A 54,876-nucleotide genomic window follows, 5' to 3' on the forward strand; every position below is an offset into this window, starting at 1 on the left:
GTGAACGCGGCGTTCGACGCCTACATCTACGGCACCGGCCGCACCGATGACCGCGTGGAAAGCCTGTCCAGCCGCGAGGTGCTGCCGCTGCCCGGCTACTACGAGTACAAGGGCAAGCAGGTGCTGGTGGGCAGCAAGGCGATCGAGCAGGCCATCGAGAAGCACCGCAAGGCATGGAAGGACAAGCACCCCGATGCCAAGGACGGCCAGGGCGCGTTCCCGTACCGCACCGTCGTGGTCGTCCGTCGCGACACCGCCAAGCCGCCGCAGGTGCTGCGCATCCGCTTCGCCGACGGCAGCCACCGCGACTTCCCGGTGACCTCGCAGGAGAGCTGGCAGCGCATCGTGGTGACCACCCGCGCCAAGGCCGTCTCCGCCGAGCTGGACCCCGACCACCTGCTGTGGATGGACGCCAACAAGCTCAACGACAGCCGCACGCTGGAGGCGCAGCCCGCCGCGGCGCGCCGCTGGTTCGGCGATTTCGCCGCGCTGCTGCAGTCCTTCTTCGCCCTGCTGGCCACCATCTGAGGCGCACCCCGATGAACATGACCAATCGTCCGCTCCGCGCCCGCTCCTCGGTCCCGCATGCCCTGGCCGGCGCCCTGCAGTGGCGCCTGCTGCTCCTGTGGATCGGCGCCACCCTGCTGTCCGCGCTGATCGCGGCCCTGCCCGCCTGGGGCTGGCTGGGAAGCCTGCTGGACCATGCTGTGCAGGCCCCGGCGATCGCCGAAGGCCGCGCGCCGGGCCTGCTGCTGGAGGCACTGACCGCACGCACTACGCCGATGGGCGTGCTGGCCGAAAGCCTGTGGGCCGGCACCCTGCTGATGCTGCTGCTCTCGCCGTTGTTGGCCGGCGCCACCGTGGCCGCGGCGCGCAGCCGCACCGCGCCGGGCTTCGGCGACCTGCTGCGTGGCGGCATCGCCGAGTACGGCCCGATGCTGCGCCTGCTGCTGTGGTCGGTGATCCCGCTGGGCATCGCCGCGGCGATCCTGATGGGCGCCATCGGCTTCAACGAGAAGGCCAACGAGCACGCCATCCTCGCGTCCGACGTGGAGCATGGCCGCAACATCGCGCTGGCCGTGGGTGGCCTGCTGTTGCTGCTTGCCCATGCCGGCATCGAAGCCGGTCGCGGCTGGCTGGCCGCCGACGCCCGCCTGCGCTCGGCGTTCAAAGCGTGGTGGCGCGGCACCAAACTGCTGTGCCGCCGCCCGATCGCGGTGCTGTCGGCCTACGTGTTGCCCACCGTGCTGGCCCTGGTGCTGGCGGCGGGGTTGCTGGCCCTGCGCCAGCGCGTGGATGCCAGCGGCATGACCGGCTTCCTGCTCGCGGGGCTGCTGGGTTGCGCGATGGCGGGCGCCTTGGCCTGGGGCCGCGCGGCACGCCTGTTCGCCATGCGCGCCCTCGCCGAGGATGCCCACGCCCGCCGCTGACAGCCGGCGACATCGCTTCGGGTAAGATGCCCCCGGGGTCAAGACCTGGGGAACCTGCGGCGTGGCATTCTTCGATCTGATCAAGCGATGGCGCCCGGCCAGCACGCCGGGCGCGGCACCAGGCACCACCGAACGAGCCGGCCCGACGACCGCCAACGACCATCAGGCCGGCGAGCCGGCCGGTACCCAGGAGCGTCGAGAACGCGAGCGTCGCGGTGCGCGTCCCGGCACCCGCATCCTAGTGGTGGACGACTCGCCGACCATCGTCGCCCTGCTGAAACGGATGCTGCAGCAGAACCACTTCGAGGTCCTCGTGGCCTACGACGGGGAGAGCGCACTGGAGATCGCCCAGCGCGAGCGCCCGGACCTGGTGTTCCTGGACATCGTGCTGCCCGGCATCGACGGCTTCAGTGCACTGCGCAAGCTGCGCCGCGATCCGGCCACCAAGGACGTGCCGGTGATCATGATCAGCGGCAACGCCCAGGCCACCGAACAGTTCTACGTGCAGCGCATCGGCGCCGACGACTTCATGAAGAAGCCGTTCTCGCGCGCAGAGGTGTTCAGCCGCATCGAGCAGCTGCTGGACATGGACGGCATCCCCCGCCACGCCGTGCGTCCGCCGGTGCGCCAGGACAGTGCGGCCGCCCTCGCGGACTGAGCCGGCGACACCCCGCAAGAACGAAGGGGCCCTCGGGCCCCTTCGTGCGCTTGGCGACCTGCGCGGTCAGTCAGGCACCACCGTCACCCGCACGCGGACCCGGTCGCCGGGGTGGTAGTCCATGCGCCGGGTGTAGCGCCGGCCGTTGTATTCGTAGGTCACGTCGTAGCCCCCTGCGCGGCGGTCACCGCTGCGCACCGGCTCCGGATCGCACACCCGCACCGTCCCGCCCCGCACGTAGCGGTTGCGCTGCTGCTGGTCGTAGATCTCCCGGCCGGCGAGACCGCCGACCAGGGTGCCGACGGTCGTTGCCACGACCTGTCCACTGCCCCCGCCCACCTGGCTGCCCAGCACCGCACCGATCACGCCGCCCGCAATGGTGGCCACCGAGCGCCCGGGGCCCTCGGCGCCCGGGCGCCGCGCATCGTAACCGTCGTCGTATCGACGGGAACGGACCTCGTAGCCGTCGGGCTCGTACCGGCCCGCCGTGGTGGTGTCGTAGCAGCGCACGCCGCTGCCGGACGTGGGGCGGTCACCGTCCTCCAGCACGGGATCGACCCGGATGACCCGCGCCTCGTCGACATAGGCCTCGCCCTGCGCACTGTCGCGGTACTCGCCGTAGCCGTCGTCGTAGGGGCGGTCGTAGCGCGATTGGGCATGGGCGGTGGTACTGCCGGCGGCAAGGCCGAGAGCGAACAGGCTGGCGATGAACGGCTTCATGCGGTAATCCCCGGCGCCGGGGCAGGAAGGGACCGGCGTGGACCGAACACTGCGGCCGTGTCCTTGACGCACGGCTGAATGCCACCGCCCCGCCCCGCAGGCATTCAGCGCGCCGCCAGCCGCGCCCGTTCCACATGCGCACATGCTGCGCTGCGGCAGCCGGTGGCGCGCCGCTGCGCTAAGGTGGTTATCCGCCATGACCGCCCGCCGAGCGCCCAACGCTCCGGCGCGAAGCGCGGACAGCCATGACGCCACGTCCATTCGCACGCGAAGGAGGAACGGGCTCATGTCCTACAGCACCCCCCATATCCGCAACGTGGCCCTGGCAGGCCACCCCGGCGCCGGCAAGACCACCCTGTTCGAAGCCCTGCTGCATGCCGGCGGCGCACTCCAGACGGCAGGCACCGTCGAACGCGGCAGCACCGTGTCCGACTTCGATCCGATCGAAAAGGAACGCGGCCACTCCCTCGACGCCGCCATCGCCAGCCTCGACCGCCCCGGCCTGCATCTCAACCTGCTCGACACGCCCGGCTACCCCGACTTCCGTGGCCCGGCGCTGGCGGCGCTGGCCGCGGTCGAGATCGTGGCGGTGGTGGTCGACGCCGACACCGGCATCGCCCACGGCACCCGCCGCATGATGGCGTACGCCAGGGAACGCGGGCTGTGCAGGCTGCTGGTGGTCAACAAGATCGACCATGCCGGGGCCGACCTCGGCGCGCTGGTGGAGGCCCTGCGCGCGGAGTTCGGTCCGGAAGTGCTGCCGCTCAACCTGCCCGCCGATGGCGGCACCCGGGTGGTGGACTGCTTCGGCCGTCGCGACGGCGACAGCGACCTCGGCCCGGTGGCCGACTGGCATCAGAAGATCCTCGACCAGGTGGTGGAGATCAACGAGACGGTGATGGACCACTACCTCGACCTTGGCGAGGGCGGGCTGTCCGGGCAGGAACTGCACGACGCGTTCGAGCAATGCCTGCGCGAAGGGCACCTGGTGCCCGTGTGCTTCGTCTCCGCGCGCGCCGGCACCGGCGTCGCGGCGCTGCTGGACATCGCCGAGGCGCTACTCCCGCACCCGGGCGAGGCCAACCCGCCGCCGTTCGTGAAGGGCACGGGCGCGGAGGCCGCGCCGATCGAAGCCGCGCCCGACCCCGCCGCGCACGTGATCGCCGACGTCTTCAAGATCGTCAACGACCCCTTCGTCGGCAAGCTCGGCATCTTCCGCGTCTACCAGGGCACGGTCCGCAAGGACGCGCAGCTGTTCGTCGACGACGGCCGCAAGCCGTTCAAGGTGGCGCACCTGTTCCGGCTGCACGGCAAGGACCACGTGGAAGTGGCGCAGGCGATCCCGGGCGACATCGCCGCCGTGGCGAAGATCGAGGAGCTGCACTTCGATGCGGTCCTGCACGATTCCCACGACGAGGACCACATCCACCTTGCGCCGTTGCCGTTCCCGCGCCCCATGTTCGGACTGGCGGTGGAGCCGGCCAGCAAGGGCCAGGAACAGAAGCTGGCCACCGCCCTGCACAAGCTGGCCGAGGAGGATCCGGCCTTCGCCGTCGAATACAACGGCGAAACCAACGAAACCGTGGTGCGCGGGCTGTCCGACTTGCACCTGCGGGTGATGCTGCGCCGATTGAAGGAGCGCTTCGGCGTCGACGTCACCACCCACCCGCCGCGCATCGCCTACCGCGAGACCGTCGGCGCCGCGGCCGAGGGCCACCACCAGCACAAGAAGCAGACCGGCGGCGCCGGGCAGTTCGGCGAGGTCTTCCTGCGCATCGAACCACTGCCGCGCGGCGTCGGCTTCGAGTTCGTCGATGAGGTCAAAGGCGGCACCATCCCCGGCCAGTTCATCCCGGCGGTGGAGAAAGGCGTGCGCCAGGTGCTGGCCAGCGGCGCGATCGCCGGCTACCCCATCCAGGACGTGCGGGTGATCGTGCACGACGGCAAGCACCACCCGGTGGACAGCAAGGAAGTGGCCTTCGTCACCGCCGGCAAACGCGCCTTCCTGGACGCCATCGCCAAGGCCCAGCCGCAGGTGCTGGAACCGATCGTGGAGCTGGAAGTCAGTGCGCCCGAACACTGCATGGGCGACATCAGCGGCGGCCTGGCCGCCAAGCGTGCGCGGATCAGCGGCACCGACAGCCTGCGCGGCGGCGAGATCGTGGTGCGCGCGCAGGTGCCGCTGTCGGAGCTGGAGGGCTATGCCGCAGAACTGAAGTCCGCCACGGCCGGTCGTGGCCGCTACACGCTGGACTTCAGCCACTACGAGCCGGTGCCCGCGCAGGTGCAGCGCAAGTTGACCGAGGCCTACCGGCCCACCCCGGAGGACGATTGAGGACTGTCAGCGCTTGGGCTTGAGCATCGTGCCGGTGCAGGTCCTGGCGCCGCAGCGGCAGGCCCAGATCTTCTTCAATCGCGGCGTGTGGCGCTCGGCCAGGGTGATGCCGTAGTCGTAGGTCAGCTCTTCGCCCGGCTTGATGGCGCGGACTGCCTCGATGAACACCCGCGACTTCTTCGGGTCGGCCTCGTCCTCGACCAGCACCGCCTCGCAGTTGGGCTCGCAGCTGTGGTTGATCCAGCGGGCGTCGTTGCCCTCGAAGTTGGCGTCGATCACCCAGTCGTCATTGAGCGTGAACAGGAAGGTGTGGCCGCTTTCGATGTCGCCGCTGTCGCCCGCATCCACCTCCTCGTGGGTGCGGCGGCGGCCCTTGTATTCGATCAGGCGCTCGCCCTTCGCGATCGGCTGCGCGGCGAACACGCCGTTGCCGTGGATGGCGGATTTGCGGGTGACGATCTTCTTGGGCATCGGCGCAGGGCGGCGTGGGGAACGGCCATTGTGCCCAGCCGGACGGCCGACGTCACCGTTCGCAGCGGTGCGCTCCATGCAGTCTCGCCATCGGGCGCAATCAATGGAACAGCCACCACGCGCCACCGCTCCAGTACAGCGCCATGCCGATGCCGAACAGCGCCCAGAACAGCTTCCTGGCGCTGCGGCCCACCCGCCACAGCACGAACACGGCGGCAGCCACCAGCAGCCAGCGCAGCAGGCGCGAACGCTCCGGGCCCGGTTTGGCCGATGCTGCGCGTTCCACCAGCTCGCCCACCTTGGCCTGCAGTTGGTCGGCGAACGCGGTACGGGTGTGGGTCTGGGTGTACATGCCGCTCTCCTGCGTCCCGATTGGACGGCTTGCATTCTCCGCAGCGCCACGCGTCGCGGCAGCGCAGGTCGTCAGCCATCGGGGCTGACATCTGTCACCTGGAGACGGACACTCTGGTTGACTGGACGGCTGGCATCGGTGAACGCCACGCGTGACGGGAAATCCCGGAATGCGTCAACCGATCCGGCTGGCGATGCGTTGCCGGGCTGTCCATCCCACAGGAGTTCCGCCATGTCCCAGCGCCTCGCCTTTCCCGCTGCCCTCATCGCCCTGTGCCTGGTCGCCGCCACCAGCGCCCCGGCGCCCGCGCAGCAGCGCCTGCGCGAGCGCCTCATCCAACGCATGGAGCAGCGCGCCGGGCAGAACGACGAGGCCGGCCGCGCCGAGCGCGCAACCCCGCCGCCCGGCGCACGGGTGGAGCGCGATATCGCCTACGGCCCCGACCGCAGGCAGCGCTATGACGTCTATCTCCCGGCCCGGGTGACGCCCGGCGCGCCGATCCTGGTGATGGTGCACGGCGGCGGTTGGCGCACCGGCGACAAGGCCCTTGCCCGGGTGGTCAACAACAAGGCGGCCTGGTGGCTGGCACGCGGCGGCGTGTTCGTTTCGGTGAACAACCGTCTGGTGCCGGATGCCGACCCGCTGGAGCAGGCGCGGGACGTGGCGGCGGCGGTGGCTTCGATCCAGCAACACGCCCGGCAATGGCAGGCGGATCCGGCCAAGACGCTGCTGATGGGCCACTCGGCGGGCGCCCACCTGGTGGACCTGCTGGGCAGCAACCCCGCCCTGCTGCGCCAGGCCGGCGCGCAGCGTCCGCTGGGCGTGGTCTCGCTGGACAGCGGCGCGCTGGACGTGCCGGCGGTGATGGCGCAGAAGCGGGTGCCGTCGCTGTACCGCGATGCCTTCGGCAGTGATCCCGCGTTCTGGGCGTCGGTCTCGCCGCAGCAGCAGTTGCAACGTGACGGCCTGCCGATGCTGCTGGTGTGCTCCAGCACACGCCGCATCCCGACCCCGCCCTGCGATGAAGCGCGCAAGCTCGCCGAACACGGGCGCACGCTGGGCGTGGCGATGCAGGTGCTGCCGCAGGCGCTTTCGCACGGCGAAATCAACGATCAGCTGGGCCTGCCGTCGGCCTATACCGACGCCGTCGCCAGCTGGATCGATCAGCGGCTGCGCTGATCCCTGGTGGCCGACTGCCAGGCCTGCACCCCGGGCAGTTCTTGCGCCAATGCCAGGCCATGGGTGGCGCGGTGCCACCAGGTGGAGAATGAGGCGCAGGGATGCGCCACTTCCGGGAACAACGCTGGCGCCGGCCGCAGCAGCACCTGCGGCGGTAATGCGCCGGCGACATGGGGATCGGCCTGTGTCGCCACCGAACGCGCGCCAGCCAGCGCGCATGCCAACATGTCCCTGTCGCACTGCCACTGCACGACGGTGATCGCCTGCATCCGTGCCGACACGAACGCCAACCGCCGCCCGCTCCAGGGCCAACGGGCCAGATATTCAGCAGGCCACCAGCCAATACACACCACGTTCGGCGGCAGATCGCACGGCGGATCACCCAAGGCCCAGGGATGCACCAGCCAGATGTCGCGCCCGGTGACCCACTCCGGGTCGGGCGGCACCGCCTGCGGTGGCGCCATGCCAACCGGCGGTTCATCCACGCCCGATGCAGCCGATCCGTTCACGGCGACCGGGCTGCGGGCGATGACGTCAAGCTCCTCGTAGGACAGGTCGATCGGCGTGCCCGGACTGTGCCAGGCCGGCGGCGCATAGCGGGCGACGTTGCCGGCATTGAACAGATAGGGCTTGCGGCTGGCGGTGCCCGCCACCCACTGCCAGCTGAGGTGGTTGCTGGCCAGATCGCCGTCCAGCAGGTGGCCCAGCATCCAGTCCGCCCCCGTCCGCCAATGCACCTTGCGCAGATGGACCACGTAGCTGGCCAGCCACATCCGCGCGTGGTTGTGCAGGTAGCCGGTGGCATAGAGGGTGCGCACCGCCTGATCAATGGCGGGCACGCCGGTCGCACCGGCTCGCAGGTCCGCGGGCAGCACGCGGGCGTAGGCATCCTCCGGCAGCGGCCCAGGATGGAGCGATTGCAGGATGCCCTCACCGCGGTATGCCCAGACATGCCGGAAGTAGGCGCGCCAGCCGAGCTCGAACACGAACTTGTGCTGCACGCGCAGTGGATGGCGCTGCAGCACGCCGGCCAGGACTTCCGGCAGGCTGACGAAACCGTGGGTGAGATACGGCGACAGCCGGGTGACCGCGCCATCCAGAGCATTGCGGGTGCGTGCGTAGTCGTCAGGACGCACCGCGGCGATGCGTGCCAACGCCGCGTCGCGCGTGGGCGGGAACAGGCCAGCCGCAGTCATGTGGCAGGCGGTGCTGGCCTGCTGCCGCGCCAGAGTGGGCGCAGACGCAGGAACAGGCGGTATACCGCCTCCAGCACGCGCAAGCGCCAACCCGTGCCGACCAGACGGCCAAGCCATGCCCAGCGGGGCAGCTGCCGCCACAACCCGGCGAACGCCTCGGCCCCATCCAGCAGACGGCCATCGGGCAGGCGCAGGTGCAGGCGCGTCAGCGCGGCCTCGCGGGTCAGGCCGGGACCCAATCGAGCCGTATCGCAGCCGGTCACATCCACCCACTCGATGCCCTCGGCACCGGGCTGGCGGCGGTACATCGCGATCTCACGCGTGCAGACCGGGCAGGCACCGTCGAAGTACAGGGTCGGTTTGGACGTCGCGTTGGAATCCATGCCGTTGTTACGAAACACCCGTGCCCCCGGATGCGACCCGTCGCAACCGATCCGACGCTTCGTCCGTATCGCCCCACAGGATTCCCGGACATGCGCCGCTATGCTCGCTCCTTCACGCAAACCGCCCCGCCTGGTGGCCCTGCTGGGCTACGGCGGTCTGGTCCCGTTTGTTGGCTTGGCCGTGCTGGCCCGGCTCGACCCCGCGCGGCAGGCGCACTGGTCGGCGGCGCTGCTGGACTATGGCGCGGTGATCCTGGCCTTCGTGGGCGCCCTGCACTGGGCCTTGGCCATGCAGGCGCCCGGCCTGCCGCAGGCCCGCCGTGCGCAGGCCTATGCCTGGAGCGTGGTGCCGGCCCTGCTGGGCTGGGTGGCCCTGCAGCTGACCGCGCCGGCCGGCGCCCTGCTGCTGGTGACAGGCTTCATCCTGCACCTCGGCGCAGACCGCCACCTTGCGGGGCGGATGCCACTGCCGGCCTGGTATCTGCCGCTGCGCCTGCAGCTGACCGCCGTCGCCGGCCTCTGCCTGCTGGTGGACGTCTGGCGAAGCGCCGGCGCCGCCTGAGCGCCGCACTTGGCCGGGACGGCGCGAAACCGTACAATTCCGGTACGCATTCAAGCCTTCCAGTGCCATGCTCCGCGTCACCAAGCTCACCGACTACGCCACCGTTGTCCTGACCGTGCTCGCCGCGCGCCCGGACGCCGTGCTCAGCGCACCGGAGCTGGCCGACCACGCCGGGCTGGAAGCGCCGACCGTCGCCAAGGTGCTGAAGCCGCTGGCGGCCGCCGGGCTGGTGGCCGGCTTCCGCGGCGCCAACGGCGGCTACCGGCTGGCGCGGCCGGCGGCGGAGATCACCCTGGTTGAGATCGTCGAGGCGATGGAAGGCCCGCTGGCGATGACCGAATGCAGCGTGCACGACGGCCAGTGCGGCATCGAGCACAGCTGCGGCGTGCGCGCCAACTGGCGCCGCATCAACGACGTGGTGGCCGACGCGCTGGGCAGCGTGACCCTGGCGCAGATGCTGCAACCGCCCGCGCGCCCGTCGCGCGGGCGCATCGCCGTGCGCCTGGCGCAGGCCTGAGGACTTCACCATGACCGAACCGCAGAACGCCCAGATCCATGCGCAGCTGGGGCGCAAGTACGACGCCGGCTTCATCACCGACATCGAGACCGACTCGCTACCGCCCGGCCTGTCCGAAGACATCATCCGCGCGCTCTCGGCCAAGAAGCACGAGCCGGAGTGGATGACCGAGTGGCGCCTGGCCGCCTACCGCCACTTCCTGACCATGACCCAGCCCGACTGGGCCAAGCTGAAGATCGGCCCGATCGATCTGCAGGCGCTGAGCTACTACAGCGCGCCGAAGGGCCCGAAATACCAGTCGCTGGACGAAGTTCCGAAAGAGCTGCTGGACACCTACGACAAGCTCGGCGTGCCGCTGCACGAGCGCGCCAAGCTGGCCGGCGTGGCGGTGGATGCGGTGTTCGACTCGGTCAGCGTGGGCACCACCTTCCGCAAGGAACTGGCCAAGCGCGGCATCATTTTCTGCTCGATGAGCGAGGCCATCCGCGAGCATCCCGAGCTGGTTCGCCAGTATCTGGGCAGCGTGGTGCCGGTGAGCGACAACTACTTTGCCGCCCTCAACTCGGCGGTGTTCTCCGATGGCAGTTTCGTCTACATCCCCAAGGGCGTGCGCTGCCCGATGGAGCTGTCCACCTACTTCCGCATCAACGCCGGCCACACCGGCCAGTTCGAGCGCACGCTCATCGTGTGCGAGGACGGCGCCTACGTCAGCTACCTCGAAGGCTGCACGGCGCCGATGCGCGACGAGAACCAGCTGCATGCGGCAGTGGTGGAGCTGGTGGCGCTGGACGATGCCGAGATCAAGTACAGCACCGTGCAGAACTGGTACCCCGGCGACGAGAACGGCGTCGGTGGCATCTACAACTTCGTCACCAAGCGTGCGGAATGCCGCGGCGCGCGCAGCAAAGTGACCTGGACGCAGGTGGAGACCGGCAGCGCGATCACCTGGAAGTACCCCAGCTGCGTGCTGGTGGGCGACGATTCGGTGGGTGAGTTCCACTCGGTCGCACTGACCCACCACTACCAGCAGGCCGACACCGGCACCAAGATGATCCACCTCGGCAAGCGCACCAAGTCGAAGATCGTCAGCAAGGGCATCAGCGCGGGCCGCGGGCAGAACAGCTACCGCGGGCTGGTGAAGGTGGCGGCCTCCGCCGAGGGCGCGCGCAACCACACCCAGTGCGATTCCCTGCTGATCGGCAAGACCTGCGGCGCGCACACCTTCCCCTACATCGAGGTGAAGAACCCCACCGCCACCGTCGAGCACGAAGCCACCACCTCCAAGATCAGCGACGACCAGCTGTTCTACTGCCGCAGCCGTGGCATCGGCGAGGAGGACGCGGTGTCGATGATCGTGGACGGCTTCTGCAAGTCGGTGTTCCGCGAGTTGCCGATGGAGTTCGCCGTGGAAGCCAAGAAACTGCTGGACGTGTCGCTGGAAGGCGCGGTCGGCTGAGCCCTGCAAGCGTGCGCCGCGATGGCCGCACGGAACGAACCGGATTGGAAACCACCATGCTGAAGATCGACAACCTCCACGCCCGCGTCGCCGGCAAGGATATCCTCAAAGGCCTGTCGCTCGAAGTGAAGGCGGGCGAAGTGCACGCCATCATGGGCCCGAACGGCGCTGGCAAATCCACGCTGGGCAACATCCTGGCCGGGCGCGAGGGCTATGAGGTCACCGCCGGAAGCGTGACCTTCGAAGGCCGGAACCTGCTTGAACTGGAGCCGGAAGAACGCGCCGCCGCCGGCGTGTTCCTGGCCTTCCAGTACCCGGTGGAAATCCCCGGCGTCAACAACACCTATTTCCTGCGCGCCGCCTACAACGCGCAGCGCAAGACCCGTGGCGAGCCGGAGCTGGACTCGATGCAGTTCCTGAAGAAGGTCCGCGAAAAACTCGCCGTGCTGCACCTGAAGGACGAGCTGCTGCACCGCGGCGTCAACGAAGGCTTCAGCGGCGGCGAGAAGAAGCGCAACGAGATCTTCCAGATGGCCCTGCTGGAACCAAAGCTGGCCATCCTGGACGAAACCGATTCCGGCCTGGACATCGACGCGCTGAAGGCGGTGGCCGACGGCGTCAACGCACAGCGCTCGCCCGACCGCGCGTTCATCGTCATCACCCACTACCAGCGCCTGCTGGACTACATCAAGCCGGACGTGGTGCATGTGCTGGCCGACGGCCGCATCGCCGAAACCGGCGGCCCCGAACTGGCGCTGGAGCTGGAAGCCCACGGCTACGACTGGATCCGCCAGCGCACCGGGCCGGAGGCGGCGTGATGAGCGCCCTGCTCGAATCGTTGGCCGCCGGCTTCGACGGCGACGCCACCCGGCGCGCGCTGCTGGACGAGGTGCTGCGCGACGGCCTGCCAGCGCGCGCAGAAGCGTGGAAGTACACCTCGCTGCGCGCGCTGGAGCGCCGCCACTTCGGCGCAGCGCAGGCGGTGGCAGTCGATCCCGCGCTGCTGGCGGACATCCCGGCGCCGCGTCTGGTGTTCGTCAATGGCCGGCTCGATGCCACCCTGAGCGATCTGTCCGGGCTGCCTGTCGGGGCCGACGTGCAGCCGCTGTCCCGGCTGCTGGGCGGTAACGATGCGCGGGCGGTCAATTTCCTCGCCCGCCGCTATGCCCGCCCCGACGAGCCCTTCGCCCGTCTGAATGCCGCACTGGCGCGCGAGGGCGCTGTCGTCCGCGTGGACGCTGGCGTCGACGTCCAGGCCCCGCTGCACCTCGTGTCCGTGGGCGCACCGCAGGACGGCGACGCCGCCTGGCACCTGCGCCATTTCATCGAACTGCGCGAAGGCGCGCGGCTGTCGCTGGTGGAACACGAACGCGCCGCCGGCGAACACGCCCACCTCGGTAATGTCCTCCTGCACGCCCATGTGGCAAAGACGGCGCGGTTGGCGCATGTGCGCCTGCAGGACGCCGCGCCGCGCGCCACCCTGTTCGCCCGCACCGACGCGGTGCTGGCGCGGGAGGCGACCTATGCGCGCACCGATCTGGAACTGGGCGCCGCCCTGGCGCGGCACGAACTGAATGCCAGGCTGGAAGGCGACGGCGCGGCGCTGCAGGCCGACGGCGTGCTGCTGGCCGACGGGCGCCGCCACGTGGACACCCGCCTGGGCATCGACCACATCGCCCGCGACACCCGCTGCGGCCTGACCTGGCGCGGCCTGGCCGGCCAGCGCGGGCGGGCGGTCTTCCACGGTGGCATCACCATCCATGCGGGCGCGGACGGCACCGAGGCCGACCTGTCCAACAAGAACCTGCTGCTGTCCGCCGACGCCGAGATCGACACCCAGCCGGTGCTGGTGATCCATGCCGACGAGGTGAAGGCCGCGCACGGCGCCACCGTCGGCCAGCTCGACCCGACCGCGCTGTTCTACCTGCGTTCGCGCGGCCTGCCGGAGCCGCAGGCCCGCGCGCTGCTCACCGGCGCGTTCTGCCGCGAGGTGGTGGGCGGGATCGCCGACGCCGCCACCCGGGCGCTGTGCGATGCCGCGCTGGATCGCGCGCTGGCGCGGCTGGGCGCATGACCGTGGAAGCCGCCAGCACCATCGACTGGGCCCGCATCCGCGGCGATTTCCCGCTGCTGCAGCGCAGCGTGCACGGCAAGCCGCTGATCTATCTGGATTCGGCCAACACCGCGCAGAAACCGGCGGCGGTGATCGCAGCCGTGGACACGTTCTATCGGCAGCACAACGCCAACGTCAGCCGGGCGGTGCACCAACTGGGCAGCGAAGCCACCGAGGCCTACGAGGGCGCGCGACGCACACTGGCCGACTTCCTCCACGTGCGTGCCGACGAGCTGGTGCTGTGCAGCGGCACCACCTTCGCGCTCAACCTGGTGGCCTACGCGTGGGCACTGCCGCGGCTGCAGCCGGGCGATGTCATCCTGGTCACGCGGATGGAGCACCACGCCAACATCGTGCCCTGGCAGCTGGTGGCGCAGCGCACCGGCGCGACGCTCCGCGTGGCCGAACTGCGGCCGGACGGCAGCCTGGATCTCGATGCGCTGTGGGCCGCGATGACCCCGGAAGTGAAGCTGCTGGCGGTGGCCCACGTCAGCAACGTGCTGGGCACCGTCAATCCGGTGGCGGCCATCTGCCGGGAAGCAGCGCGCCGCGGCATCGTCAGCGTGGTCGATGGCTCGCAGGCCGTTCCCCACATGCCGGTGGACATCGCCGCAATCGGCTGCGACTTCTACGCGGCCACCGGCCACAAGCTGTGCGGGCCGACCGGCACCGGGCTGTTGTGGGCGAAGCGCGAGCACCTGCAAGCGATGCCACCGTTCCTCGGTGGCGGCGAGATGATCAAGGAAGTGCGCTTCGACGGCACCGTGTTCAACGATCCGCCGCACAAGTTCGAGGCGGGCACGCCCAACATCGCCGGCTTTGTAGGGCTTGGAGCCGCCGTGGACTACCTGTCCGCGATCGGCATGGACGCCATCCACCAACGCGAGTCCGAACTGCTGGCACACGCCACCGAAGTGCTGGCACAGATCGATGGCCTGCGCATCCACGGCACCGCGCCCGACAAGGCGGCGGTGATCAGCTTCTCGATCGACGGCATCCACTCGCACGACCTGGCCACGCTGCTTGATCTCGAAGGCGTAGCCGTGCGCTCGGGCCAGCACTGCGCGCATCCGCTGCTGCAGTGGTTAGGCGTGGGCACCACCTGCCGCGCATCGTTGGCGTTCTACAACACGCACGACGAAATCGATGCGTTCGTGGCGGCGCTGCACAAGGTCAAGCGCCTCCTGACATGAAAAACCCGCGCTGCAGGTCGCAGCGCGGGCTTCGAACTGCCTGGCCGGGTGAGCCGGAATCAGGGCTTGAGCACCACCTTGACGCTGCCATCCACGGCACCGTTGCTGATGTAGCCGACGGGCTCAACGTCCCCGGCAGCCCGCAAGCAGATCGCGGTCGCGGCGGTACACCGAGGTGCGGACATCGAACACACCCAGCACGGTCGAGAACAGGGCGTCATGGCTGGCCGGCTGCTTCGCCGCCTGGCGCAGGCAGGCCAGGTCCAGGCCTTCGTCGGCCACGAACCCCGGTGACATCCACAGGGTCATCGGGACGTGCAGCTGCGCGCGCGGGGCGATGGAATACGGGGCACCATGCAGGTACAGGCCGTACTCACCCAGCGATTCGCCGTGGTCGGAGACGTACAGCATCGCCGTGTCGCGGCCACTCTGCGCGGCCAGCAGGTCAACCAGCTGCCCCAGCACCGCATCGGTGTAGAGGATGGCGTTGTCATAGGCGTTGACGATCTGCTGCTTTGAGCAGCGGCTCAGCTCGGCGGTCTTGCAGACCGGCTGCCAGCGCTCGAACCGCGGCGGGTAGCGTTCGAAGTAGTTCGGCCCGTGGTTGCCCAGCATGTGCAGCACCACCAGCGCATCGCCCTGGGCTGCATCGAACTCGCGCTGCAATCCCGCCAGCAGGATCTCGTCGAAGCAGCGCCCGCCCGAGCACAGCGCCGGCGCGTCGGCCGGCCCCATGGTATGCGAGCTCACCCGCACGCAGGTGCCCTTGCAGCCCGACTGGTTGTCGCGCCAGAGCACGCGGACGCCGGCGCGGGCGGCGACGTCCAGCACGGACTCGTGGTTGCGGATGGAATCGCGATCGTACCGCTCGCGGCCGAACGGCGAGAACATGCACGGCAGCGAGACTTCGGTGCTGGTGCCGCAGGCGGTGGTGTCGGGGAAGTTCACCGCGTCGCGTGCGGCCAGCTCGGGCGTGGTCTGGCGGGCATAACCGTTCAGGCCCCAGTGGTCGCCGCGCACGGTTTCGCCGACCACCAGCACCAGCAACCTCGGCTTGCGGGCCAGCGCTTCCGGCGGGCGCCGCGCATCGGTACCCACCGGTACCACCGGCCCACCCGCCTTCTTCGATGGCTTCAACGCGTTGACCAGCGAGACGATGTAATTTGCCGGCGTGATCTTGTAGCGCAGCGCAGGATCGCGGCGCACTAGCGTGAACACGCCCTGCGAGGACGCACCCAGCGCACCGCCGGCCAGCAGCGCCATTGCCAGCACGAAGCCACCCCGCACCAGCAGGGCACGCCGCCACGTGCGGCGCACTGGACGCGTCAGCAGCACCAGCACCGCAGGCAGCACGCCCAGCAGGACGATGTGCAGGATCAGCCGGACCGAGAGCAGCTCCCGGCTCTCAGCCATGTCGGTATTGAGGACATTGCGGATCATCTCCGCATCGAAGACCACCGCGTAGCGGGTCATGTACCAGTGGGCCGAGGCGGTCACCACCAGCAGCAGCGCCAGCAGGGGGCGGGCCAGACGTCCCCAGCACAACAGGCCGAACAGCAGCGCGTGCAGCGCGAATACCGCAACGCCCAGGGACAGCAGCACGCGAAGGCTGCCGTCACCGGCCCGGACAGCGGCCCACAGCGGGCCGTTCATCACCAGCACGAACCAGGCGCACACCAGTGCGATCAGCGCTTCCGTCGACATCACAGGGCGCCACCAGGGGCCCTTGTCGGGGGCCCGCATGCCCGTGTCACGCCAAGATTTCGCCACGCCGGCCTCCGCCTACGGTCATCGAATGGATGTGGGGCGCGCGACAGTAGCACCCGCCACGGCCCACGCCCAGCGGGGACGCCGCCGGGCGCGGAGAAATGCCACGATCAGAGCGGGCGGGCGTCCCGGCGCATACCGCCCTGCCGGCCGCCACGCTGCCCATCGCGCGGCTGCTTGGGGCCGGCATGCGCGTGCGCCTCGGGGGCGCGCGGCTTGCCGTGCGGGCGGCGGTTGCGCGACGGCCGCGGTGCACGCGGGCCGTTGTCGAACGGCTTGGCGTCGTTGCGGATGGCGCGGCTGGGCTCGAAGCCCGGCACCACTTCCATCGTGATGTCACGGCCCAGCAGCTTCTGGATCTGGCGCAGCAGGTGCGCTTCGTCCGGCGACACCAGCGAGATCGCCTCGCCGGTCGCGCCGTTGCGGCCGGTGCGGCCGATGCGGTGCACGTAGTCCTCGGCCACCATCGGCAGGTCGTGGTTGATGACCAGCGGCAGGTCGGGGATGTCGAGGCCACGCGCGGCCACGTCGGTCGCGACCAGGATGCGGGTCTTGCCGCTCTTGAACTCGTTCAGCGCCTTCTGGCGTGCGGCCTGGCTCTTGTTGCCATGGATCGCCAGCGCCGGCAGGCCGGCCTTCTCCAGCTGCTCCGCCAGGCGGTTGCACCCGTGCTTGGTCTTGCCGAACACCAGCACCTGCTCGGTGTGGCGGCGGGCCAGGATCTCGACCAGCAGGTCGCGCTTGGCGGCGCCGTCCACCGGGTGCGCGCGATGGGCGATGGTCTGCGCCACCGTGTTCTGGGCGGCCACCTGCACTTCACGCGGATCCTTCAGGAACTCCAGCGCCAGCGCCTTGATGCGCGGCTCGAAGGTCGCGGAGAACAGCAGCGTCTGGCGCTGCTTGGGCACGCGGTTGACGATGCGCTTGATCGCCGGCAGGAAGCCCATGTCCAGCATGCGGTCGGCTTCGTCCAGCACCAGCACCTCGACGCCGTCCAGCTTCACGCTGCCGCGGTCCAGGTGGTCGATCAGGCGGCCCGGGCAGGCCACCAGCACGTCCACGCCACGGCGCAGCTGCTCGATCTGCGGCTGCATGCCGACGCCACCGAACAGGGTGGTCACGTTTAACCGCAGGTGGCGGCCGTAGGTCTTGAAGCTGTCGGCGACCTGCACCGCCAGCTCGCGGGTGGGCACCAGCACCAGCGCGCGCGGCTTGCGTGGGCCGGCCGGCGGGGTTTCCTTGGACAGGCGGTTGAGAACCGGCAGCGCGAACGCGGCGGTCTTGCCGGTGCCCGTCTGGGCACCGCCCAGCACGTCGTGGCCGGCCAGCACCAGCGGGATCGCCTGGGCCTGGATGGGGGTGGGAACGGTGTATTCGTTGTCGGCAAGCGCACGCAGCAACGCGGGCGCAAGGCCCAGGGATTCGAACGACATGGAGGAACTCCTTGTGACCCGCAGGTGCGGGACGGCCCGGGCGTTCCTGTTGAACCGCGCCGCAGGCAGACGATGGCACGACGCCGGTGATCCGGGCCGTGTCTGCGCGACGAAAGGCGTACGGGGAAGAAAGCCGCGGAAGCGGCCGGCTTGATCAGGAAAAACGCACCTTCCTTCGGAGGAAAGGCGATCAGCCGTGCGCAGAACAGACGCGATTGTACGCGAAACGGGCAGGCATGCCGCCTGCCCCCTTCCGCCGTTCAGCCTGGCGTGACAGTCTTGCGGCTTCCATCCATACGCGCGATCCGCATGAAACTCGAAGTCCGCCTTGCCCAATGGCTGCTGGCCGCCGTGTTTTTCGTCGCCGGGGGCTTCCGCCTGTGGCAAGCCCTGCATGGCACCCCGACCAGCGATACCACCCTGTTGCTGAGCACGGCCGAGATGCTGCTGGGCGTGCTGCTGGCCGCTGGCTGGCAACTGCGCGCGGTAGCGCTGTTCGCCGCCCTGGCCCTGCTGGTCGATGCGGCGCTGTCGCACCCGTTCTGGAACGCCCGCGGTGGCGCGCTGGCGGCCCAACTGCTGCAGTTCATGAAGAACATGGGCCTGGTGGGCGGCCTGGTCCTGCTGTCCGGCGCCGGCGGTGCCAAGCGGCGCTGAGCCGCCACCCGCCTTCCGCCCCGCATCGGCTCAGACGTCCAGCACCGCACCCGGCCGCGCCAGCGTGGCCTGCACGCCATGGCGCTCGCTGATCTCGCCTGCCAGCGCCTCGCGGGCCAGGTCCTCACCGTGCACCAGCGCCACCGGCGGCGGCGGAACGAAGCCCGCATACCACTCCAGCAGGCCCTGCTGGTCGGCATGCGCCGACAGCCCGCCCACCGTGTGCCGGTGGGCGTTCACGCGGACATCGTGGCCGTGGATTCGGACCCAGCGCGCGCCGTCCACCAGCCGGCGGCCGATGGTGCCCTCGGCCTGGTAGCCGACGAACACGATACGGGTCTGACGCTGCGGCAGGCATTGCCGCATGTGGTGGAGGATGCGGCCGCCGTTGGCCATGCCGTTGCCGGCGATCACGATGGCGCCGCCGTGGATGCGGTTGATCGCCATCGAGTCCTCGACCGACTCGGTAACCCGCAGGTTGGGCAGCTTGAAGGGGTTGGGCTTGCCGCCCCAGACGGCGCGCGCCTCGGCGTCGAACAGTTCGTGGTGATGGTCGTAGACCTCCACCACCTTCGACGCCATCGGGCTGTCCAGGTAGATGCGCCAGCGCGCCATGTCCCAGTCGTCCCAGTGGCGCGCGAACCAGTACAGCAGCTCCTGCGTGCGCCCCACCGCGAACGCGGGGATCAGCACGTTGCCACCGTCGCGCCACGCCGCATCAAGGATCTCGCCCAGCTCGCGGATGGTGTCGCTGCGCTCGCGGTGGTTGCGGTTGCCATAGGTCGATTCCAGCAGCAGCAGGTCGGCTTCGCGCACCGTCTCCGGGTCGCGCAGGATCGGCGTTCCTTTCATCCCGAGATCACCGGAAAACACCAGCTTGCGGCCGTCGGCCCACAGCTCGACGATGCATGAGCCCAGGATGTGGCCGGCATCGCGCAGGGCCAGCTCCACGCCGGGCAGCAGCGCGTGGCGCTGCCCGTACGGCAGCTTGCGAACCTGCGCCAGCGTGTCGTGCACATCTGCCCGGGTGTACAGCGGCATCACCTGCGGCTGACCGGGCTTGCGCTTGCGGTTTGCACGCTCGGCATCCCCCTCCTGCAGCGAGGCGGAATCCAGCAGCATGATCGGCAGCAGGTCGGCAGTGGCGGCCTGTGCGTAGATCGGCCCCCGATAGCCGGCCATCACCAGCCGCGGCAGGCGGCCGACGTGGTCGATATGGGCGTGGCTCAGCACCACCGCGTCAAGCCCGGCGGCATCGAACGGAAACGGGGCGAAGTTGCGTGCCTCGGCCTCCGGGCTGCCCTGCACCATGCCGCAGTCGATCAGGATGCGCCGCCCTGCCGCTTCGATGAGATGCATCGAGCCGGTCACTTCACCGGCCGCCCCGTGGAAATGCACGCGCATGCTGTCGCCTCTGTTCGCCAGCCTACAGCGTACCCGTTGCCCCCGACTTCCGGCAGGGTGCCGCGCCCGCACGCCTGCGGCTAAGGTATGCAGGTTCCACTACGGGAAAACCCCCCATGCGCCTTATCCCCCTCGCCTGCGCGCTTGCGCTGGGCACCGCGGCCCTCGCCGCGCGCGCAGCCACGCCGCCCGCACCGACTGTCGCCGCCGTCCCCGGCAGCGCGACCATCGCCAGCAAAACCCTGGCCAACGGCCTGAAGATCATCGTCTGGCCGGACCATGACATCCCCAATGCGAACTACTACACCTTCTACAAGGTGGGCAGCCGCAACGAGCACGCCGGCATCACCGGGCTGGCGCACTTCTTCGAACACATGATGTTCAACGGCACCACCCGGCGCGCACCGGGCGAGTTCGACCGCACCATGGAAGCCGCGGGTGGCAGCAACAACGCCAGCACCAGCAACGACCTGACGATATACACCGACTGGTTCCCGTCCAGCGCGCTGGAGACCATCTTCGACCTCGAGAGCGACCGCATGGCCCACCTGGCCTTCGACCCGAAGGTGGTCGAAAGCGAGCGCGGCGTGGTTTACAGCGAGCGCCGCTCCAGCGTGGACAACGACAGCATGGGGACACTGATGGAGCAGATGCAGGCCACCGCCTTCCTCGCGCATCCCTACCAGATCCCCACCATCGGCTGGCCCAGCGACATCGAGCGCTGGACAAGCGACGACCTCAAGCAGTTCTTCAAGACCTACTACGCGCCCAACAACGCGGTGCTGGTGGTCGCCGGCGACGTCGAGCCGGCGCAGGTGTTCGCCCTGGCCGACAAGTACCTGGCCGCGCTGCCGCGCCAGCCGGAACCGACCCCCGTCACCACGGTGGAACCCGAGCAGCTGGGCGAGCGCCGCCTGGTGGTGGAGCGCGCCGATGCGCAGTCCCCGATCGTTGCCTACGCCTTCCACAGCGGCATCGGTGCCGGCAGCAAGGACTATCCGACGCTGGAACTGCTGGGCACCATTCTGGCGCAGGGCCAGTCCTCGCGCCTGCACCAGCGCCTGGTCGAGCAGGAACAGGCGGCGGTGGATGCCGGCGCGTTCGCCGAGGCCGGCTTCGATCCCGGCCTGCTGTGGGTGTACGCGATGCTGCCGCCGGGCGGCGACATGGCGAAGGCGGAAACCCTGCTGGACGACGAGCTGGCGAAGATCGCGCGCGACGGCGTGACCACCGCCGAGTTGGAGAAGGCCCGCAACCTGAAGCTGTCCGCGTTCTGGCGCGGCATGGCTACCATCAACGGCAAAGCGCGCGCGCTGGGCACCGCCGAGGTGTTCGAAGGCGACTACCGCAAGGCCTTCGACGAACCGGCCGCCTTCGAGGCCGTCACCGCCGCCCAGGTGCAGGCGCTGGCCGCGAAGATCCTGCGCAAGCAGAACCGCACCACCGGCCTGCTGCAGCCCGTTGCCGCACCCGCGGCCCAGAAAGCGCCTGCTGCCAACAACAAGGAGGGCGCACGATGAGCCGCCTGCGTTTTGTTCTCGCGGCGCTGGCCGCGTTCGCGTTCGGCACCGCGGGTGCCGGCGACATCAAGCTGCCCGACTACCAGACCGTCCGGCTGGACAACGGCGCCACGCTGCTGCTGGCACCGCGCAAGGACGTGCCGATGGTGGCCGCGACCGTGCTGGTGCGCGGCGGCGCGCTGGCCGACCCGGCCGGCAAGGAGGGCACGGCCGACCTGCTGGCGGAGATGCTGTCCAAGGGGGCTGGCGACCGCGATGCGCTGGCGTTCGCGCAGACCGTGGACGGTGCCGGTGGCAGCATGGCCTTCGGCAGCTCGGCCGAGGCGCTGACCGCCAACGCGCAGTTCCTGTCGAAGGACACCGGGCTGATGCTGTCGCTGCTGGCAGACGCGCTGCTGCGCCCGGCCATGACGCAGGCCGAGTTCGACAAGCTGCGCAAGCGGGCCATTGACGGCATCGCGGCTGCCAAAGACGCCGATCCGCGCCAGCTGATCGGCCTGTACGCCAACGGCTGGCTGTTCCGCGGCCACCCCTACGGCCGACCGACCGGCGGCGACGAAACCAGCCTGGCCAGGATCACCCTGGACGATCTGCAGACCTTCCGCCGCCAGCAGATGGGCGGTGACCGCCTGATCATTTCGATTGCCGGCGACTTCGATCCCGCCGCTGTCACCGCGCAGGTGAGGCAGGCGTTCGGCAGCTGGGGCAAGGCAGCCGGCGCGCTGCCGCAGATCGCCGCGAAAGCCCGGGAAACCGGCCGCCGCGTGCTGCTGGTGGACAAGCCGGGGGCGACCCAGACCTACTTTGCCCTGGGCAACGTGGGCACGTCCCGCGACGACCCCGCGCGGGCCGCGCAGGATCTGGTGCAGACCGCATTCGGCGGCCGCTTCACCTCGATGCTGAACACCGAGCTGCGGGTGAAGTCCGGCCTGACCTACGGCGCCGGCTCGCGGATCGAGCGCCCGCGCCTGCCGGGCGGCGCGCAGATCACCAGCTTCACCCGAACCGAATCGACCAAGGCCGCGATCGACCTGGCCATTGCCACCCTCGACCGCCTGCACCGCGACGGCCTCGACGCGGCCACCCTGCAATCGGCAAAGCACTATATCGCCGGGCAATACGCCCCGGGCCTGGAGACCGCGCCGCAGCTGGCCAGCGCCATCGCCTGGCTGACCCTGTACGGCGATGGCCGCGACTACATTGATGGCTACCTGGGCCAGGTGGCCGCGGCCACGCCGGAGCAGGTGGCCGCCGCGCGCGCGGTGTTCCCGGACAGCAAGGACCTGGTGATCGTGGCCATCGGCGACGCCGCCAGGATCCGCGACGTGATGCGGGGTTACGGCCCGGTCACCGAGATGAAGATCACCGATCCGCGCTTCTCGCCCTGAGCCGCCGGTCGGCGGGCACCGGAGGCCCATGACCTCCGGCACCCCCCGCCCCCCGGGCCAACCGATACAGTCTGGAGACGCGGCCTTGTGCCGCGTCTTTCTTCATCCCCCTTCCGCCCGCCGGAGCCCCACCCCGTGAAAACCCCGAAGTTCCTGCTGTTGTCGCTCGCCATCACCGCATCGCTGAGCGCGTGCCAGAAGCCCGCCGCCCCCGCCGATACCGGCGCCGCCAAGGCCGACGCCCCCGCGCAGGCCGCACTGCCGCCGCTGGCCGCCTTCAATGTTGCCGACCTGGACACCAGCAAGAACGTCTGTGACAACCTCGCTGATTTCGTGAACAGCAAGTGGCTGGCCGCCAACCCGGTGCCGTCCGACAAGACCAGCTGGGGCAGCTTTGAGATGCTGGACGAGCGCTCGAAAGCCGCCAGCAAGGGCATCGTCGAGGCCGCCGCCGCGAACAAGGACGCCACCGGCATCGAGAAGCTGATCGGCGACCTGTACGCCACCGGCATGGACGAGGCCAAGATCGAGGCCGCCGGCATCGCGCCCATCCAGCCGCTGCTGGACCGCATCAACGCCTTGAAGACGCCTGCCGACATCGCCCAGTACCTGCGCGACGAGTTCGCGGCCGGCCGCGGCGAGGTGTTCAGCTTCGGTGCCGAGGCGGACTTCAAGAACTCCAGCCAGAAGATCGGCTACGCCTTCCAGGGCGGCCTGTCGCTACCGGAGAAGGCCTACTACCTGGAGGACGGCCCGGACGGCAAGTACAAGGCCATCCGCGAGGCGTTCGTGAAGCACGTCTCCAGGCAGCTGCAGAACGCGGGCGTGGCCACTGCGGATGCCGACAAGCAGGCCGCCGATGTGCTGGCGTTCGAAACCCGCCTGGCCAAGGCGTCGCTGTCGCCGGTCGAGCTGCGCGATCCCAACAACCAGTACCACTACGTGACGATGGCCGATGCCGACAAGGCCTCGCCCCACTTCCCGTGGTCGGAATTCTTCAAGGCCAACGGCGTGCAGGCCGACGGTTTCTCGCTGTCGCAGCCGAAGTTCTTCGCCGAGTTCGACAGGATGCTGGCCGATGTGCCCGCCGCGCAGTGGCAGGCCTACCTGCGCATCAACGCCATCGACGGCATGGCACCGTTCCTGTCCAGCAAGTTCAACGATGAGCGCTTCGATTTCTACGCCCGCACCCTGCGCGGCCAGAAGGAGCAGAAGCCGCGCTGGAAGCGCGTGATGGACACCGTGGAAGGCTCCGCCGGCGAGGCGCTGGGCCAGCTGTACGTCAAGCAGTACTTCCCGGCCGAGTCCAAGGCACAGATGGAAACGCTGGTGCGCAACCTGAGCGAGGCGCTCAAGGCCCGCATCGAGAAGCTGGACTGGATGAGCGCGGAGACCAAGGCCAAGGCGATGGAGAAGTGGGCCAGCTTCACGCCGAAGATCGGCTACCCGGACAAGTGGCGCAGCTGGGAAGGCCTGGCCACCGGCCGTGACGGCTACGTGCAGAACATCATGGCTGCGGCCAAGTTCAACCACGCCTGGGACATGGCGAAAATCGGCAAGCCGGTCGACCGCAGCGAATGGGGCATGACCCCGCAGACTGTGAATGCCTACTACAACCCGCTGATGAACGAGATCGTGTTCCCGGCGGCGATCCTGCAGCCGCCGTTCTTCGACCCCAAGGCGGACCCGGCGCTGAACTACGGCGGTATCGGCGCGGTGATCGGCCACGAGATGCTGCACGGCTACGACGACCAGGGCAGCCAGTTCGACGCCAAGGGCAATTTCAACAACTGGTGGACCAAGGCCGACTTGGAGGGCTTCCAGTCGCGCACCGCCCGTCTGGTCAAGCAGTTCGACGATTACGTGGCCATCGACGGCCTGCACGTGAAGGGCCAGTTGACCCTGGGCGAGAACATCGCCGACCTGGGCGGCCTGAACGTGGCCTGGGACGCCTACCAGAACGCGCTGAAGGCGGCGGGCAAGAGCGGCGAGGACAAGATCGACGGCTACAGCGAGAACCAGCGCTTCTTCATGAACTGGGCCACCGTGTGGCGCCGCAACTTCACCCCGGACGAACTGAAGGTGCGCCTCAACACCGATCCGCACGCCCCGGCGAACTTCCGCGCCATCGGCGCACCAAGCAACATGCCGGCGTTCGCGCAGGCGTTCGGCTGCAAGGCCGGCGACGCGATGGTGCGGGAAGGCGATCAGCGGGTCGTGATCTGGTAACCCCGCCGCCCGGCGCTGCGTTGCCCAGCAAGGCCCGGCATCCGCCGGGCCTTGCTGCTTTCCGGGTCGGCTGCCGCCGGTGTATGGTCACGGCTTCGACCAGCGGAGCCGCGCCATGGACATCCACGACATCGCCCTGACCCTGTTCACCCAGCTCGTCGGCGCCCATGGCGGCGCACCGCTGGACGCGGATACCCGCATGGCGCTGGGCCGGGAGGCCTACCGCTGCGCCGAGGCGTTCATTGCGGCCAAGGATCTGTACATCCGCGAACTGCCGGTGGCCGCCACCGAGCAGGGTTACTGATGCACGCCACCGCCGGCGGGTATGCTTCGGGCATCGTTTCCCGGAGGCTTTGCATGATCCGTCGGCTTGCCTGCATCGCCGCTTTCGCCCTCCTGCTGGCCGGCTGCAGCGGCGGCCCGGTGCGCCGCGTGTCGGAACCGTCGGCCAGCCTCCAGCAGATCAACGTGCGCGCGGATGGCCGCTGGGATGTCACTCTGCGACTCAACAATTTCAGCAGCGTGGCAATGCGCTTCGACACCACCGCGCTGGACATCGCCTTCGACAACGGCAACGCGGCACGGCTGGACCTGCAACCGGCGCTGGACATCGGCCCGGAATCGGCGGACGTGTACAGCGCCACCATCGAACCGCTGCCGGCCGGGCGTGCGCGCATCGCCAGCGCGCTGGCGGACGGCCGTGGCCTGTCATACACCCTGCACGGCAGCATCAGCGCAACCCCGCAGGGCGGCAAGCAGAAGACCTGGCAAATCAAGCGCGAAAGCGCGCTGTCGCCGGTGCCGGGGCTGCCTGGCGCGTTGCGCTGAGGGCACGGTTCCGGCAAACCATACGCTGTAGTATGCTCACGCTTCCGGCGGGCCGGATGGCGGCCCGCGCACGCTTGGAATCCCACGCATGAGCACCTACAAGGCCCCCCTCGACGACCTCCGCTTCGCCCTGTACGACGTCCTCGGCGCGGAAGCGCAGTTTGCCCGCCTCGGCTTTGCCGACGCCAACCGCGAGCTGGTGGACGCCGTGCTGGACGAAGCCGCGCGCTTCACCGAAACCGTGCTGGCCCCGCTCAACCGGGTCGGCGATGAAATCGGCTGCCAGTACGACAAGGCCACCGGCAACGTCACCCCGCCGCCCGGCTTCAAGCAGGCGTTCGACCAGTTCGTCGAAGGCGGCTGGACCGGCCTGACCAACGCGCCCGAGCACGGCGGCCAGGGCATGCCCGCCCTGCTGGGCGGCGTGCTGACCGAAATGGTGGACAGCGCCAACCTGGCCTGGGGCAACTTCCCAATGCTCAGCCACGGCGCGGTCAAGGCGCTGGAAACCTACGGCGAGGACTGGCAGAAGGAGGTCTTCCTCAAGCCGCTGGTGGCCGGCCAGTGGACCGGCACGATGTGCCTGACCGAGCCGCACTGTGGCACCGACCTGGGCCTGATCAAGACCCGCGCCGAACCCATCGCCGACGGCAAGTACGCCATCACCGGCACCAAGATCTTCATCACCGCCGGCGAACACGACCTGGTGCCCAACATCATCCATCTGGTGCTGGCCAAACTGCCGGATGCTCCGCCTGGTGCCAAGGGCATCTCGCTGTTCGTGGTGCCGAAGTTCAAGGTGGCGCGCGACGGCACGGTAGGCGAACGCAACGCGGTGCGCTGCGGCGCGATCGAGCACAAGATGGGCATCCACGGCTCGGCCACCTGCGTGATGAACTTCGACGGCGCCGAGGGCTACTTGGTCGGCCAGCCGCACAAGGGCCTGCAGGCCATGTTCGTGATGATGAACTCCGCCCGCCTGGGCGTCGGCGTGCAGGGCCTGGGGCTGTCCGAGCGCGCCTACCAGAACGCGCTGCGCTATGCCCGCGAGCGCCTGCAGTCGCGCTCGCTGTCGGGCCCGAAGTATCCGGACAAGCCGGCCGACCCGCTGCTGGTGCACCCCGACGTGCGCCGCATGCTGCTGACCCAGAAGGCGCTGATCGAAGGCGGCCGTCTCTTGTCGATGCACGCCTACTCGCTGCTGGACGAGGCCGAGAAGGCGGCCGATCCCGCCGAGCGCGAACGTGCCGAGACCCTGGTCAGCTTCCTCACCCCGATCTCCAAGGCCTGCCTGACCGAGTGGAGTATCGAGAACACCTACAACGCGCTGCAGTGCTTCGGTGGCCACGGCTACATCCACGAGCACGGCATGGAGCAGTACGCCCGCGATGCCCGCATCACCACCCTCTACGAGGGCACCACCGGCATCCAGTCGCTGGACCTGATCGGCCGCAAGACCGCGGCGACGCAGGGCGCGGGGCTGAAGCTGTTCCTGGCCGAAGTGGAAGCGTTCGCGAAGCAGCATGAAGGCGATGCCGCGCTGGCCGAGTTCATCGCGCCGCTGCGCGCCAAGTGTGGCGAATGGGGCAAGCTCACCATCGACGTGCTCACGCGTGCGGCCGGCAACCCCGAGGAACTGGGCGCGGCCAGCACCGACTACCTGTTCTACTCCGGCTACGTGGTACTGGCCTACTGGTGGGCGCGCAGCGTGGCCGCGGCCGACGCCTCCGACCGCCCGCAGGCGTTCAAGGACGCCAAGCGCGAGACCGCGCGGTTCTACTTCGCCCGCGTGCTGCCGCGCACGCTGGCGCACAAGGCCGCCATCGAGGCCGGTGCGCAGACGCTCATGGCCCTGCCCGACGCCGGCTTCGGCGCGTACTGACCCCCAGCCGCGCGCCCGGTCCAGTCGGGCGCGCGGCTGGCGGCATCCGGTTTCCAAACTGTCATCAAGGGCGTATAAGCTGATGACCCGATGGAGACGAACAGTGCGATTCTTCGCCTGGTCCAGACCGGCGACCGCCCCGCTGCAGATCCGCACGCGGCAGCGCCTGTTTCCCCCGCTCCTCCCGCATTCGCCCCCGGGCTGCGCCTGCTGGCGCTGGACGCCCACGGGCGGGCGTTGGACTGGCTGAGTTGGCAGGACGCCACCTGCCTGTATGCGCGCGGCGCGGTGGCGTGGACGCTGGGCGACCCCTGCCTGACGGTGCGTGGCGGCCTGCAGCGTGCCAGCGGTGACCGCAGCATCGTCCACCTGCACCCCATCATCGCGGCGCGCGGCCATGTCCGTCCCGCCGCAATCTCGCCGACGCCCACGCTGACCAACCAGGCCCTGTTCGCGCGCGACCAGCACCTGTGCCTCTACTGCGGGCGCCAGTACCACCGCACCATCCTGACCCGCGACCACGTCCAGCCGGTATCGAAGGGCGGCCGGGACATCTGGGAAAACGTCGTCACCGCCTGCGTGCAGTGCAACTCACGCAAGGGCAACCGCACCCCGCAACAGGCCGGGATGCCACTGCTGGCCATCCCCTACCGGCCCAGCTGGGTGGAACACCTGATCCTGTCCAACCGCAACATCCTGGCCGACCAGATGGCGTTCCTGCGGGCGCAGCTGCCCCGCCATCCCCGCAGCCAGTGAGCGCCCCCCGACGCGGGGCGGATGTGCCCCGCCCGCGCCCCACGCGAGTACCCGCCGCATGCGTGGGGATGCATCCGCCCCCCACCCTGCCCGTGCCAGCGCGTAACATTCTCCGATCACACCCGGGAGATTGCCGTGACTCTGCGCCTTGCCCCCCTTGCCTGTGCCGTCCTGCTGCTGACCGCCTGCGGCGGCAAGTCCGGCGGTGACCCAGCTGCTACCGCCAAGCCGGCCGGCCCGGAGGAAAAAGTCCTCAACGTCTACAACTGGTCCGATTACGTAGCCGAGGACACCATCGCCAATTTCGAGAAGGCGACCGGGATCAAGGTCAATTACGACGTCTATTCCGAGAACGAGACGCTGGAGACCAAGCTGACCGCCGGCAGCAGCGGCTACGACCTGGTGTTCCCGTCGGCGCGCCCGTTCGCGCAGCGGCAGATCCAGGCCGGCCTGTACCTGCCGCTGGACAAGGCCAAGCTGCCGAACCTGTCGCACCTCGACCCCGCCATCCTGGAAGGCCTGGCCGACATCGACCCGGGCAATGCCCACGTGGTGCCGTACATGTGGGGCACCACGGGCCTTGGTATCAACGTCGACAAGGTGAAGGCGGTGCTCGGCGAGAATGCGCCGATGGATTCGTGGAACCTGCTGTTCGATCCCGCCAATGCCGCCAAGCTGGCGAAGTGCGGCATCAGCGTGCTGGACGACGACCAGGAGGCCTTCGGCGCCGCGCTGATCTGGAAGGGCAAGGATCCGAACGCCGGCGCCACCGACGAGATCGAAACGGTGAAGCAGGTGTACGCCGCGATCCGCCCGTACATCCGCACCTTCAACAATGCCGAATACAAGGACGCGCTGGCCAACGGCGACGTCTGCGTGGCGATGGGCTATTCCGGCGATATCCTCGGCGCCGCCGACGCCGCAGCCACCGCGGCGGAAGCCACCGGCAAGCAGGCGCCTGACATCCGGTATGTCATCCCGAAGGAAGGCGCGATCCGCTGGGTGGACGTGATGGCGATCCCGAAGGACGCCAGGCACCCTGGCAACGCGCAGGCCTTCATCAACTACCTGCTGGACCCGAAGGTCTCCGCCGCGATCACCGACGCAGTGGGCTACGCGAATCCGAACAAGGATGCCACCGCGCTGGTCGAACCGGCGATCGCCAACAACCCGGGCGTGTACCCGCCGGAAGCGGTGCGCGCCAAGCTGGTCGATCCCAAATCGCTGCCCGAGGCCGTGCAGCGCCAGCGCGTGCGCGCCTGGACCGCGATCAAGAGCGGGCGCTGACGTGGCGCTGGCCATCCGTTCCGCAGCGCCCTTGGAGCCCTGGAAGGACCCGGCGGCGCAACCGTTCCTGCGGATTGAAGGCATCACCAAGACCTTCGGCAAGCTGTATGCCTGCGACGACATTTCGCTGGACGTGTACCGGGGCGAGTTCTTCGCGCTGCTGGGCGGCTCGGGTTCGGGCAAGAGCACGCTGCTGCGCATCCTGGCCGGGCTGGAGACACCCGACCGCGGACGGGTGCTGATCGACGGCGTGGATGTCACCGCGCTGCCGCCCTACCAGCGGCCGGTGAACATGATGTTCCAGAACTATGCGCTGTTCCCGCACATGAGTGTGGCGCAGAACATCGCCTTCGGCCTGAAGCAGGACGGCATGGGCAAGGGCGAGATCAAGGACCGCGTGCAGCAGATGCTGGAACTGGTGCAGATGCCGCAGCTGGGCGCACGCAAGCCGGCGCAGCTCTCCGGCGGCCAGCGCCAGCGCGTCGCCCTGGCGCGCGCATTGGCCAAACAGCCCAAACTTCTGTTGCTGGATGAACCGCTGGGCGCGCTGGACAAGCGCCTGCGCGAACGCACCCAGTTCGAGCTGGTCAACATCCAGGAGCGCGTGGGCACCACCTTCGTGATGGTCACCCACGACCAGGAAGAAGCGATGACGATGTCCAGCCGCATCGCGGTGATGGACGCCGGCCGCATCGTACAGGTGTCCACCCCCGCAGCGCTGTACGAATACCCCTCGACCCGTTTTGTGGCCGAGTTCATCGGCGGCATCAACCTGTTCGATGGACGGGTGCAGTCGTTCGATGCCGACGCCCGCATCGCCCGCATCGCCTGCGACGCGGTGGACGGTGGCGCACTGCAGGCCCGCCACGCCGACCCACTGCCTGAAGGCACCGCCGTCAGCGTGGCGGTGCGCCCGGAGAAGATCGACGTGCACGAATCACGCCCGCAGGCCGACAACGTGGCGGTGGGCAAGGTGCGCGACATCGCCTACCTCGGCGACGTGTCGATCTACCACGTGGAAACCGAATCCGGCGCCGTGATCCGCGTGCAGGAAACCCACGTGGAGCGCAGCTCCGAGCCACACTACGACTGGGGCGAGAGGTTGTGGCTGAGCTGGCCGGCCAGCGGCGCGGTGGTGCTGGCCACATGAGCAGCGTGCCAAGCGGCGGCTGGACGCAGCTGTGGGCGGATGTGGTCCGCAACCTGTTCGGCTGGTTCCGCGCGGTGGGAACCGAGTTCCGCACCCGGCGCGGGCGCTTCGTCGTGACCATGCTGCCGATGCTGTGGCTGCTGCTGTTCTTCGCGGTACCGTTCCTGATCGTGCTGAAGATCAGCTTTGCCGAGGCGGTGTTCGGGCAGTCGCCGCCGTACACGCCGCTGGTGGAACACGCTGCCAACGGCGCCACCAGCCTGCGCCTGCATGCCGGCAGCTACCTGCTGTTGCTGCAGGATCCGCTGTACGTCGCCGCCTACCTGAAGTCGCTGCTGTTTGCCGGCGTGTCCACCCTGTGCTGCCTGCTGCTGGGCTACCCCATCGCCTACGGCATCGCCCGCGCCAGGCCGGCCTGGCGGATGCTGCTGCTGGTGCTGGTGATCCTGCCGTTCTGGACCAGCTCGCTGCTGCGCACCTACGCGATGATCGGCATGCTCAAGGCCAACGGCGTGCTGACCGGCGCGCTGGCCGCCCTCGGCCTGGTCGAACCCGGCACCGCGATCCTGCACACGGATCTCGCTGTGTACATCGGCATCGTCTACAACTACCTGCCCTTCATGATCCTGCCGCTCACGGCCACGCTGATGCGGCTGGACTTCGGGCTGCTGGAAGCCGCCGCCGACCTGGGCGCGAAACCGTGGCAGGCGTTCCTGCGGGTGACCCTGCCGCTGTCGATGCCGGGCATCATCGCCGGCGCGCTGCTGGTATTCATCCCGGCGGTGGGCGAATTCGTGATCCCCGACATCCTGGGCGGGCCCGACGCGCTGACCATCGGCCGCGTGCTGTGGACCGAGTTCTTCACCAACCGCGACTGGCCGCTGGCCGCTGCGGTGGCCGTGGCCATGCTGCTGATGCTGGTGATTCCCACCCTGCTGTTCGAATACGTGGAAAACCGCCGTGAGCGCAGCGAGGCGCAGGCATGAGGCGGCGCAACTGGAGCCTGTGGGCGGCGATGGCGACGGGCTATGCGCTGCTGTACGTGCCCATCATCTCGATGGTGGTGTACTCGTTCAGCGCCTCGCGCATGGCCACGGTCTGGGCCGGCTTCTCCACCCGCTGGTATGTGGCCCTGTTCTCCAACGAGCAGATCCTGCAGGCGCTGGCGCGCAGCCTGACCATTGCCGCGGTGGCCGCCAGTGCCGCCACCGTGCTTGGCACCGCCTGCGGGCTGGCGCTCTCAAGGTTCGGCCGCTTCCCCGGCCGCGGTCTGCTCAGCCTGATGAACTCCGCGCCGATGGTGATGCCGGACGTGATGCTGGGCCTGTCCTCGCTGCTGCTGTTCGTCACCTTGCAGCAGGCGCTGGGCTGGCCCGAACGCGGCATGGGCACGATTGCCATCGCCCACATCACCCTGACCACCTGCTACGTCACGGTGGTGGTGCGCTCACGCATGAGCACACTGGATGACAGCCTGGAAGAAGCCGCGATGGACCTGGGCGCACGCCCGTGGCAGGTGTTCTGGCTGATCACCCTGCCGCTGATCGCCCCGGCCCTGCTGGCGGGCTGGCTGCTGGCCTTCACCCTGTCGCTGGACGACCTGGTGATCGCCAGCTTCACCTCCGGCCCCGGCGCCAGCACCCTGCCGATGCTGATCTATTCGAAAGTGAAGCTGGGCGTGACCCCGGAGATCAACGCACTGGCGACGCTGATCGTGAGCGTAGTCGCGCTGGGCGTGGTGGCCGCAGGCCTGCTGATGCACCGGCGCGAGCAGGCCGGCGCGGAACCCTGATCAGCCGCCGCGCCGGAGGATCCGCCATGCGCGGTGGATGCGCGCGTTGCGGGCGAAGTCCGGTGGGATGGTGGAAGCGCTGATGTCCTCCACCTGGGCGAACCCGGCCAGTGCCGCTTCGTCCAGCCGGAAGCGGCGGAAATTGTTGCTGAAGTACAGCACGCCGCCCGGCGCCAGCCGCGCCACCGCCGCGCGCAGCAAGCGCACGTGGTCGCGCTGCACGTCGAAGTCGTCGGCCCGCTTGGAGTTGGAGAACGTCGGCGGGTCGCAGAACACCACGTCGTATTCACCGGCGTCGGCTTCCAGCCATTTCAATGCATCAGCCTGCGCAATGCGGTGGCGGGTGCCCCCGATGTTGTTGCTGCGCAGGTTGTCCGCCAGCCATTCGAGATAGGTGGCCGACAGGTCCACACTGGTGGTCTGCGCCGCGCCCTGCACCGCCGCCTGCACGGTGGCCACCCCGGTATAGCAGAACAGGTTGAGAAAACGCTTGCCGCGCGCTTCCAGCGCCATCCGCGCGCGCAGCGGGCGGTGGTCGAGGAACAACCCGGTGTCGAGGTAGTCGAACAGGTTGACCTGCAACTTGGCCCCGCCTTCTTCCACGGTGAGAAAGACGCCGCGATGGTCGAAGTGGCCGTATTTCGAGCCGCCCTTGCCGGTGCTGCGCGTCTTCACCGCCACCCGCTCGCGCGGGACGCCGAACACCTCGCGCACCGCCAGCAGCAGGTCGCTCAGGCGCTTGCGGGTGGTGGCCTCGGGGATCTCGGCCGGCGCGGCGTATTCCTGCACGTGCAGCCAGGTCTCGCCCTCGATCGTCGTGTAGACGTCCACCGCGCAGGCGTATTCCGGGATGTCGGCGTCGTAGGCGCGGAAGCAGGTCACCTGCGCCTGCTGGCGCCAGCGCGCCAGCTTGTCCAGGTTCTTGCGCAGGCGGTTGGCGACCATCTGCGCGCCCTCTGGCAGCGCACGCTTTTCGCTGGCATCACGCGGCGGCGGCGCGACGGGATCCACCACGATCAGGCTGCATTCGATGGCGCCGTTGAACAGTTGGTAGCGTTTCCTCGCCCGCAGCCCGGTGGCGTGGGCCAATTCGGCATCGCCGCACAGCAGCGCCGCGCGCCACTGCGGTGCCACCCGCTTCAGCGCTTCGCCCAGCGCGCGGTACAACGCCGGGTCGGCGGCCAGCCGCGCGTCGTAGGGCGGATTGCTGGCGACCACGCCGCGCGGGTTCTCCATCGGCGCAAGATCGGCGATGTCTCGGATCGAAAAGCCAATGGCATCGTCCACGCCCGCAGCCTGCGCGTTCTCGCGGGCGGCGCGGATGGCATGCGGATCCACATCGCTGCCGTGGAAGCAGGGCCGCAGCGCCGCGCGGCCCCGCGCCTCGCGGGCGATGGCGTCGATGCGCAGGCCTGCCCACGCCTCGCCATCAAAACCGATCCAGCGGGTCGGCGGCGCATCACCGTGGCGGCGCAGCCCCGGCGCCACGTCAGCCGCCATCAGCGCCCCCTCGATCAGCAGCGTGCCGCTGCCGCACATCGGATCCAGCAGGTCGCCGCCTTCGGCATACATCTGCGGCCAGCCGGCGCGGTGCAGCACGGCGGCGGCCACGGTTTCCTTCAACGGCGCAGCGCCCTGCACGCGGCGCCAGCCGCGGCGATGCATGGGCCCGCCGGACAGGTCGATGGACAGCGTGGCGCGGCCCTTGCGGACGACCAGGTGGATGCGGACATCCGGCGATTCCACGTCCACGTCCGGCCGCTGGCCGGTGCGGGCACGCAGGGTATCGACGATGGCGTCCTTCACCCGCTGCGCAGCGTAGCGCGCATGGGTCAATGCATCGCCAGAGACGTGGGCATCGATGGCGAAGGTGTGATCGGGCGAGAGGTGGTGCGTCCAGTCCACCGCGGCCGCACCGGCATAGAGTGCCTGCTCGTCAGCGCACTCGAACTCGGCGATGGGCCACAGGATGCGGCTGGCAAGCCGCGACCACAGCACGGCGCGCTGGGCATCCAGCAGGGAGCCTTCGACATTGGCGCCGGCAATGGTGGCGGTGGCGCGCGTACAGCCCAGCGCGACCAGTTCGTCGGCCAGCAGGTATTCCAGGCCCTTGCCGCAGGAAGCGAAAAATTTCACGGATACCTCGATAGCGTGTGGCCGTCATTCCCGTCCAGGCGGGAATCCGGCCTTCAATTCACAAGCAAAACGGAAACTTCATCCTTCAGAAGCGGCCCGTCTGCGCGGGAAGGACGAGCAACGGGCTATGCAGGCACGGCAAGCGAAGCCAGCAACTGGGCGAACGCGTCGGCGCTGGCCTGCACGTGGTCGGACAGGCGGTGGGAATCATTCACCAGCAGCAGCCGCGCGCTGCGCGCTGCGGCCCAGTCCACCACCCGCGCGGCCGGGATCAATTCGTCATGCCAGCCATGCAGGATCGAAGTCGGCACCTCTGAAGCCGGCATCGGCGGTGCGCCCTCCATCACGACAGGTGGCGCCATCAGGAACAGGCCCACCACCGGCACCTGCAGCGAAACGTGGCCGCTGATGTAGGCCCCGAGGCTGGAGCCGGCCAGCACCAGCGGGCCGCGCGCGGCGGCGGCCTGCGCCAGCCCGAGCAGGCGGGCGACGCGCGCCGGCACGTCGCCCAGCGGCGTGATCTCGCGGCGGGCGTCGAGATCGGTGTAGTCGGGGCGCTCGTGGGTCCAGCCGAGGCGCTCGGCCACGTCGGCCAGCGCGGTCACTTTGGTCGCATCGGGGCCGCTTTCGAAGCCGTGCGACAGGATGCAATGTCCTCTCATGGGTGAATGCTAGCATCGGGGCATGTCCGCGCCCGCGATCCACCCGCATCCCCTGCCCTACGTCGGCCTGCTGGCGGAGCGCCCGCTGGAGGCGGTGGACACCGTGGTCCTGCATTGCACCGAACTGCCCGACCTCGCCACCGCGCGGACCTACGGCGAGCGGGTGCTTTACGACTCCGGCACCGGCAACAGCGGCCATTACTACATCGACCGCGACGGCCGCATCGAGGAATACGTGCCGCCGGGCCGCGTCGCCCACCACACCCGCGGCTGGAACGGGCGCAGCGTGGGCATCGAGCTGGTCAACACCGGCCGCTTTCCCGACTGGTTGGATTCGCGCCACCAGGCGATGGACGAACCCTATACCGGGGCGCAGATCGCCGCCCTGGTCGCGCTGCTGCAATGGCTGCGCGGGGAGCTGCCGGCGCTGGCGCAACTGGCCGGCCACGAGGACCTGGACCGCGACGAGGTCGAGGCCAGCGACGATCCGGCCGTGAAGGTGCGCCGTAAGCGCGATCCGGGGCCGCTGTTCCCATGGGACGCCGTGCTGGCCACGGTGGGCTTGCCGCGCCTCGCTTAGCGGCCCTGCGCGCGGCCGGACAGCTGCCCGCCATCCGGCGCCCCCTATAATCAGCGCATGAACGCGCCCGTCTCCGAACTCATCGAACTGCTATCGCTGGAACGGCTGGAAGACGACCTGTTCCGCGGCCAGAGCCGGGACATCGGCACCAAATACGTGTTTGGCGGGCAGGTGCTGGGGCAGGCCCTGTCGGCAGCGCAGGCCACCCTCACCCAGCCGCGCACGGCACATTCGCTGCACGCCTATTTCCTGCGGGCCGGTGACATCGAGGCCCCGATCGTCTATCACGTCGATCGCACCCGCGACGGCGGCAGCTTCTCGGTGCGCCGGGTCACCGCGATCCAGCACGGCAAGGTGATCTTCTTCTGCGCCGCCTCGTTCCAAAGTGAGGAGCCTGGCGCAGAGCACCAGCTGTCGATGCCGGAAGTCCCCAAGCCCGAGGATCTTGAGCCGGCACCGGCCATCTCCCCGGAGCGGCTGGCCCAGCTGCCCACCATGGTGCAGCGCTGGCTCAACCGGGCAGGACCGTTCGAATTCCGTCACGTGTACCCGCGCGACGAGCTCAACCCGCCCAAGCGCCCACCGTTCCAGCAGGTGTGGTTCCGCCTTAGCGAAAAAGTCGGCGATGCACCGGAGCTGCACCGCGCACTGCTGGCCTACGCCAGCGACTTCCACCTGCTGGGCACCGCCACCTTCCCGCACGGCATCAGTTACTACCAGCCCAACGTGCAGATGGCCTCGCTGGACCACGCGCTGTGGTTCCACCGCAGCTTCCGCGCTGACGAGTGGCTGCTGTATTCGATCGACAGCCCCAGCGCGCAGGGCGCACGCGGGCTGGCCCGCGGCCAGATTTTCGACCGTGCGGGCCGGCTGGTGGCCAGCACCGCGCAGGAAGGCATGATCCGGGTGCTGCCCGCGTGAGAAAGGTGTTTTCCAGCCAGCGCTTGGAGAACGTCGAGGCGGTGGCCGAGCTGCTGCGCGCCGAGGGCATCGAGGTCAAGATCACCCATGGCCGCTCCTATCGCGGCCACCGGCGCGGCAGTTTCAGCTACGACAGTCGGCGCATGCCCGAGGACGTGCCGTCGGTGTGGATCCTGCGCTCGGAGGACCAACCGCGCGGCCGCCAGCTGCTGCGCGAGCTGGGCCTGCTGGAGAGCACCCGCGAGCCCGGCGCCAGCTACCTGCCCACGGGGCGCCACGGCGGCACGGGCGCGGCCACGGACCGCGGGCTGTTCGGCGGCAAGCGCCTGAAGCTGGGGCTGCTGCTGTTGATCGCCGCCGGCGTCGGCCTGATCACCTACGTAAGCCGCAAGCCACCCGCCGTGGAGCCCACGGCCGCCACCAGCAAGCCTGCGGTGTCCGACGCACCGGCCATGCCGGTGCCGGAAGCGATTACGGACTTGCAGGAATACCGCGCTGACGTGCCCACCGCGCTGGCCCGCCTGCTGGTGGCTGATACGCTGGCCAAGCGCAAGCCGGCGCATGCCTGCGTGGCGGTGGATGGCGCCGATCCGTCGCCGGCGCTGCTGGCCGTGCTGCCCACTGGCCCAGCGCGGCTGTCACCCGCCTCCGCCTGTTCCGGCAAGAGCGCACTGGCCATCCACATCCATGACTACACCACCGATGGCAGCGGCCGCGGGCAGGTGCGGCTGGACGTGGGGACGTCACCAACACGCACGCTGGACGTGGAGCGCGAGGGCACTGTCTGGCGCGTGCTCGCCTCGCACTGACGCCGACGGCCCGCCCGCAGCGGGCCGCCGGTCTTGCGCGAGCAACTTACTGCTTGGGCGGCATCGGGCCCGGCGCGTGCGGGCCGTGCGGCATCCGCCCCGCCTTGCCCTCGTGGCGACCACAGGCCTGGCCCATCGCATCGAACTCGGCGCGGCTGAGCTGGCCGTTCTTGTCGGCATCCGCCTTGGCGAAGCACTCGGCGCGCCGGGTCGCCATGCGGGCCTGCATGTCGGCGCGGTCGACGTAGCCGTCCTTGTTCACGTCCATCGCGTCAAAACGCTGCGCCCAGGTCTTCTCCCCCGCCTGCATCTCCGCGCGGCTGATGCGGCCATCACCGTCCGCGTCCAGCGCGCGCATGCCGCGCGCCTTGCCGTCCTGGCCGCGCATGCCCTTGCGCTGCATCGGCAGTTCGTCGGCCGCCAGCTTGCCGTCCTTGTTGCGGTCCAGCTGGTCGAACCGGCCGGCCAGGCGCGGGAACTGCGCCGCCTCGGCCTTGGTGACGACGCCGTCGCCATTGGCATCGGGGCGCGGATGCGCGCCTGGCGCTGCGGTCTGGGCCAGTGCCAGCGCCGAGGTCGATGCGGCGGCAACCGCAAGCATCAGGATGTGCAATTTCTTCATGGTCCGTCTCCTCCCGGCACCGGCCGGGCTTGCCAAGGAAAACGTCCCGCACGCCGCGCGGTTGACCGCTTCCCCTGCGCGCACCTGAAGGTCAGCGCTATCCTGCGGGCATGGGCGGCAACGACGACAACAACCTGCGGCTGTTCCACAGCGCCCCACACCCCTGCGGCTACTGGCCCGACCGCGAGGCGCGGGACCTGGTGCTGGATCCGCGCGACCCGCGCCTGCCGATGCTGTACCCGATGGCGCTGGCGTGGGGCTTCCGCCGCTCTGGCGACATCGTCTACCGCCCCGGCTGCAGCGGCTGCCGCGCCTGCGTGCCGGTGCGCGTGCCGGTGGCCGCGTTCACGCCCGACCGCAGCCAGCGCCGCTGCCTGGCCCGCAACGCCGATATCGTCGCGCACGTGGTGGCCCCGGCCTGCACCGACGAGTACCTGGCGCTGTACCAGCGCTACCTGGCCTCGCGCCATCCGGGCGGCGGCATGGACGACCACGGTGCGCACGAGTTCGAGCAGTTCCTGATGGGGGCCTGGAGCGACAGCCGCTTCCTGGAGTTGCGCCAGCAGGGCAGCCACCGGCTGCTGGCAGTGGCGGTGACCGACCTCGCCCCGGATGCGCTGTCGGCGGTTTACACCTTCTACGACCCCGACGAAACGGCGCGCGGGTTGGGCACGCTGGGCGTGCTGCAGCAGATCGCATTGGCCCGGCGCGACGACCGCGCGCACCTGTACCTGGGCTACTGGATCGCCGGCCATCCCAAGATGGACTACAAACGGCGGTTCCGGCCCCTGGAAGGGTTCGACGGACGCGGCTGGCGCCGGCTGGAGGACTGACGCCTCAGTCAACCGGGGCCGCTGGCCCCTCGGGCACCGGCGGCATACCGGGCTCCAGGATCACCGCGCCCGGACGATGCCGCTGGTAGAAGCCGAACTCGGTATCGCTGCGTGCCGACACGATCATCCGCACCATGTTGCCCGGCACCATCAGCTCCAGATCGACAGCCTGCCCGTCGGGCGCGCGCCCTTCGAGCACCATCTCGATGAAAGCGCCGCCAGTGTCCACCTCGCGGCAGGGCACGAACGGCCCCGCGGGGCCTGTCTGCAGGTACGGCTGGATGGCGCCGCCCAGGGCCTCGATGGCCTGAGGGAACAGATACACGGCGTAGCCCGACGTTTCGCTCATATGGCCATCGTGGCACAGATCGCCCCGCCCTTGTCGCCACCCTTCGTTCGCGAGGCGGGGCATGCGATCCTTGGCACATGCCGCTCTCCCCCTTTTCGCGGGCCGCAACCGCGGCCACGCTGCTGCTGGGCCTTGCCGCCTGTTCGCCGCCGCCGCTGCCGTTCGCGCGGCTGGCCGGGCTGGTCACGTCCGCGGAACTGGATGAAATCAGCGGGCTTGCCGCCTCCCGCGTGCACGACGACGTGTTGTGGGTGCACAACGACAGCGGCAATCCGGCGCGGCTGTACGCCATCAGTCGCCGCGGCCGTTTGCTGGCGCGCTACGACATCCGTGGCGCGCGCAACATCGACTGGGAGGACCTGGCCAGCTTCAGCCAGGGCAGGCATCACTATCTGCTGTTGGCCGACACCGGCGACAACGGCGGACAACGGCGCGACTTCGCGCTGCATGTGTTCGAGGAGCCGGCCGTCCTGATGGATGGCACGCTTGCCCCGGTCCGCACGATCCGCGCCCGTTGGCCGGACGGCCCGCGCGACTGCGAAGCCGTGGCAGTGGATGCGGCAGCAGGGCAGGTGCTGCTGGTGTCCAAGAAGCGCATGCCGCCCGAGCTGTTCACGCTGCCGCTGAATGCCCCGCCCGGCCTGGTGGTCGAGGCGCGCCGGGTCGGACGACTCTCCGGCGTGCCGCAAGTCGGCGCAGAGCTGCGGCGCAAGGACCCCAAGCTGGCGTCGCTATTCGCGCAGGTCACCGCCGCCGACATCTCGCCGGATCGGCGCACGCTGGCCGTGCTCACCTACGGCAGCGTGCTGTTCTACCGCCGCGAGGAGGGCCAAGGCTGGGCCGACGCGGTGGCGCACGCACCCGAGACCCATGACATCCCGCTGATCCCGCAGGCCGAGGCGCTGGGCTGGAGTGCGGGGGGGGCCGGCCTGTATGCCACCGGCGAATCGCGCCCGGCTCCGCTGTTCTATCTCGTTCCCCAGCAGTAAGGCGCCACCCCAGGGTGCATGGCGAACGGCCCACGACCGTTCGTCGGCTGGCGCTTGCTCTATTGGATATCTTTTTGATATCTAATTATCTCACCCCTCTGCCGAGCCAGACCATGAAAGAGAACGCGCTCCGCTCGCTCCCCGGCATCCCGGTCCTGCTGCTGTCCCTGCTAGGCGGCATCGGGGCCGCGGCGCTGTTCATCCAGGCCGCCCGCATCGGCGATATCGGCCTCATCGCCGTCGCCTCCACCATCGGGGTGCTGGCACTGCTGGCCCTGATCGGCCTGTACAACGTCGAGCCCAACCAGGCCGCCGTGCTGAGCCTGTTCGGCAAGTACGTGGGCACGGTGAAGGAGGCCGGCCTGCGCTGGAACAACCCCTTCTACGCGAAGAAGAAAGTCTCCCTGCGCGTGCGCAACTTCGAATCCGGCAAGCTCAAGGTCAACGAGCTGGACGGCAGCCCGATCGAAATCGCCGCGGTGATCGTCTGGCAGGTGGTCGATGCCTCGGAGGCGGTCTACAACGTGGACGACTACGAAAGCTTCGTGCACATCCAGTCCGAATCCGCGCTGCGGACGATGGCCACCAGCTACCCCTACGACCAGCACGAGGACGGCCAGATCGCGCTACGCAGCCACGCCACGGAAGTCTCGCAGCACCTGCGCGATGAACTGGCCGAGCGCCTGGCCGATGCCGGCGTGCAGGTGCTGGACGCGCGCATCAGCCACCTCGCCTACGCCCCGGAGATCGCCCAGGCGATGCTGCAACGCCAGCAGGCCAACGCCATCATTGCCGCCCGCACCCGCATCGTCGCCGGTGCGGTGGGCATGGTGGAGATGGCGCTGGCCGAACTGCAGAAGAACGGCGTGGTCGAGCTGGATGAGGAGCGCAAGGCGCAGATGGTCAGCAACCTGCTGGTCGTGCTGTGCGGCGAGCGCGCCACCCAGCCGATCGTCAATGCCGGCACGCTGTACTGAGGCGGGGGGACGCTCCATGAGCATGACAACCGCAGGCGCCGTGGTGGTCGCGATCGTCCTGGTGGTGGCCATCGCCGCGCGACGCCACCGCACGCCCCGCGACTGAACCGCCATGTCCGAGAAAAAGGCCTATCCGCTGCGCATCAACGCCGAGGTCCTGGCGGCCGTGCAGCGCTGGGCCGATGACGAGCTGCGCAGCCTCAACGCACAGATCGAATACGTGCTGCGCGACGCCCTGCGCAAGGCCGGGCGGCTGCCCGGACCCAAGACGAAACAGGAAGATGACGCATGAGCCAACGCTGGCTTTACAAGGTGGTCGTGTTGAAACCGCAGTTCCTCGGGCTGAAGCCCGAGACCATCGAAAGCACGCTGGCCTCGTTGGGCCAGCAGGGCTGGGAGCTGGTGTCCGTGACGCATGTGGGCATGAACGTGCACCTGTACCTGAAGAAGGAAGCCTGACCATGCGCCCTGCCATGCTGTCCCTGCTGCTTGCCTCGTCGCTGGCGTTGTCCACCGGGTCGAACGCGCAGAGTGCCGATCCGGCCGCCATCGCCAGGCAGGCGCTGGACCTGATGGATGCCGGCGATTACACCCACGTCGAAATGCTGTTTGCGCCGCGCATGGCCGAGGCGGTCCCCGCCGACAAGCTCAAGGCGGTCTGGGAATCCCTGCCCGTGCAGATGGGTAAGGCCACAGGGCGCGGCGACGCCACCACCGCCATGCAGGGCGACAGTGCGGTGGTGCAGGTGCCGCTGCATTTCGAGAAGGCCGAGCTGGTGGCCAAGTTCGCCATCGGCGCCGACGGCAAGATCGCCGGCTTCCTGGTGCAACCCACGCAGGCGGCGCCTGCGCCGGCTCCCGCCGTCGCGGCGGATGCGCCCTACGCCGAGCGCGAGATGGCGATCGGCGACGGCGCCCGCGCACTGCCCGCCACGCTGGCGATGCCCAAGGGCGGCGGCCCCTTCCCCGCCGTGGTACTGGTGCACGGTTCCGGCGCGCACGACCGCGACGAGACCATCGGCCCGAACAAGCCGTTCCTCGACATCGCCCGCGGCCTGGCCGCGCAGGGCATCGCGGTGCTGCGCTACGAAAAGCGTACCAAGGCGCATCCGGAGGAATTCACCCACGGCGCGGCCTTTGGCGTGGACGAGGAAACCACCTTCGATGCCGTGCTGGCGGTGGACGCGCTGCGCAAGACCGAAGGCATCGACCCCAAGCGCGTATTCGTGCTCGGCCACAGCCAGGGCGGCATGATGGCGCCCCGCATCGCCGCCCTGTCGGGCCACGTCCGCGGCCTGGTGCTGCTGGCGGCGCCGGCCCGGCCGCTGCTGGACATCGTGGTGGAGCAGAACCGCCGCCTGGCCGTGCTGGATGACGGCAAGACCAGCGATGCCGAGCGCGACGCCATCAACGCACTCATTGCGCAGGTCAAGGCCACCCGCGATCCGGCCACCGACGCCGCAACCCGGACGGTGATGAACCAGCCGGCCGGCTACTGGCGCAGCATCGACGCGGTGGACCCGGTGGCCGAAGCGCGCCGGGTGGCACTGCCGATGCTGGTGCTGCAGGGCGCGCGTGACATCCAGGTGGTGGACGCCGACTGGCAGGCCTGGCGCGGCGCTTTCCACGCCAACCCGAAGGTGGCGTTCAAGCTCTATGACCGGCTCAACCACCTCGGCATCGCCGGCGACGGCGAGGGATCACTGGCCGAGTACCAGCAGCCGGGCCATGTCGATCCGCAGCTGATCGACGACGTGGCGGGCTGGATCAAGGTGCATTGACGATGAACTCCATCGCTTCCAGGCGCGATTTCCCGCTCGGGCCGTTGGCGCCGTGGACATGGCCCGCCCTGCTCGGGCTGTGGGTCGTCCTGCTGCTGATCGCCTTTCTCGGCGGAACGCACGTGCAATCCCCTGCGAACCCGGTGCCGTGGTGGGTCGTGGTGCTGTTCGCGACGGCGTTGTTGCCGGCTAGTCTGCTGTCCATGCTCGCGCACCGGCAGATCAGCATCGAAGGCGACATGCTGCTGGTCGCCGGGGCGCTGCTGTTCGCGCGCAAGGTACCGATTGGCGATCTGGCGCTCGACAAGGCCAGGATCCTCGACCTCGACGAACACACCGAGTACAAGCCGATGTTGCGGCTGTTCGGCTTCAGCTTTCCGGGACTCACCGTGGGCACCTGCATCCTGCGCAACCGCAGCCGCGCGTTCTGCCTGCTCACTGCGCAGTCCCGGGTCTTGCTGCTGCCACAACGCGACGGCAGATTGATTCTCGTGAGCCCGGAAAAGCCGCACGCGCTGCTGGACGCATTGCGCGACGCTGTCGCCTGACGCCGGGCGGGCAAAGCCCTATCCTGCCGCCATGCGCCTGATGCCCACGCCGCTGAAGACCCACCTGCGCAACACGGCCGAGATCGAACTCTGGCCAGCCGCGCTGTTGCGCGCGCGCGGCAACGCCACCGCCCGCCTGCTCGCACGTGCGCGACGGGTGCTGCGGCGCAAACGCGATGGCCTGTACCTGGCCGCGGAGCTGGCGGACGGCCTGCACCCACTGGTTCCCCGCTTGCAGCACGAACCGGGCCTGGCCGCAGCGCGACGTGCGTTGGCGCTGCCTCCCCCGCCCACAGGCGGCGCGTTCCATCCCATCGTCACGCTGCCGCTGCACCGCCTGCACGAGCGACTGGCCACGCTGGGCCTGGACGCCAACGCATACGCCGCCCGCACCGGCCTGCCGCTGGTCGCGGAACCCGACTGGCTGGCCTTCGCCGGTTTCGACCGCTGGCGCCGCCCGTTGTGGCTGCGCTTTGATGCCGCCCGCGCCTGGCTGCGCCTGCGCGAAGCGGCGCTGACCGACGGCATCGTGCTGGACGCCATCTCCGGCTATCGCAGCCACGACTATCAGCTTGGGATCTTCGAACGGAAGCGGGCACGCGGCCAGACCGTGGAGGAGATTCTCGCGGTCAACGCCGCACCGGGCTTTTCCGAACACCATTCGGGACTGGCACTGGACATCGGCACGCCGGGCGAACCGCCCGCCGAGGAATCGTTCGAGCGCACCCCGGCATTTGCATGGCTTTGCCAGCACGCCGGCAGCTACGGCTTCACGATGAGCTACCCGCGCGACAACCCGCACGGCATCGTGTACGAGCCCTGGCACTGGCGGTTCGATCCCGCATGAGATCCACCACCATCGCCGAGGCCTGGGCCGGCGACCGCAATAACTTCAACCTGATCCGGCTGCTGGCCGCATGGCTGGTGGTATACGGCCATGCTTGGGCGATCACCGGCAGCGCCGGTGGCGACGTGGTGACGTGGCTCACCCGCTTCAAGTTCGCCGGCGGCGTGGCCGTGGATATTTTCTTCGTGGTCAGCGGCTTCCTGATTGCAGCCAGTCTGCAACGCAACTCAATGCGCGCTTACCTGGCGTCCCGCGCACTGCGCATCCTGCCCGCGCTGGCCGTGTGCGTGGCCTTGTGCGTGTTCGTGCTGGGGCCCCTGCTGACGACGTCGCAGGATTATTGGCGCCATGCCGATACCTGGCGCTATCTCTGGACCAACGCCTCGCTGTGGTCGAACGCGTATTTCCTGCCTGGCGTGTTCGAGAACTTGCCCAACCCCGCAGTCAACGGCTCGCTGTGGACATTGCCGATCGAGGCGCGGCTTTACCTGGCCTTACTTGCGGCCGGGGCCTTCGGCCTGCTGGCGCCACGCCGCTACACGCCGCTCTGGGCGCTGGCGCTGGTGGCGGCCTATGCCTACGCACTGTGGCACCACCCACTGCCCGACCACCTGATGAATACGATGTGGTGTGCCGCGTTCTTCATCACCGGCACGATGTTCTGGGTGAATCGCGAACGGATCGGACTCAACGGATGGGGGGTGCTGGCCTTGCTGCTGCTGGCGACGATCACACGCGGGACACCGTGGTTCCACCTGCCCTATTTCGCGCTGATCGGCTACGGCACGCTCTGGCTGGCGCTGGCGGCCCGGCTACCGGTGATCCGCCATACCGATCTTTCCTATGGCATGTACCTGTACGGCTGGCCAGCCGGGCAACTGGTGCAGGCGTATTCACCGGGAAGCGCCCTGCACAACGCATGTTGGACCACCTTGCTGGTTCTTGCCCTTGCAGCGGCATCCTGGTTCCTGATCGAGCGACCGGCGCTCAGGCTGAAGCAGCGGCTCGTCGCGCGCAGGCCGGCGACAGGGGCCGGCATCGGATCGGCGTGAAGCTTCGCAATCGGGGGTTCGCGCGGATCGATCCTGTCCGGCGCGACATTCACCCCGCGGGCATGTCCCTGCTGTCCTGCGCCATGCCATCCAGCGTCGCCCGCAGGCCGTCGCGCCAGTGGGGCGGCACGATGCCGAAATCCCGGTGCAATTTCGTGGTGTCCAGCACTGAATAGGCAGGCCTCCGTGCCGGCGTCGGGTAGTCCACGGTGGCGATGGGCCGCACGCGCGGGCGGCGTGGCAGCAAGCCCGCCACATGCGCTTCGTCCATGATCGCCTCGGCGAATCCATGCCAGCTGGTTTCGCCGGCGGCGACCAGATGCCAAGTCCCGGACGCCGCCAGCCCATGCCGCAGGAGCTGGCCAGTCGCCTCCGCGATCCAAGCGGCGGGCGTCGGCGCGCCAATCTGATCACTGACCACCCGCAGCTCGTCGCGTTCGGCGGCAAGGCGCAGCATCGTGTGCAGGAAATTCCTGCCGTGCGCGGCATAGACCCATGCTGTGCGCAGGATCGCATGGCGCGCACCGCTGGCGCGGATCGCCTGCTCGCCGGCCAGCTTGCTGGCGCCATAAACACCCAGCGGCGCGGTGGCGTCCTCCTCGCGGTACGGCCGCCGACCATGGCCATCGAACACGTAGTCCGTGGAGTAGTGCACCAGCAAGGCCCCTGTCCGGGCACAGATGCGGGCCAACGCCTCCGGCGCTTCCGCGTTCGCCCGGAACGCGGCATCCGGCTCGCCCTCGGCACGGTCCACGGCAGTGTAGGCGGCAGCGTTCACCACCACGTCGGGGGCGATGCGCTGCACCAGCGCCGGCAGTGCTTCCGGCGCGTCGAAATCGGCGGCCACATCGGCTTCGGCACCATTGCGGGTGCCCACGACCACATCACCCAGTACCGGCAGGACGCGACGCAACTCGCGCCCGAGTTGCCCATTGCCCCCCAGCAGCAGCAGTTTCATTCGGCGTACTGCGGCAGACGCTCCGGCGAAATATCCGCCAGCAGCGGCGCAGCCGCATCCTTGGACGACAGCGAGACCTCCGCCAACGGCCAGTCGATCGCAAGCGCTGGATCATCCCAGCGCAGCGAATTGTCACTGGCGCGGTCGTACGGCGCAGTACACAAATAGGTGAACAGCGCCGTCTCGCTGAGTACCAGGAAGCCGTGGGCAAACCCCTCCGGTATCCAGAAATGGCGCTTGTTATCCGCGCTCAGCACCACGGCCGCATGCTGGCCGAAGGTAGGCGAGCCGCGGCGTATATCGACGGCGACATCGTAGACCTCCCCCTCCAGCACGCTGACCAGCTTGCCCTGCGGGTGGTTTGGCCACTGGTAGTGCAACCCGCGCAGCACGCCGCGCTGCGAACGCGAAACATTGTGCTGGACGAACCGGGTGGGCAGCCCGCGCTCTCCGAATCGCTGCGCGTTCCAGCCTTCGTAGAAGAAGCCGCGCTCGTCACCGTGCACCACGGGCTCGATGACCATGCAGCCCGGCAACCGGGTCCCGAGCAGCCTCATGCAACGGGCCCCTGTGCGGCGAGGCGCAGCAGGTACTGGCCATATCCGTTCTTGGCCAGCGGTTCGGCCAGCGCGCGCAGGCGCACAGCGTCGATCCAGCCGTTGAGGAACGCGATCTCCTCGGGGCAGCACACCCGCAGGCCCTGCCGCGCCTCGATGGTCTCGATGAAGGTCGATGCCTCCACCAGCGACTCGTGGGTACCGGTGTCCAGCCACGCGTAGCCACGCCCCATCTTCTCCAAGTGCAGGCTGCCGTCTTCCAGATAGCATTTGTTGAGATCGGTGATTTCCAGCTCGCCGCGCGGCGAAGGCTTGAGCGATGCCGCGAAATCGCTGGCGCGACCATCGTAGAAGTAGAGGCCCGTGACGGCATAGCTGGACTTCGGCTGCGCGGGCTTTTCCTCCAGTCCGACCACCTTGCCGGCCGCATCGAACTCGGCCACGCCGTAGCGCTCGGGATCGCGCACCCAGTAGCCGAACACGGTCGCGCCCTGCTCGCGCGCATCGGCTCGCTGCAGCAACCCGGTCAGACCGTGACCATGGAAGATGTTGTCGCCCAGCACCAGGCAGCTCGGACCGCCGGCCAGGAACTCGCGGCCGATCAGGAAGGCCTGCGCCAACCCGTCGGGGCTGGGCTGCACCGCGTATTCGATGCGCATGCCCCACTGCGCACCGTCGCCGAGCAGGCGCTGGAACAAGGCTTGCTCATGCGGGGTGTTGATGATCAGCACCTCGCGGATGCCCGCCAGCATCAGCACGCTGAGCGGGTAGTAGATCATCGGCTTGTCGTACACCGGCAGCAGCTGCTTGCTGACCGCCTGGGTGATCGGGTACAGCCGGGTGCCGGATCCGCCGGCAAGGATGATTCCCTTCCGGAGCGGGCCTTTGCGGCCACCTGCCAACGGACTCATGCCGCCACCCCGATGCGCTCCAGGCGATAGGACCCGTCCAGTACCCGCCGCACCCAGTCCTGGTTGGCCAGATACCAGTCCACGGTTTCGGCGAGGCCCTGCTCGAAGCTGTACTTCGGCGTCCAGCCCAGCTCATCGCGCAGCTTGCTGGCATCGATGGCATAGCGTCGGTCGTGGCCCGGACGATCCGCCACGAAAGTGATCTGCGATGCGCGCGGCAGGCCGTCCTCGCGCGGCCGGCGCTCATCCAGCAGCGCGCAGATCGCCTTCACGACTTCGATGTTCTGCTTTTCCGCGTTGCCGCCGATGTTGTAGGTCTCACCCACCCGGCCCTTGGCCAGCACGGTGCGGATCGCCTCGCAGTGATCCGCCACGAACAGCCAGTCCCGCACCTGCCTGCCGTCGCCATAGACCGGCAGAGGCTCGCCGGCCAGGGCCTTGGCGATCACCAGCGGGATGAGCTTCTCGGGGAAATGGTACGGCCCGTAATTGTTGCTGCAGTTGGTCGTGAGCGTGGGCAATCCGTAGGTGTGGTGAAAGGCGCGCACTAGGTGGTCGGACGCGGCCTTGGACGCCGAATACGGCGAATTGGGCGCATACGGCGTCGTCTCGGTGAACTTGCCGGTTTCACCCAGCGAGCCGTACACCTCGTCGGTGGAGACATGCAGGAAGCGGAAAGCATCCTTTTCCGCACCGGCGAGCCCCTTCCAGTAATCGCGTGCCGCCTCCAGCAGGGCCAGCGTACCGACCACATTGGTCTGGATGAATGCTGCAGGCCCGTCGATGGAGCGATCCACGTGGCTCTCGGCGGCGAAGTTCACCACCGCGTCCGGCCGATGTTCGGCCAGAAGCCGGGCGACCAGATCGCGATCACCGATGTCGCCATGCACGAAGACGTGGTCCGGATGACCGTCCAGTGAGGCCAGCGTGTCGCGATTGCCCGCGTAGGTCAGTGCATCCAGATTCACTACCCGGATACCGCGTGCCACCGCCTCCAGCACGAAATTGCCGCCAATGAAGCCGGCGCCGCCGGTGACCAGCCATGTCGTCATGCCAGAACAGCCTCCATCCCTGTGATGCGCTGCTTTTAGTATCGCCCAAATGCAAAAACCCCGCCTGAAAGGCGGGGCTTTGCGAGACGTCCGCGAGAGGATTAGCGGAACGGAAGTTGGTCGGGGTAGCCGGATTTGAACCGACGACCACTTGTCCCCCAGACAAGTGCGCTACCAGGCTGCGCTATACCCCGTAAGATTGGCCGCGCAGTATACCCGAGTGAACGGGCTGCGGCGAGGCCGGGTCAACGCCGCAGGATCTGCAGCACCTCTTCCAGCTCGGCACGGACTTGGCGGACGATCTGGTTGCTGAGGGCCGACTCCTGCTTCGCCCCCTCGCCTTCCAGCCGCAGGCGGGCGCCGCCAATGGTGTAGCCCTGTTCGTACAGCAGGCTGCGGATCTGTCGCACCATCAGCACGTCGTGGCGCTGGTAGTAGCGGCGGTTGCCGCGGCGCTTGGATGGCTCGAGGCTGGGGAACTCGGTTTCCCAGTAACGCAGCACATGCGGCTTGACGTCACACAGCTCGCTGACTTCCCCAATGGTGAAGTAGCGCTTGGCGGGGATCGGCGGGAGTTCGCGATTGCTGCCGGGATCAAGCATGGGCGACCCCAGCGAAGGCTTCCACCCGCTCCTTCAGCTTCTGGCCGGGCCGGAAGGTGACCACGGTACGCGCGGAGATCGGGATCTCCTCGCCGGTCTTGGGGTTGCGGCCCGGGCGCGGGTTCTTGCGGCGCAGGTCGAAGTTGCCGAACCCCGACAGCTTGATCTGCCGGCCCTGCTCCAGCGCCTCGCGCAGCGCATCGAAGAACGCGTCCACGAATTCCTTCGCTTCACGCTTGTTGAGGCCGACTTCCTCGTAGAGCTTCTCGGCCATTTCCGCCTTGGTCAATGCCATCGCCGTCCCCTGTCAGCGCCTGATCACCGCACCGTGCTGCTGGCCCAGCGCGGCGATCACATCCGCCACCACGGCATCCACATCACGGTCGGTCAGCGTGCGGGATTCATCCTGCAAAATCAAGCCCATAGCCAGACTCTTGAATCCCGATTCGACGCCCTTGCCGGCATAGCGGTCGAACAGCACCAGATCGCGCAGTGACGCGCCTGCGGTCGCCTCCACGGTCGCCCGCAGCGCCCCCCACGTCACCGATTCCGGCACGACGAACGCAAGATCCCGGCGGACGGACGGATATTTGGACAACGCCCTGGCGCGCGGCAGCGTGCGCGCCAGCAGTGGCTCCAACGCCAATTCGAAGGCCAGCACATCCACATCCAGCCCCAACACCTGCTGCAGGCGCGGATGCAACTGGCCGATCCAGCCAATGGCAAGGCCATCGCGATAAATATCGGCGGAGCGGCCCGGATGCGCGAACGGCTGGGCCGAGGCGCGGAACGCCAGCGTCGCGCCCGACAGCGCGGCAAGGCTTTCCAGATCGCCCTTGATGTCGTGGAAATCAACCGCACGTGCAGACACGCCCCACTGCTCCGCATGCGCATCCCCACAGGCGACTGCGGCGATGCGCAGCGTTTCCGCCGGCGCCTCACCGTTGACGTCGGCAAAGGTCTTGCCGAGTTCGAACAAGCGCACGCGCGACTGCTGGCGCGCCACGTTGCGGGCCAGTGCATCCACCAGCCCGGGCAGCAGGCGGGTACGCATCACGCCCAGCTCCGCGCTGAGCGGATTGGCCAGCGCCACCGCGCCAGCGCCCAACTGCCACGCCTCCAGCAGACCGGCATCGAGGAAGGCGTAGTTGATGGCTTCCAGGAACTCGCGGGCTACCAGCTGGCGGCGCACGTCGTGCTCGCTGGCCCGGGTTTCGGTTGGATTCACCAGCCGCGTCGCGCCACCCGGCAGCGTGGCCGGGATGGCGTCGTAGCCATGGATGCGGGCGACCTCTTCGACCAGGTCTTCCTCGATGGCAAGGTCGAAGCGGCGCGCCGGCGGCGTCACACGCCAGCCGTCGCCCGTCGCCTCCACCACAAGGCCCAGCGCCGACAGGATGCGGGCCACCTCGGCATCGTCGACCTGCGCGCCCAGCACGCGCGCCAGCCGGGCGCGGCGCAGCAGGATCGGCTGCGGCTGCGGCAGGTGCTCCGGCAACGCCGCCTCGACCACCGGGCCGGGCGCGCCGCCGGCGATATCCAGGATCAACCGGGTGGCGTACTCGATGGCGATGCGCGGCAGCGCCGGATCGACGCCACGCTCGAAACGGTGGCCGGCATCGGTGTGCAGGCCCAGCTTGCGGCTGCGCCCGATGATCGCCGCCGGCGCGAAATGGGCGGCTTCCAGGAAGACATTGCGGGTGGCCTTGCCGACTTTGGTGTCCTCGCCGCCCATGATGCCCGCCAGGCCCACCGCGCGATCGGCGTCGGTGATGACCAGGAACTGCGGATCCAGGGTGGCGTCGTCGCCGTTGAGCAGGCGCAAGGTCTCGCCGGCACGCGCCAGGCGCACGCCGATCGGGCCCTGCAACAAGTCGCGGTCGTACGCATGCATCGGCTGGCCCAGCTCCAGCATCACGTACTGGGTGACGTCGACCAGGAAGCTGACCGGGCGCACGCCGCTGCGGCGCAGGCGCTCGGCCATCCAGACCGGCGTTGGCACGGAGGCATCCACGCCGGTGACGACGCGGCCGACGAATCGCGGCGCCGCGGCGCCTGCGGCCAGCGCGACCGGCAGCACCGCGTCGTGTGCGGGCGGCACGGGATCGGCGTTCAAGGGTTCGACGGCAGAACCGGTGGCGGCCGCCACGTCGAACGCGATGCCACGCACGCTGAAGCAGTCGGCGCGATTCGGGGTCAGCTTCAGCTCGATGCTGGCATCCGGCAGGCCAAGGAAATCGGCCAGTGGCGCACCCACCGGCGCATCGGCCGGCAGTTCCAGCAGGCCCGACGCGTCCGCGTCGATGCCGAGCTCCTTCGCCGAGCACAGCATGCCGTTGGACGCGACGCCGCGCAGCTTGGCGGCCTTGATGGTCAGCTCGCCCACGCGGGTGCCGATTGTCGCCAGCGGCGCGACCAAGCCCGGACGTGCGTTCGGCGCACCGCAGACGATTTGCAACAGCTCGCCGGTTCCGGCATCCACCTGGCAGACCTGCAGGCGATCGGCTTCCGGATGCTTCGCGCACTCGACGATGCGGGCCACGACCACACCCTCCAGCGATGCGCCCAGCACGGCCATGTCCTCGACCTCGAGGCCGATTGCGGTGAGCGTGGCGGCGAGCTGCTCGCGCGTCGCAGCGGTCTTGACGTGCTGGCGCAGCCAGTTTTCGGAGAACTTCATGGCGGCGGCCTCAGGCGAATTGCTTCAGGAAACGCACGTCGTTCTCGAAGAACGCGCGCAGGTCGTCCACGCCGTAGCGCAGCATCGCGAATCGCTCGACGCCAAGGCCGAAGGCGAAGCCCGTGTACCTCTCCGGATCGATACCCACGCTCTTGAGCACGTTCGGATGCACCATGCCGCAGCCCAGCACCTCCAGCCAACGGGTGCTGCCATCCGCCTGCTGCCAGGCGATGTCCACCTCCGCCGAGGGCTCGGTGAAGGGGAAGTAGCTTGGGCGGAAGCGCATTTCGAAATCGCGCTCGAAGAACGCCCGCACGAATTCCACCAGCGTGCCCTTGAGATCCGCGAAGCTGGCGTGCTCGTCCACCAGCAGCCCTTCCACCTGGTGGAACATCGGGGTGTGGGTCTGGTCGGAGTCGCTGCGATAGACCTTGCCGGCCGCGATCATGCGCAGCGGCGGCGTACCGCCGGCGCGCAGCAGGTCCTGCATGTAACGCACCTGCACGCCCGAGGTATGGGTGCGCAGCAGGCGCCCGTCCGGGAAATAGAAGGTGTCGTGCATGGCGCGCGCCGGGTGGTGCGGCGGAAAGTTCAGCGCCTCGAAGTTGTGCCAGTCGTCCTCGATCTCCGGGCCGTCGGCGAGTTCGTAGCCCAGGCGCCCGAAGATGCCAGTGATACGCTCCAGCGTGCGGCTGACCGGATGCACGCCGCCGCGCACGCCATTGCGCCCCGGCAACGTCACATCGATGGTTTCGTTGGCCAGACGGGCGTCCAGCACGGCATCGTCCAACGCCGCCTTGCGTGATGCCAGCGCCGCGGCAATGGCATCGCGTGCGCGGTTGATCGCCTCGCCAGCGGCTTTGCGCTGCTCGCCCGGCAGTGCGCCAAGCGACTTCAACTGCGCGGTGATGCTGCCGCTCTTGCCGAGCAGGCCCACACGCAGGGCCTCCAGCGCGTCGGGCGTGGTAGCAGCGGCGATGTCGGCCAGCGCCTGCGTGGAGAGGGATTCGATTTCGCTCATCTGGTTTCCGGCCCCTGGGGACGCCACGTGAAAAGCGCGCCCCTGTAAACGAACGTGGGGAAGGACTTGCGCCCTTCCCCACGTCTTGGCGGCTTGCGCCGCCGGTCTTCACCGCCCTGGGGCGGGTTTGCGTGTGGATCGACGGCTTACGCCGCCAAAGCGCCCTTGGCCTTTTCGGTCAGGGCCGCAAACCCCGCCGCATCGTGCACGGCGATATCGGCCAGCACCTTGCGGTCCAGAGTGATGCCGGCCTTCTGCAGGCCGTTCATGAAGCGGCTGTAGCTCATGCCGTTGGCGCGGGCGGCAGCGTTGATGCGCGCGATCCACAGGGTGCGGAACTGGCGCTTCTTCTGCTTGCGTCCGATATAGGCGTACTGCAGGGCCTTGGTGACCGCCTGCTTGGCGACGCGGAAGACCTTGCGGCGGGCGTTGTAGTAGCCCTTCGCGGCCTTGATGACCTTCTTGTGGCGCGCGCGCGCCGTAACACCACGTTTGACTCGTGCCATGTCCTATCTCCTCACAAATACGGCAGCATGCGGTCCAGACGGCCCGCGTCCTCGGCACGAACGTGGTTCGTCTGCCGCAGGTTGCGCTTCCGCTTGGTCGCCTTCTTGGTGAGGATGTGGCTCTTGTTGGCGTGGCCGCACTTGTACTTGCCGGAAGCAGTCTTCCGGAAGCGCTTGGCCGCCGCCCGATTGGTCTTGATCTTGGGCATTGGGAATCCTTGCGAAATCGAGAACTGGCCGAGGCGGCGGCGTTGCCACGGGGGCGCTGCCACGCTTTCCATCCTGCCTTGCCGGTGGGTAGGCCCGGATTCCACGGGGAATCGGGCGGGTCCTGGGTGCCGCGAAACAACATGCCCGGCGAACCGGGCCGCGCATTATGGCGGACCGGCGCCGGATTTGCAATCTTGTCCTTGGGGAAATCAGGGCATTGCGAGCACACCGCGGCTTCCGGCGACCGCCGGGACCGGCAGCCGCGCAGCCCGGACCTACTTCTTCTTCGGCGCGATCATCATCACCATCTGCCGGCCTTCCAGGCGGGGGCGGGACTCGATGACGATGTCCTCGCCCAGGTCGGCCTCGATCCGCGCCGCCATCTCGCGGCCCAGCTCCTGGTGGCTCATCTCGCGGCCACGGAAGCGGATGTTGACCTTGATCTTGTCGCCGTCGGCCAGGAACTCGCGCATCTTGCGCAGCTTGATCTGGTAGTCGCCTTCGTCGGTGACCGGACGGAACTTGACTTCCTTGATCTCGACCTGCTTGGTCTTCTTCTTGGCCTCGTTGGCCTTCTTCTGCATTTCGAACTTGAACTTGCCGAAGTCCATGATC

General features: G+C 68.9%; 57 protein-coding genes, 1 tRNA gene and 1 pseudogene (2 of these 59 cut by a window edge). 35 read left to right on the forward strand and 24 right to left on the reverse strand.

Translation table 11 applies throughout. The features are described from left to right. The 3 genes from ACK4SG_RS02190 to ACK4SG_RS02200 all read left to right on the forward strand — a co-directional run. A protein-coding gene (locus ACK4SG_RS02190) for a M1 family metallopeptidase (RefSeq protein WP_409599248.1) crosses the window boundary here: on the forward strand, positions 1-528 show its final stretch. Its footprint begins 1,671 nt before the window's first position; only the last 528 of its 2,199 coding nucleotides appear in the window; its start codon lies beyond the left edge, outside the window; its stop codon occupies positions 526-528. Positions 529-545: 17 nt separating this feature from the next. Continuing rightward, complete coding sequence (locus ACK4SG_RS02195; RefSeq protein WP_409599250.1) at positions 546-1,430, forward strand: hypothetical protein; 885 nt, start codon at positions 546-548, stop codon at positions 1,428-1,430. Positions 1,431-1,491: 61 nt separating this feature from the next. After that, positions 1,492-2,088 carry a PleD family two-component system response regulator gene (locus tag ACK4SG_RS02200; RefSeq protein WP_374557381.1) on the forward strand — a complete coding sequence of 199 codons (597 nt, stop codon included), beginning with the start codon at positions 1,492-1,494 and terminating at the stop codon, positions 2,086-2,088. Positions 2,089-2,154: 66 nt separating this feature from the next. Here the strand turns inward: ACK4SG_RS02200 and ACK4SG_RS02205 are convergent, their stop codons facing one another. Beyond that, complete coding sequence (locus ACK4SG_RS02205; protein WP_409599252.1) at positions 2,155-2,808, reverse strand: glycine zipper 2TM domain-containing protein; 654 nt, start codon at positions 2,806-2,808, stop codon at positions 2,155-2,157. Between the two features lie 286 nt (positions 2,809-3,094). Here ACK4SG_RS02205 and fusA point away from each other — a divergent pair, with 286 nt between their 5' ends. After that, positions 3,095-5,143 (forward strand): elongation factor G, encoded by a 2,049-nt coding sequence (gene fusA / locus ACK4SG_RS02210; RefSeq protein WP_409599254.1) that lies wholly within the window; start codon positions 3,095-3,097, stop codon positions 5,141-5,143. 6 nt (positions 5,144-5,149) lie between these two features. Here the strand turns inward: fusA and ACK4SG_RS02215 are convergent, their stop codons facing one another. Both ACK4SG_RS02215 and ACK4SG_RS02220 read right to left on the reverse strand, forming a co-directional pair. Next, positions 5,150-5,614, reverse strand: coding sequence for an SET domain-containing protein (locus tag ACK4SG_RS02215; protein ID WP_409599256.1), 465 nt, complete (start codon positions 5,612-5,614; stop codon positions 5,150-5,152). Positions 5,615-5,714: 100 nt separating this feature from the next. Next, entirely contained in the window at positions 5,715-5,966 is a 252-nt protein-coding gene (locus ACK4SG_RS02220; protein WP_409599258.1) for a hypothetical protein, read from the reverse strand. A gap of 231 nt (positions 5,967-6,197) precedes the next feature. Here ACK4SG_RS02220 and ACK4SG_RS02225 point away from each other — a divergent pair, with 231 nt between their 5' ends. After that, positions 6,198-7,145 (forward strand): alpha/beta hydrolase, encoded by a 948-nt coding sequence (locus tag ACK4SG_RS02225; protein ID WP_409599260.1) that lies wholly within the window; start codon positions 6,198-6,200, stop codon positions 7,143-7,145. Here ACK4SG_RS02225 and ACK4SG_RS02230 read toward each other — a convergent pair. Further along, complete coding sequence (locus ACK4SG_RS02230; protein WP_409599262.1) at positions 7,130-8,341, reverse strand: FAD-binding domain-containing protein; 1,212 nt, start codon at positions 8,339-8,341, stop codon at positions 7,130-7,132. The genes ACK4SG_RS02225 and ACK4SG_RS02230 overlap by 16 nt on opposite strands. Then, positions 8,338-8,724, reverse strand: coding sequence for a thiol-disulfide oxidoreductase DCC family protein (locus ACK4SG_RS02235; RefSeq protein ID WP_409599264.1), 387 nt, complete (start codon positions 8,722-8,724; stop codon positions 8,338-8,340). The genes ACK4SG_RS02230 and ACK4SG_RS02235 overlap by 4 nt, the downstream gene beginning before the upstream one ends. 100 nt (positions 8,725-8,824) lie before the next feature. Here ACK4SG_RS02235 and ACK4SG_RS02240 point away from each other — a divergent pair, with 100 nt between their 5' ends. The 6 genes from ACK4SG_RS02240 (at position 8,825) to ACK4SG_RS02265 (ending at position 14,565) form a co-directional block, all read left to right on the forward strand. Then, complete coding sequence (locus ACK4SG_RS02240) at positions 8,825-9,286, forward strand: DUF3429 domain-containing protein (protein ID WP_409599266.1); 462 nt, start codon at positions 8,825-8,827, stop codon at positions 9,284-9,286. A gap of 67 nt (positions 9,287-9,353) precedes the next feature. Beyond that, entirely contained in the window at positions 9,354-9,803 is a 450-nt protein-coding gene (locus tag ACK4SG_RS02245) for an SUF system Fe-S cluster assembly regulator (protein WP_409599268.1), read from the forward strand. 10 nt (positions 9,804-9,813) lie between these two features. Further along, positions 9,814-11,259: a Fe-S cluster assembly protein SufB gene (gene sufB / locus ACK4SG_RS02250; protein WP_409599270.1), complete on the forward strand. Its 1,446-nt coding sequence runs from the start codon at positions 9,814-9,816 to the stop codon at positions 11,257-11,259. A gap of 56 nt (positions 11,260-11,315) precedes the next feature. Then, positions 11,316-12,077 carry a Fe-S cluster assembly ATPase SufC gene (gene sufC, locus ACK4SG_RS02255; protein ID WP_409599272.1) on the forward strand — a complete coding sequence of 254 codons (762 nt, stop codon included), beginning with the start codon at positions 11,316-11,318 and terminating at the stop codon, positions 12,075-12,077. Next, positions 12,077-13,333, forward strand: coding sequence for a Fe-S cluster assembly protein SufD (gene sufD / locus ACK4SG_RS02260; protein ID WP_409599274.1), 1,257 nt, complete (start codon positions 12,077-12,079; stop codon positions 13,331-13,333). Before sufC ends, sufD begins: the two co-directional genes overlap by 1 nt. Beyond that, the gene (locus ACK4SG_RS02265; protein ID WP_409599276.1) at positions 13,330-14,565 is read left to right on the forward strand and encodes a cysteine desulfurase; all 1,236 of its coding nucleotides are present in this window, start codon (positions 13,330-13,332) and stop codon (positions 14,563-14,565) included. The genes sufD and ACK4SG_RS02265 overlap by 4 nt, the downstream gene beginning before the upstream one ends. A gap of 123 nt (positions 14,566-14,688) precedes the next feature. On the opposite strand, the gene ACK4SG_RS02270 is transcribed toward ACK4SG_RS02265, so the two are convergent. Then, on the reverse strand, positions 14,689-16,269 hold the full coding sequence (locus ACK4SG_RS02270) for a phosphoethanolamine transferase (RefSeq protein WP_409599278.1): 1,581 nt from the start codon (positions 16,267-16,269) through the stop codon (positions 14,689-14,691). A gap of 173 nt (positions 16,270-16,442) precedes the next feature. Beyond that, positions 16,443-17,765 (reverse strand): DEAD/DEAH box helicase, encoded by a 1,323-nt coding sequence (locus ACK4SG_RS02275; protein WP_409599280.1) that lies wholly within the window; start codon positions 17,763-17,765, stop codon positions 16,443-16,445. A 309-nt stretch (positions 17,766-18,074) separates the two neighbouring features. Between ACK4SG_RS02275 and ACK4SG_RS02280 the strand changes: the two genes are divergently transcribed. After that, positions 18,075-18,422: a hypothetical protein gene (locus ACK4SG_RS02280; protein WP_409599282.1), complete on the forward strand. Its 348-nt coding sequence runs from the start codon at positions 18,075-18,077 to the stop codon at positions 18,420-18,422. 30 nt (positions 18,423-18,452) lie between these two features. Here ACK4SG_RS02280 and ACK4SG_RS02285 read toward each other — a convergent pair whose 3' ends face one another. Continuing rightward, positions 18,453-19,826, reverse strand: coding sequence for an MBL fold metallo-hydrolase RNA specificity domain-containing protein (locus tag ACK4SG_RS02285; protein WP_409599284.1), 1,374 nt, complete (start codon positions 19,824-19,826; stop codon positions 18,453-18,455). Positions 19,827-19,942: 116 nt separating this feature from the next. Here ACK4SG_RS02285 and ACK4SG_RS02290 point away from each other — a divergent pair, with 116 nt between their 5' ends. The 11 genes from ACK4SG_RS02290 (at position 19,943) to ACK4SG_RS02340 (ending at position 32,658) form a co-directional block, all read left to right on the forward strand. Further along, the gene (locus ACK4SG_RS02290) at positions 19,943-21,346 is read left to right on the forward strand and encodes a M16 family metallopeptidase (protein WP_409599286.1); all 1,404 of its coding nucleotides are present in this window, start codon (positions 19,943-19,945) and stop codon (positions 21,344-21,346) included. Further along, on the forward strand, positions 21,343-22,734 hold the full coding sequence (locus ACK4SG_RS02295; protein WP_409599288.1) for a M16 family metallopeptidase: 1,392 nt from the start codon (positions 21,343-21,345) through the stop codon (positions 22,732-22,734). The genes ACK4SG_RS02290 and ACK4SG_RS02295 overlap by 4 nt, the downstream gene beginning before the upstream one ends. 153 nt (positions 22,735-22,887) lie before the next feature. Continuing rightward, positions 22,888-24,963, forward strand: coding sequence for a M13 family metallopeptidase (locus ACK4SG_RS02300; RefSeq protein WP_409599709.1), 2,076 nt, complete (start codon positions 22,888-22,890; stop codon positions 24,961-24,963). A gap of 115 nt (positions 24,964-25,078) precedes the next feature. Next, a complete protein-coding gene (locus ACK4SG_RS02305; RefSeq protein WP_409599290.1) occupies positions 25,079-25,267 on the forward strand; it encodes a hypothetical protein in 189 nt (62 codons plus the stop codon). Positions 25,268-25,320: 53 nt separating this feature from the next. Continuing rightward, positions 25,321-25,791, forward strand: coding sequence for a hypothetical protein (locus ACK4SG_RS02310; RefSeq protein ID WP_409599292.1), 471 nt, complete (start codon positions 25,321-25,323; stop codon positions 25,789-25,791). Between the two features lie 88 nt (positions 25,792-25,879). Next, a complete protein-coding gene (locus ACK4SG_RS02315) occupies positions 25,880-27,673 on the forward strand; it encodes an acyl-CoA dehydrogenase C-terminal domain-containing protein (protein ID WP_409599294.1) in 1,794 nt (597 codons plus the stop codon). Positions 27,674-27,763: 90 nt separating this feature from the next. Then, positions 27,764-28,429, forward strand: coding sequence for an HNH endonuclease (locus ACK4SG_RS02320; protein ID WP_409599296.1), 666 nt, complete (start codon positions 27,764-27,766; stop codon positions 28,427-28,429). Between the two features lie 135 nt (positions 28,430-28,564). Further along, positions 28,565-29,716, forward strand: a complete 1,152-nt coding sequence (locus tag ACK4SG_RS02325) for a polyamine ABC transporter substrate-binding protein (protein WP_409599298.1) — start codon at positions 28,565-28,567, stop codon at positions 29,714-29,716. 31 nt (positions 29,717-29,747) lie between these two features. Then, entirely contained in the window at positions 29,748-30,866 is a 1,119-nt protein-coding gene (locus tag ACK4SG_RS02330) for an ABC transporter ATP-binding protein (RefSeq protein ID WP_409599300.1), read from the forward strand. A 119-nt stretch (positions 30,867-30,985) separates the two neighbouring features. Next, complete coding sequence (locus ACK4SG_RS02335; RefSeq protein ID WP_409599711.1) at positions 30,986-31,852, forward strand: ABC transporter permease subunit; 867 nt, start codon at positions 30,986-30,988, stop codon at positions 31,850-31,852. Beyond that, the gene (locus tag ACK4SG_RS02340) at positions 31,849-32,658 is read left to right on the forward strand and encodes an ABC transporter permease subunit (RefSeq protein ID WP_409599302.1); all 810 of its coding nucleotides are present in this window, start codon (positions 31,849-31,851) and stop codon (positions 32,656-32,658) included. Before ACK4SG_RS02335 ends, ACK4SG_RS02340 begins: the two co-directional genes overlap by 4 nt. On the opposite strand, the gene rlmKL is transcribed toward ACK4SG_RS02340, so the two are convergent. Beyond that, the gene (gene rlmKL, locus ACK4SG_RS02345; RefSeq protein ID WP_409599304.1) at positions 32,659-34,794 is read right to left on the reverse strand and encodes a bifunctional 23S rRNA (guanine(2069)-N(7))-methyltransferase RlmK/23S rRNA (guanine(2445)-N(2))-methyltransferase RlmL; all 2,136 of its coding nucleotides are present in this window, start codon (positions 34,792-34,794) and stop codon (positions 32,659-32,661) included. Positions 34,795-34,919: 125 nt separating this feature from the next. Then, positions 34,920-35,456 (reverse strand): hypothetical protein, encoded by a 537-nt coding sequence (locus ACK4SG_RS02350; protein ID WP_409599306.1) that lies wholly within the window; start codon positions 35,454-35,456, stop codon positions 34,920-34,922. A gap of 22 nt (positions 35,457-35,478) precedes the next feature. Here ACK4SG_RS02350 and ACK4SG_RS02355 point away from each other — a divergent pair, with 22 nt between their 5' ends. The 3 genes from ACK4SG_RS02355 to ACK4SG_RS02365 are packed head-to-tail and all read left to right on the forward strand — an operon-like array spanning position 35,479 to position 37,766. Further along, complete coding sequence (locus ACK4SG_RS02355) at positions 35,479-36,036, forward strand: N-acetylmuramoyl-L-alanine amidase (RefSeq protein ID WP_374557314.1); 558 nt, start codon at positions 35,479-35,481, stop codon at positions 36,034-36,036. A 57-nt stretch (positions 36,037-36,093) separates the two neighbouring features. Next, positions 36,094-36,957 (forward strand): acyl-CoA thioesterase II, encoded by an 864-nt coding sequence (gene tesB, locus ACK4SG_RS02360; protein ID WP_409599308.1) that lies wholly within the window; start codon positions 36,094-36,096, stop codon positions 36,955-36,957. Continuing rightward, positions 36,954-37,766, forward strand: coding sequence for a hypothetical protein (locus ACK4SG_RS02365; protein ID WP_409599310.1), 813 nt, complete (start codon positions 36,954-36,956; stop codon positions 37,764-37,766). Before tesB ends, ACK4SG_RS02365 begins: the two co-directional genes overlap by 4 nt. A 46-nt stretch (positions 37,767-37,812) precedes the next feature. Here ACK4SG_RS02365 and ACK4SG_RS02370 read toward each other — a convergent pair whose 3' ends face one another. Further along, on the reverse strand, positions 37,813-38,388 hold the full coding sequence (locus ACK4SG_RS02370; RefSeq protein ID WP_409599312.1) for an EF-hand domain-containing protein: 576 nt from the start codon (positions 38,386-38,388) through the stop codon (positions 37,813-37,815). A 110-nt stretch (positions 38,389-38,498) separates the two neighbouring features. On the opposite strand from ACK4SG_RS02370, the gene ACK4SG_RS02375 reads away from it, so the two are divergent. Further along, a complete protein-coding gene (locus tag ACK4SG_RS02375) occupies positions 38,499-39,221 on the forward strand; it encodes an arginyltransferase (RefSeq protein WP_409599314.1) in 723 nt (240 codons plus the stop codon). A gap of 4 nt (positions 39,222-39,225) precedes the next feature. Here the strand turns inward: ACK4SG_RS02375 and ACK4SG_RS02380 are convergent, their stop codons facing one another. Next, positions 39,226-39,570, reverse strand: coding sequence for a hypothetical protein (locus ACK4SG_RS02380; protein WP_409599316.1), 345 nt, complete (start codon positions 39,568-39,570; stop codon positions 39,226-39,228). A 77-nt stretch (positions 39,571-39,647) separates the two neighbouring features. Here ACK4SG_RS02380 and ACK4SG_RS02385 point away from each other — a divergent pair, with 77 nt between their 5' ends. The 8 genes and pseudogenes from ACK4SG_RS02385 (at position 39,648) to ACK4SG_RS02420 (ending at position 45,764) form a co-directional block, all read left to right on the forward strand. Then, the gene (locus tag ACK4SG_RS02385) at positions 39,648-40,559 is read left to right on the forward strand and encodes a hypothetical protein (RefSeq protein WP_409599318.1); all 912 of its coding nucleotides are present in this window, start codon (positions 39,648-39,650) and stop codon (positions 40,557-40,559) included. Between the two features lie 275 nt (positions 40,560-40,834). Beyond that, positions 40,835-41,536, forward strand: a pseudogene (locus ACK4SG_RS02390) (SPFH domain-containing protein); the annotation flags it as partial. Between the two features lie 112 nt (positions 41,537-41,648). Continuing rightward, positions 41,649-41,828, forward strand: coding sequence for an Arc family DNA-binding protein (locus tag ACK4SG_RS02395; protein WP_409599320.1), 180 nt, complete (start codon positions 41,649-41,651; stop codon positions 41,826-41,828). Further along, a complete protein-coding gene (locus ACK4SG_RS02400) occupies positions 41,825-41,995 on the forward strand; it encodes a DUF4177 domain-containing protein (protein WP_409599322.1) in 171 nt (56 codons plus the stop codon). Before ACK4SG_RS02395 ends, ACK4SG_RS02400 begins: the two co-directional genes overlap by 4 nt. Before the next feature lie 14 nt (positions 41,996-42,009). After that, the gene (locus ACK4SG_RS02405; protein ID WP_409599324.1) at positions 42,010-43,317 is read left to right on the forward strand and encodes an alpha/beta fold hydrolase; all 1,308 of its coding nucleotides are present in this window, start codon (positions 42,010-42,012) and stop codon (positions 43,315-43,317) included. Between the two features lie 2 nt (positions 43,318-43,319). Then, entirely contained in the window at positions 43,320-43,865 is a 546-nt protein-coding gene (locus tag ACK4SG_RS02410) for a PH domain-containing protein (protein ID WP_409599326.1), read from the forward strand. Positions 43,866-43,905: 40 nt separating this feature from the next. Then, the gene (locus ACK4SG_RS02415) at positions 43,906-44,712 is read left to right on the forward strand and encodes a M15 family metallopeptidase (RefSeq protein WP_409599713.1); all 807 of its coding nucleotides are present in this window, start codon (positions 43,906-43,908) and stop codon (positions 44,710-44,712) included. Then, positions 44,709-45,764 (forward strand): acyltransferase family protein, encoded by a 1,056-nt coding sequence (locus ACK4SG_RS02420; RefSeq protein ID WP_409599328.1) that lies wholly within the window; start codon positions 44,709-44,711, stop codon positions 45,762-45,764. Before ACK4SG_RS02415 ends, ACK4SG_RS02420 begins: the two co-directional genes overlap by 4 nt. 49 nt (positions 45,765-45,813) lie before the next feature. Here ACK4SG_RS02420 and rfbD read toward each other — a convergent pair whose 3' ends face one another. From rfbD to infC, 12 genes are all read right to left on the reverse strand, one after another. Beyond that, on the reverse strand, positions 45,814-46,722 hold the full coding sequence (gene rfbD / locus ACK4SG_RS02425; protein ID WP_409599330.1) for a dTDP-4-dehydrorhamnose reductase: 909 nt from the start codon (positions 46,720-46,722) through the stop codon (positions 45,814-45,816). Beyond that, positions 46,719-47,279 carry a dTDP-4-dehydrorhamnose 3,5-epimerase gene (gene rfbC / locus ACK4SG_RS02430; RefSeq protein WP_409599332.1) on the reverse strand — a complete coding sequence of 187 codons (561 nt, stop codon included), beginning with the start codon at positions 47,277-47,279 and terminating at the stop codon, positions 46,719-46,721. The genes rfbD and rfbC overlap by 4 nt, the downstream gene beginning before the upstream one ends. Continuing rightward, positions 47,276-48,190, reverse strand: coding sequence for a glucose-1-phosphate thymidylyltransferase RfbA (gene rfbA, locus ACK4SG_RS02435; RefSeq protein ID WP_409599334.1), 915 nt, complete (start codon positions 48,188-48,190; stop codon positions 47,276-47,278). The genes rfbC and rfbA overlap by 4 nt, the downstream gene beginning before the upstream one ends. After that, positions 48,187-49,242 (reverse strand): dTDP-glucose 4,6-dehydratase, encoded by a 1,056-nt coding sequence (gene rfbB / locus ACK4SG_RS02440; RefSeq protein WP_409599336.1) that lies wholly within the window; start codon positions 49,240-49,242, stop codon positions 48,187-48,189. Before rfbB ends, rfbA begins: the two co-directional genes overlap by 4 nt. Positions 49,243-49,359: 117 nt before the next feature. After that, positions 49,360-49,436, reverse strand: a tRNA-Pro gene (locus tag ACK4SG_RS02445). A 51-nt stretch (positions 49,437-49,487) separates the two neighbouring features. After that, positions 49,488-49,844: a MerR family transcriptional regulator gene (locus ACK4SG_RS02450; RefSeq protein ID WP_374558357.1), complete on the reverse strand. Its 357-nt coding sequence runs from the start codon at positions 49,842-49,844 to the stop codon at positions 49,488-49,490. Next, positions 49,837-50,139: an integration host factor subunit alpha gene (locus tag ACK4SG_RS02455; protein WP_409599338.1), complete on the reverse strand. Its 303-nt coding sequence runs from the start codon at positions 50,137-50,139 to the stop codon at positions 49,837-49,839. The genes ACK4SG_RS02450 and ACK4SG_RS02455 overlap by 8 nt, the downstream gene beginning before the upstream one ends. A 12-nt stretch (positions 50,140-50,151) precedes the next feature. After that, entirely contained in the window at positions 50,152-52,524 is a 2,373-nt protein-coding gene (gene pheT / locus ACK4SG_RS02460) for a phenylalanine--tRNA ligase subunit beta (protein ID WP_409599340.1), read from the reverse strand. A gap of 10 nt (positions 52,525-52,534) precedes the next feature. After that, positions 52,535-53,545, reverse strand: coding sequence for a phenylalanine--tRNA ligase subunit alpha (gene pheS / locus ACK4SG_RS02465; RefSeq protein ID WP_409599342.1), 1,011 nt, complete (start codon positions 53,543-53,545; stop codon positions 52,535-52,537). A gap of 146 nt (positions 53,546-53,691) precedes the next feature. Continuing rightward, positions 53,692-54,051, reverse strand: a complete 360-nt coding sequence (gene rplT / locus ACK4SG_RS02470) for a 50S ribosomal protein L20 (protein WP_409599344.1) — start codon at positions 54,049-54,051, stop codon at positions 53,692-53,694. Positions 54,052-54,062: 11 nt separating this feature from the next. Next, entirely contained in the window at positions 54,063-54,260 is a 198-nt protein-coding gene (rpmI, locus tag ACK4SG_RS02475; RefSeq protein ID WP_027083463.1) for a 50S ribosomal protein L35, read from the reverse strand. 276 nt (positions 54,261-54,536) lie between these two features. Further along, positions 54,537-54,876, reverse strand: partial view of a translation initiation factor IF-3 gene (gene infC, locus ACK4SG_RS02480; protein WP_409599715.1) — the 3' portion only. It continues 185 nt past the right edge of the window; 340 of the gene's 525 nt are visible here — the last part of the coding sequence; its start codon lies off the right edge, out of view; the stop codon is at positions 54,537-54,539.

The organism is Thermomonas sp. (assembly GCF_046293095.1).
Lineage (GTDB): Bacteria > Pseudomonadota > Gammaproteobacteria > Xanthomonadales > Xanthomonadaceae > Thermomonas.

Excerpts from the sequence above, each read along its gene's own strand:
- pheS (WP_409599342.1), bottom strand. The coding sequence starts at position 53,545 with ATGAGCGAAATCGAATCCCTCTCCACGCAGGCGCTGGCCGACATCGCC.
- ACK4SG_RS02225 (WP_409599260.1), top strand. The coding sequence starts at position 6,198 with ATGTCCCAGCGCCTCGCCTTTCCCGCTGCCCTCATCGCCCTGTGCCTG.
- ACK4SG_RS02455 (WP_409599338.1), bottom strand. The coding sequence starts at position 50,139 with ATGGCATTGACCAAGGCGGAAATGGCCGAGAAGCTCTACGAGGAAGTC.
- ACK4SG_RS02340 (WP_409599302.1), top strand. The coding sequence starts at position 31,849 with ATGAGGCGGCGCAACTGGAGCCTGTGGGCGGCGATGGCGACGGGCTAT.
- ACK4SG_RS02415 (WP_409599713.1), top strand. The coding sequence starts at position 43,906 with ATGCCCACGCCGCTGAAGACCCACCTGCGCAACACGGCCGAGATCGAA.
- ACK4SG_RS02265 (WP_409599276.1), top strand. The coding sequence starts at position 13,330 with ATGACCGTGGAAGCCGCCAGCACCATCGACTGGGCCCGCATCCGCGGC.
- rfbA (WP_409599334.1), bottom strand. The coding sequence starts at position 48,190 with ATGAGTCCGTTGGCAGGTGGCCGCAAAGGCCCGCTCCGGAAGGGAATC.
- ACK4SG_RS02350 (WP_409599306.1), bottom strand. The coding sequence starts at position 35,456 with ATGAGAGGACATTGCATCCTGTCGCACGGCTTCGAAAGCGGCCCCGAT.
- ACK4SG_RS02370 (WP_409599312.1), bottom strand. The coding sequence starts at position 38,388 with ATGAAGAAATTGCACATCCTGATGCTTGCGGTTGCCGCCGCATCGACC.
- ACK4SG_RS02220 (WP_409599258.1), bottom strand. The coding sequence starts at position 5,966 with ATGTACACCCAGACCCACACCCGTACCGCGTTCGCCGACCAACTGCAG.
- ACK4SG_RS02205 (WP_409599252.1), bottom strand. The coding sequence starts at position 2,808 with ATGAAGCCGTTCATCGCCAGCCTGTTCGCTCTCGGCCTTGCCGCCGGC.
- rpmI (WP_027083463.1), bottom strand. The coding sequence starts at position 54,260 with ATGCCCAAGATCAAGACCAATCGGGCGGCGGCCAAGCGCTTCCGGAAG.
- rfbD (WP_409599330.1), bottom strand. The coding sequence starts at position 46,722 with ATGAAACTGCTGCTGCTGGGGGGCAATGGGCAACTCGGGCGCGAGTTG.
- ACK4SG_RS02280 (WP_409599282.1), top strand. The coding sequence starts at position 18,075 with ATGAAACTCGAAGTCCGCCTTGCCCAATGGCTGCTGGCCGCCGTGTTT.
- tesB (WP_409599308.1), top strand. The coding sequence starts at position 36,094 with ATGAACGCGCCCGTCTCCGAACTCATCGAACTGCTATCGCTGGAACGG.
- rfbC (WP_409599332.1), bottom strand. The coding sequence starts at position 47,279 with ATGAGGCTGCTCGGGACCCGGTTGCCGGGCTGCATGGTCATCGAGCCC.
- ACK4SG_RS02310 (WP_409599292.1), top strand. The coding sequence starts at position 25,321 with ATGATCCGTCGGCTTGCCTGCATCGCCGCTTTCGCCCTCCTGCTGGCC.
- ACK4SG_RS02315 (WP_409599294.1), top strand. The coding sequence starts at position 25,880 with ATGAGCACCTACAAGGCCCCCCTCGACGACCTCCGCTTCGCCCTGTAC.
- sufC (WP_409599272.1), top strand. The coding sequence starts at position 11,316 with ATGCTGAAGATCGACAACCTCCACGCCCGCGTCGCCGGCAAGGATATC.
- fusA (WP_409599254.1), top strand. The coding sequence starts at position 3,095 with ATGTCCTACAGCACCCCCCATATCCGCAACGTGGCCCTGGCAGGCCAC.
- ACK4SG_RS02420 (WP_409599328.1), top strand. The coding sequence starts at position 44,709 with ATGAGATCCACCACCATCGCCGAGGCCTGGGCCGGCGACCGCAATAAC.
- ACK4SG_RS02385 (WP_409599318.1), top strand. The coding sequence starts at position 39,648 with ATGCCGCTCTCCCCCTTTTCGCGGGCCGCAACCGCGGCCACGCTGCTG.
- ACK4SG_RS02245 (WP_409599268.1), top strand. The coding sequence starts at position 9,354 with ATGCTCCGCGTCACCAAGCTCACCGACTACGCCACCGTTGTCCTGACC.
- ACK4SG_RS02355 (WP_374557314.1), top strand. The coding sequence starts at position 35,479 with ATGTCCGCGCCCGCGATCCACCCGCATCCCCTGCCCTACGTCGGCCTG.
- rplT (WP_409599344.1), bottom strand. The coding sequence starts at position 54,051 with ATGGCACGAGTCAAACGTGGTGTTACGGCGCGCGCGCGCCACAAGAAG.
- ACK4SG_RS02335 (WP_409599711.1), top strand. The coding sequence starts at position 30,986 with ATGCTGCCGATGCTGTGGCTGCTGCTGTTCTTCGCGGTACCGTTCCTG.
- ACK4SG_RS02235 (WP_409599264.1), bottom strand. The coding sequence starts at position 8,724 with ATGGATTCCAACGCGACGTCCAAACCGACCCTGTACTTCGACGGTGCC.
- ACK4SG_RS02290 (WP_409599286.1), top strand. The coding sequence starts at position 19,943 with ATGCGCCTTATCCCCCTCGCCTGCGCGCTTGCGCTGGGCACCGCGGCC.
- ACK4SG_RS02270 (WP_409599278.1), bottom strand. The coding sequence starts at position 16,269 with ATGTCGACGGAAGCGCTGATCGCACTGGTGTGCGCCTGGTTCGTGCTG.
- ACK4SG_RS02400 (WP_409599322.1), top strand. The coding sequence starts at position 41,825 with ATGAGCCAACGCTGGCTTTACAAGGTGGTCGTGTTGAAACCGCAGTTC.
- ACK4SG_RS02215 (WP_409599256.1), bottom strand. The coding sequence starts at position 5,614 with ATGCCCAAGAAGATCGTCACCCGCAAATCCGCCATCCACGGCAACGGC.
- ACK4SG_RS02405 (WP_409599324.1), top strand. The coding sequence starts at position 42,010 with ATGCTGTCCCTGCTGCTTGCCTCGTCGCTGGCGTTGTCCACCGGGTCG.
- ACK4SG_RS02285 (WP_409599284.1), bottom strand. The coding sequence starts at position 19,826 with ATGCGCGTGCATTTCCACGGGGCGGCCGGTGAAGTGACCGGCTCGATG.
- pheT (WP_409599340.1), bottom strand. The coding sequence starts at position 52,524 with ATGAAGTTCTCCGAAAACTGGCTGCGCCAGCACGTCAAGACCGCTGCG.
- ACK4SG_RS02195 (WP_409599250.1), top strand. The coding sequence starts at position 546 with ATGACCAATCGTCCGCTCCGCGCCCGCTCCTCGGTCCCGCATGCCCTG.
- rfbB (WP_409599336.1), bottom strand. The coding sequence starts at position 49,242 with ATGACGACATGGCTGGTCACCGGCGGCGCCGGCTTCATTGGCGGCAAT.
- ACK4SG_RS02380 (WP_409599316.1), bottom strand. The coding sequence starts at position 39,570 with ATGAGCGAAACGTCGGGCTACGCCGTGTATCTGTTCCCTCAGGCCATC.
- ACK4SG_RS02240 (WP_409599266.1), top strand. The coding sequence starts at position 8,825 with ATGCTCGCTCCTTCACGCAAACCGCCCCGCCTGGTGGCCCTGCTGGGC.
- ACK4SG_RS02230 (WP_409599262.1), bottom strand. The coding sequence starts at position 8,341 with ATGACTGCGGCTGGCCTGTTCCCGCCCACGCGCGACGCGGCGTTGGCA.
- ACK4SG_RS02305 (WP_409599290.1), top strand. The coding sequence starts at position 25,079 with ATGGACATCCACGACATCGCCCTGACCCTGTTCACCCAGCTCGTCGGC.
- sufB (WP_409599270.1), top strand. The coding sequence starts at position 9,814 with ATGACCGAACCGCAGAACGCCCAGATCCATGCGCAGCTGGGGCGCAAG.
- ACK4SG_RS02320 (WP_409599296.1), top strand. The coding sequence starts at position 27,764 with ATGGAGACGAACAGTGCGATTCTTCGCCTGGTCCAGACCGGCGACCGC.
- ACK4SG_RS02275 (WP_409599280.1), bottom strand. The coding sequence starts at position 17,765 with ATGTCGTTCGAATCCCTGGGCCTTGCGCCCGCGTTGCTGCGTGCGCTT.
- ACK4SG_RS02295 (WP_409599288.1), top strand. The coding sequence starts at position 21,343 with ATGAGCCGCCTGCGTTTTGTTCTCGCGGCGCTGGCCGCGTTCGCGTTC.
- sufD (WP_409599274.1), top strand. The coding sequence starts at position 12,077 with ATGAGCGCCCTGCTCGAATCGTTGGCCGCCGGCTTCGACGGCGACGCC.
- ACK4SG_RS02375 (WP_409599314.1), top strand. The coding sequence starts at position 38,499 with ATGGGCGGCAACGACGACAACAACCTGCGGCTGTTCCACAGCGCCCCA.
- ACK4SG_RS02395 (WP_409599320.1), top strand. The coding sequence starts at position 41,649 with ATGTCCGAGAAAAAGGCCTATCCGCTGCGCATCAACGCCGAGGTCCTG.
- ACK4SG_RS02450 (WP_374558357.1), bottom strand. The coding sequence starts at position 49,844 with ATGCTTGATCCCGGCAGCAATCGCGAACTCCCGCCGATCCCCGCCAAG.
- ACK4SG_RS02410 (WP_409599326.1), top strand. The coding sequence starts at position 43,320 with ATGAACTCCATCGCTTCCAGGCGCGATTTCCCGCTCGGGCCGTTGGCG.